Annotated in this window: 51 protein-coding genes and 5 pseudogenes; 22 read left to right on the top strand and 34 right to left on the bottom strand. The window is 70.6% G+C overall.

Annotated elements, in window-relative coordinates; genetic code table 11:
- Window positions 1-1038: 1038 nt before the first annotated feature.
- A complete protein-coding gene (locus ACH4XV_RS39790; protein ID WP_395798009.1) occupies window positions 1039-1533 on the bottom strand; it encodes a hypothetical protein in 495 nt (164 codons plus the stop codon).
- A gap of 684 nt (window positions 1534-2217) precedes the next feature.
- Here ACH4XV_RS39790 and ACH4XV_RS39785 point away from each other — a divergent pair.
- Window positions 2218-2865 carry a helix-turn-helix domain-containing protein gene (locus ACH4XV_RS39785; RefSeq protein WP_395798007.1) on the top strand — a complete coding sequence of 216 codons (648 nt, stop codon included), beginning with the start codon at window positions 2218-2220 and terminating at the stop codon, window positions 2863-2865.
- 102 nt (window positions 2866-2967) lie between these two features.
- On the opposite strand, the gene ACH4XV_RS39780 is transcribed toward ACH4XV_RS39785, so the two are convergent.
- The 3 genes from ACH4XV_RS39780 to ACH4XV_RS39770 all read right to left on the bottom strand — a co-directional run bounded on the left by ACH4XV_RS39780 (window position 2968) and on the right by ACH4XV_RS39770 (window position 5023).
- Window positions 2968-3492, bottom strand: a complete 525-nt coding sequence (locus tag ACH4XV_RS39780; RefSeq protein WP_395798005.1) for a GNAT family N-acetyltransferase — start codon at window positions 3490-3492, stop codon at window positions 2968-2970.
- A gap of 296 nt (window positions 3493-3788) precedes the next feature.
- On the bottom strand, window positions 3789-3911 hold the full coding sequence (locus ACH4XV_RS39775; RefSeq protein WP_395798003.1) for a hypothetical protein: 123 nt from the start codon (window positions 3909-3911) through the stop codon (window positions 3789-3791).
- Between the two features lie 86 nt (window positions 3912-3997).
- The gene (locus ACH4XV_RS39770) at window positions 3998-5023 is read right to left on the bottom strand and encodes a helix-turn-helix domain-containing protein (protein ID WP_395798001.1); all 1026 of its coding nucleotides are present in this window, start codon (window positions 5021-5023) and stop codon (window positions 3998-4000) included.
- A gap of 737 nt (window positions 5024-5760) precedes the next feature.
- Here ACH4XV_RS39770 and ACH4XV_RS39765 point away from each other — a divergent pair.
- Window positions 5761-6165, top strand: coding sequence for a hypothetical protein (locus ACH4XV_RS39765; RefSeq protein WP_395797999.1), 405 nt, complete (start codon window positions 5761-5763; stop codon window positions 6163-6165).
- Window positions 6166-6349: 184 nt separating this feature from the next.
- On the opposite strand, the gene ACH4XV_RS39760 is transcribed toward ACH4XV_RS39765, so the two are convergent.
- Window positions 6350-7864, bottom strand: a complete 1515-nt coding sequence (locus ACH4XV_RS39760; RefSeq protein ID WP_395797997.1) for a DUF6777 domain-containing protein — start codon at window positions 7862-7864, stop codon at window positions 6350-6352.
- Window positions 7865-8402: 538 nt separating this feature from the next.
- Here ACH4XV_RS39760 and ACH4XV_RS39755 point away from each other — a divergent pair.
- Together ACH4XV_RS39755 and ACH4XV_RS39750 are read left to right on the top strand one after the other, a co-directional pair.
- Window positions 8403-9743 (top strand): hypothetical protein, encoded by a 1341-nt coding sequence (locus ACH4XV_RS39755; RefSeq protein ID WP_395797995.1) that lies wholly within the window; start codon window positions 8403-8405, stop codon window positions 9741-9743.
- A gap of 477 nt (window positions 9744-10220) precedes the next feature.
- Window positions 10221-10667: a cupin domain-containing protein gene (locus ACH4XV_RS39750; RefSeq protein WP_395797993.1), complete on the top strand. Its 447-nt coding sequence runs from the start codon at window positions 10221-10223 to the stop codon at window positions 10665-10667.
- 220 nt (window positions 10668-10887) lie between these two features.
- Here ACH4XV_RS39750 and ACH4XV_RS39745 read toward each other — a convergent pair whose 3' ends face one another.
- The 3 genes from ACH4XV_RS39745 to ACH4XV_RS39735 all read right to left on the bottom strand — a co-directional run bounded on the left by ACH4XV_RS39745 (window position 10888) and on the right by ACH4XV_RS39735 (window position 12809).
- Window positions 10888-11496, bottom strand: coding sequence for a helix-turn-helix domain-containing protein (locus ACH4XV_RS39745; RefSeq protein ID WP_395797991.1), 609 nt, complete (start codon window positions 11494-11496; stop codon window positions 10888-10890).
- Window positions 11497-11783: 287 nt separating this feature from the next.
- Entirely contained in the window at window positions 11784-12068 is a 285-nt protein-coding gene (locus ACH4XV_RS39740) for a hypothetical protein (protein ID WP_395797989.1), read from the bottom strand.
- A gap of 3 nt (window positions 12069-12071) precedes the next feature.
- Complete coding sequence (locus ACH4XV_RS39735) at window positions 12072-12809, bottom strand: TNT domain-containing protein (protein WP_395797987.1); 738 nt, start codon at window positions 12807-12809, stop codon at window positions 12072-12074.
- A 344-nt stretch (window positions 12810-13153) separates the two neighbouring features.
- Between ACH4XV_RS39735 and ACH4XV_RS39730 the strand changes: the two genes are divergently transcribed.
- Complete coding sequence (locus ACH4XV_RS39730; RefSeq protein WP_395797985.1) at window positions 13154-13747, top strand: isochorismatase family protein; 594 nt, start codon at window positions 13154-13156, stop codon at window positions 13745-13747.
- Window positions 13748-13965: 218 nt separating this feature from the next.
- On the opposite strand, the gene ACH4XV_RS39725 is transcribed toward ACH4XV_RS39730, so the two are convergent.
- The 4 genes from ACH4XV_RS39725 to ACH4XV_RS39710 all read right to left on the bottom strand — a co-directional run bounded on the left by ACH4XV_RS39725 (window position 13966) and on the right by ACH4XV_RS39710 (window position 16856).
- Window positions 13966-14688 carry a DUF2637 domain-containing protein gene (locus tag ACH4XV_RS39725; protein WP_395797983.1) on the bottom strand — a complete coding sequence of 241 codons (723 nt, stop codon included), beginning with the start codon at window positions 14686-14688 and terminating at the stop codon, window positions 13966-13968.
- Between the two features lie 99 nt (window positions 14689-14787).
- Window positions 14788-14985, bottom strand: coding sequence for a hypothetical protein (locus tag ACH4XV_RS39720; protein WP_395797981.1), 198 nt, complete (start codon window positions 14983-14985; stop codon window positions 14788-14790).
- 579 nt (window positions 14986-15564) lie between these two features.
- Window positions 15565-15918 carry a VOC family protein gene (locus ACH4XV_RS39715; RefSeq protein WP_395797979.1) on the bottom strand — a complete coding sequence of 118 codons (354 nt, stop codon included), beginning with the start codon at window positions 15916-15918 and terminating at the stop codon, window positions 15565-15567.
- A 65-nt stretch (window positions 15919-15983) separates the two neighbouring features.
- The gene (locus ACH4XV_RS39710; RefSeq protein ID WP_395797977.1) at window positions 15984-16856 is read right to left on the bottom strand and encodes a TetR/AcrR family transcriptional regulator; all 873 of its coding nucleotides are present in this window, start codon (window positions 16854-16856) and stop codon (window positions 15984-15986) included.
- A 209-nt stretch (window positions 16857-17065) separates the two neighbouring features.
- On the opposite strand from ACH4XV_RS39710, the gene ACH4XV_RS39705 reads away from it, so the two are divergent.
- On the top strand, window positions 17066-18619 hold the full coding sequence (locus ACH4XV_RS39705) for an MFS transporter (RefSeq protein ID WP_395797975.1): 1554 nt from the start codon (window positions 17066-17068) through the stop codon (window positions 18617-18619).
- A 144-nt stretch (window positions 18620-18763) separates the two neighbouring features.
- Window positions 18764-19615, top strand: coding sequence for an alpha/beta fold hydrolase (locus ACH4XV_RS39700; RefSeq protein ID WP_395797973.1), 852 nt, complete (start codon window positions 18764-18766; stop codon window positions 19613-19615).
- Window positions 19616-19797: 182 nt separating this feature from the next.
- On the opposite strand, the gene ACH4XV_RS39695 is transcribed toward ACH4XV_RS39700, so the two are convergent.
- Entirely contained in the window at window positions 19798-21285 is a 1488-nt protein-coding gene (locus ACH4XV_RS39695) for a carboxylesterase/lipase family protein (protein ID WP_395797971.1), read from the bottom strand.
- Window positions 21286-21378: 93 nt separating this feature from the next.
- Between ACH4XV_RS39695 and ACH4XV_RS39690 the strand changes: the two genes are divergently transcribed.
- Window positions 21379-21981, top strand: coding sequence for a TetR/AcrR family transcriptional regulator (locus ACH4XV_RS39690; protein WP_395797969.1), 603 nt, complete (start codon window positions 21379-21381; stop codon window positions 21979-21981).
- Between the two features lie 898 nt (window positions 21982-22879).
- On the opposite strand, the gene ACH4XV_RS39685 is transcribed toward ACH4XV_RS39690, so the two are convergent.
- Window positions 22880-23506 (bottom strand): TetR/AcrR family transcriptional regulator, encoded by a 627-nt coding sequence (locus tag ACH4XV_RS39685; protein ID WP_395797967.1) that lies wholly within the window; start codon window positions 23504-23506, stop codon window positions 22880-22882.
- A 164-nt stretch (window positions 23507-23670) separates the two neighbouring features.
- On the opposite strand from ACH4XV_RS39685, the gene ACH4XV_RS39680 reads away from it, so the two are divergent.
- On the top strand, window positions 23671-24777 hold the full coding sequence (locus ACH4XV_RS39680; RefSeq protein WP_395797965.1) for a Gfo/Idh/MocA family protein: 1107 nt from the start codon (window positions 23671-23673) through the stop codon (window positions 24775-24777).
- A 28-nt stretch (window positions 24778-24805) separates the two neighbouring features.
- Here the strand turns inward: ACH4XV_RS39680 and ACH4XV_RS39675 are convergent, their stop codons facing one another.
- The 4 genes from ACH4XV_RS39675 to ACH4XV_RS39660 form a co-directional block, all read right to left on the bottom strand.
- The gene (locus ACH4XV_RS39675) at window positions 24806-25507 is read right to left on the bottom strand and encodes a FadR/GntR family transcriptional regulator (protein ID WP_395797963.1); all 702 of its coding nucleotides are present in this window, start codon (window positions 25505-25507) and stop codon (window positions 24806-24808) included.
- Window positions 25508-25516: 9 nt separating this feature from the next.
- Entirely contained in the window at window positions 25517-26752 is a 1236-nt protein-coding gene (locus ACH4XV_RS39670; RefSeq protein ID WP_395797961.1) for an MFS transporter, read from the bottom strand.
- Window positions 26749-28248 (bottom strand): amidase, encoded by a 1500-nt coding sequence (locus ACH4XV_RS39665; protein ID WP_395797959.1) that lies wholly within the window; start codon window positions 28246-28248, stop codon window positions 26749-26751. Before ACH4XV_RS39665 ends, ACH4XV_RS39670 begins: the two co-directional genes overlap by 4 nt.
- A 225-nt stretch (window positions 28249-28473) precedes the next feature.
- Window positions 28474-29343 carry a helix-turn-helix transcriptional regulator gene (locus ACH4XV_RS39660; RefSeq protein WP_395798064.1) on the bottom strand — a complete coding sequence of 290 codons (870 nt, stop codon included), beginning with the start codon at window positions 29341-29343 and terminating at the stop codon, window positions 28474-28476.
- Between the two features lie 78 nt (window positions 29344-29421).
- On the opposite strand from ACH4XV_RS39660, the gene ACH4XV_RS39655 reads away from it, so the two are divergent.
- The 3 genes and pseudogenes from ACH4XV_RS39655 (at window position 29422) to ACH4XV_RS39645 (ending at window position 30829) form a co-directional block, all read left to right on the top strand.
- On the top strand, window positions 29422-30225 hold the full coding sequence (locus tag ACH4XV_RS39655) for an SDR family oxidoreductase (RefSeq protein ID WP_395797957.1): 804 nt from the start codon (window positions 29422-29424) through the stop codon (window positions 30223-30225).
- A gap of 52 nt (window positions 30226-30277) precedes the next feature.
- Window positions 30278-30506 (top strand): annotated as a pseudogene (locus tag ACH4XV_RS39650) (oxidoreductase); the annotation flags it as partial.
- A 113-nt stretch (window positions 30507-30619) separates the two neighbouring features.
- Window positions 30620-30829, top strand: a complete 210-nt coding sequence (locus ACH4XV_RS39645; protein ID WP_395797955.1) for a tautomerase family protein — start codon at window positions 30620-30622, stop codon at window positions 30827-30829.
- Between the two features lie 735 nt (window positions 30830-31564).
- On the opposite strand, the gene ACH4XV_RS39640 is transcribed toward ACH4XV_RS39645, so the two are convergent.
- From ACH4XV_RS39640 to ACH4XV_RS39620, 5 genes are all read right to left on the bottom strand, one after another.
- On the bottom strand, window positions 31565-32296 hold the full coding sequence (locus tag ACH4XV_RS39640; RefSeq protein ID WP_395797953.1) for an SDR family NAD(P)-dependent oxidoreductase: 732 nt from the start codon (window positions 32294-32296) through the stop codon (window positions 31565-31567).
- Between the two features lie 77 nt (window positions 32297-32373).
- Window positions 32374-33348, bottom strand: a complete 975-nt coding sequence (locus ACH4XV_RS39635) for a GlxA family transcriptional regulator (RefSeq protein WP_395797951.1) — start codon at window positions 33346-33348, stop codon at window positions 32374-32376.
- Window positions 33349-33635: 287 nt separating this feature from the next.
- Window positions 33636-33980 (bottom strand): hypothetical protein, encoded by a 345-nt coding sequence (locus ACH4XV_RS39630; RefSeq protein ID WP_395797949.1) that lies wholly within the window; start codon window positions 33978-33980, stop codon window positions 33636-33638.
- Window positions 33981-34581: 601 nt separating this feature from the next.
- The gene (locus tag ACH4XV_RS39625; protein ID WP_395798062.1) at window positions 34582-35193 is read right to left on the bottom strand and encodes a S41 family peptidase; all 612 of its coding nucleotides are present in this window, start codon (window positions 35191-35193) and stop codon (window positions 34582-34584) included.
- Window positions 35190-36251 carry an alpha/beta hydrolase family protein gene (locus ACH4XV_RS39620; protein ID WP_395797947.1) on the bottom strand — a complete coding sequence of 354 codons (1062 nt, stop codon included), beginning with the start codon at window positions 36249-36251 and terminating at the stop codon, window positions 35190-35192. Before ACH4XV_RS39620 ends, ACH4XV_RS39625 begins: the two co-directional genes overlap by 4 nt.
- Before the next feature lie 573 nt (window positions 36252-36824).
- On the opposite strand from ACH4XV_RS39620, the gene ACH4XV_RS39615 reads away from it, so the two are divergent.
- From ACH4XV_RS39615 to ACH4XV_RS39605, 3 genes are all read left to right on the top strand, one after another.
- Entirely contained in the window at window positions 36825-37952 is a 1128-nt protein-coding gene (locus ACH4XV_RS39615; protein WP_395797945.1) for an FAD-dependent monooxygenase, read from the top strand.
- Window positions 37953-38600: 648 nt separating this feature from the next.
- Window positions 38601-39581 (top strand): AraC family transcriptional regulator, encoded by a 981-nt coding sequence (locus ACH4XV_RS39610; RefSeq protein ID WP_395797943.1) that lies wholly within the window; start codon window positions 38601-38603, stop codon window positions 39579-39581.
- A gap of 153 nt (window positions 39582-39734) precedes the next feature.
- On the top strand, window positions 39735-40172 hold the full coding sequence (locus ACH4XV_RS39605; protein WP_395797941.1) for a hypothetical protein: 438 nt from the start codon (window positions 39735-39737) through the stop codon (window positions 40170-40172).
- Between the two features lie 203 nt (window positions 40173-40375).
- Here ACH4XV_RS39605 and ACH4XV_RS39600 read toward each other — a convergent pair whose 3' ends face one another.
- On the bottom strand, window positions 40376-40876 hold the full coding sequence (locus ACH4XV_RS39600; RefSeq protein ID WP_395798060.1) for a VOC family protein: 501 nt from the start codon (window positions 40874-40876) through the stop codon (window positions 40376-40378).
- A 411-nt stretch (window positions 40877-41287) separates the two neighbouring features.
- Between ACH4XV_RS39600 and ACH4XV_RS39595 the strand changes: the two are divergent.
- Window positions 41288-41752 (top strand): annotated as a pseudogene (locus ACH4XV_RS39595) (cbb3-type cytochrome c oxidase subunit I); the annotation flags it as partial.
- A gap of 79 nt (window positions 41753-41831) precedes the next feature.
- Window positions 41832-42032, top strand: coding sequence for a DUF5988 family protein (locus tag ACH4XV_RS39590; RefSeq protein ID WP_395797939.1), 201 nt, complete (start codon window positions 41832-41834; stop codon window positions 42030-42032).
- 71 nt (window positions 42033-42103) lie between these two features.
- On the opposite strand, the gene ACH4XV_RS39585 is transcribed toward ACH4XV_RS39590, so the two are convergent.
- Window positions 42104-43213 carry a CapA family protein gene (locus ACH4XV_RS39585; protein WP_395797937.1) on the bottom strand — a complete coding sequence of 370 codons (1110 nt, stop codon included), beginning with the start codon at window positions 43211-43213 and terminating at the stop codon, window positions 42104-42106.
- A 236-nt stretch (window positions 43214-43449) separates the two neighbouring features.
- On the opposite strand from ACH4XV_RS39585, the gene ACH4XV_RS39580 reads away from it, so the two are divergent.
- Window positions 43450-43740, top strand: a complete 291-nt coding sequence (locus ACH4XV_RS39580; protein ID WP_395797935.1) for a hypothetical protein — start codon at window positions 43450-43452, stop codon at window positions 43738-43740.
- 29 nt (window positions 43741-43769) lie between these two features.
- On the opposite strand, the pseudogene ACH4XV_RS39575 reads toward ACH4XV_RS39580, so the two are convergent.
- The 6 genes and pseudogenes from ACH4XV_RS39575 to ACH4XV_RS39550 form a co-directional block, all read right to left on the bottom strand.
- Window positions 43770-43892, bottom strand: a pseudogene (locus tag ACH4XV_RS39575) (AAA family ATPase); the annotation flags it as partial.
- A 44-nt stretch (window positions 43893-43936) separates the two neighbouring features.
- Window positions 43937-44818: an alpha/beta fold hydrolase gene (locus ACH4XV_RS39570; protein WP_395797933.1), complete on the bottom strand. Its 882-nt coding sequence runs from the start codon at window positions 44816-44818 to the stop codon at window positions 43937-43939.
- Window positions 44815-45408: a TetR/AcrR family transcriptional regulator gene (locus ACH4XV_RS39565; RefSeq protein WP_395797931.1), complete on the bottom strand. Its 594-nt coding sequence runs from the start codon at window positions 45406-45408 to the stop codon at window positions 44815-44817. The genes ACH4XV_RS39570 and ACH4XV_RS39565 overlap by 4 nt, the downstream gene beginning before the upstream one ends.
- A 520-nt stretch (window positions 45409-45928) precedes the next feature.
- On the bottom strand, window positions 45929-46852 hold the full coding sequence (locus tag ACH4XV_RS39560; protein WP_395797929.1) for a hypothetical protein: 924 nt from the start codon (window positions 46850-46852) through the stop codon (window positions 45929-45931).
- A complete protein-coding gene (locus ACH4XV_RS39555; protein WP_395797927.1) occupies window positions 46849-48267 on the bottom strand; it encodes a phenylacetate--CoA ligase family protein in 1419 nt (472 codons plus the stop codon). Before ACH4XV_RS39555 ends, ACH4XV_RS39560 begins: the two co-directional genes overlap by 4 nt.
- 630 nt (window positions 48268-48897) lie before the next feature.
- The gene (locus tag ACH4XV_RS39550; RefSeq protein ID WP_395797925.1) at window positions 48898-49152 is read right to left on the bottom strand and encodes a YciI family protein; all 255 of its coding nucleotides are present in this window, start codon (window positions 49150-49152) and stop codon (window positions 48898-48900) included.
- A 124-nt stretch (window positions 49153-49276) separates the two neighbouring features.
- On the opposite strand from ACH4XV_RS39550, the gene ACH4XV_RS39545 reads away from it, so the two are divergent.
- Both ACH4XV_RS39545 and ACH4XV_RS39540 read left to right on the top strand, forming a co-directional pair.
- Complete coding sequence (locus tag ACH4XV_RS39545) at window positions 49277-50773, top strand: MFS transporter (RefSeq protein ID WP_395797923.1); 1497 nt, start codon at window positions 49277-49279, stop codon at window positions 50771-50773.
- 69 nt (window positions 50774-50842) lie between these two features.
- The gene (locus tag ACH4XV_RS39540; protein WP_395797921.1) at window positions 50843-51703 is read left to right on the top strand and encodes an SDR family NAD(P)-dependent oxidoreductase; all 861 of its coding nucleotides are present in this window, start codon (window positions 50843-50845) and stop codon (window positions 51701-51703) included.
- Window positions 51704-51923: 220 nt separating this feature from the next.
- On the opposite strand, the gene ACH4XV_RS39535 is transcribed toward ACH4XV_RS39540, so the two are convergent.
- From ACH4XV_RS39535 to ACH4XV_RS39525, 3 genes and pseudogenes are all read right to left on the bottom strand, one after another.
- Window positions 51924-52619, bottom strand: a complete 696-nt coding sequence (locus tag ACH4XV_RS39535; protein WP_395797919.1) for a hypothetical protein — start codon at window positions 52617-52619, stop codon at window positions 51924-51926.
- A gap of 566 nt (window positions 52620-53185) precedes the next feature.
- A pseudogene (locus ACH4XV_RS39530) lies at window positions 53186-53419 on the bottom strand (alpha/beta fold hydrolase); the annotation flags it as partial.
- A gap of 244 nt (window positions 53420-53663) precedes the next feature.
- Entirely contained in the window at window positions 53664-54662 is a 999-nt protein-coding gene (locus ACH4XV_RS39525; RefSeq protein ID WP_395797917.1) for a helix-turn-helix transcriptional regulator, read from the bottom strand.
- Window positions 54663-54774: 112 nt separating this feature from the next.
- Here ACH4XV_RS39525 and ACH4XV_RS39520 point away from each other — a divergent pair, with 112 nt between their 5' ends.
- Window positions 54775-55242 (top strand): VOC family protein, encoded by a 468-nt coding sequence (locus tag ACH4XV_RS39520; protein WP_395797915.1) that lies wholly within the window; start codon window positions 54775-54777, stop codon window positions 55240-55242.
- Between the two features lie 57 nt (window positions 55243-55299).
- Window positions 55300-55632, top strand: a pseudogene (locus ACH4XV_RS39515) (aldo/keto reductase); the annotation flags it as partial.
- Window positions 55633-56042 lie beyond the last annotated feature (410 nt).

Raw genomic sequence — 56042 nt, 5'->3', positions numbered from 1 at the left:
GCAGCCGACCCGGCAACGCCCGCGACCCCGGCGGGTACCGAACCGCCCGACGCGCAGCGGGCGAACCCGCCCGCCGACACCCGATCGGCCGCATCCTCCCCGTCGTCGCGTGGATCCGGGGCATCGGATCGGGCCGACCATTCCTCCGCTCCCGGTACATCGGCCCGACGCGGACAACCCGAGCGCGAGCCGTCCAAGACGGGCGCCGTCAATCCCTGGGCGGCCTGTGACTTCGGGTTTCGGTTCAGCGGCCGGAGCGACGACACCCCCGAAGCCCGCGTCTGCCGCTCCGCCCACGGCTGAACAACCGATCTCGCGTTGCGCCGAGCCGCCGGCGACCTGCCCGGCCCGGGATCGCGCACGATGGCCGGTGTGGGTGATGTCTTGGGTAACGAATACCGGTGAGCGACCGGTGGGTCGGGTCACGTCCGTGCGCGGGGCGGAACGGGCGGCGTTGTGGCGGAGCGGCTCGGCATCGACGTTGCGGGCGCACTCGTCGGCGGGACGGACGCGTCCGTGGCCGGCTGAAGGAAAGAGCGGGCGCAGGGCCTCCTCGATCGCGCCGGGCACAAGGGATCGGTCCGCGCGGACCCGCGCGAACTTCTCGGGGTCTACGTCCGGGCGCAGCACTGTGTTGCCCAGCGTCATCGTGGTGGTGATGTGCCCGGTAGTCGGTGGCGCTGACGCCGATGTAGTGGATCGGGAGTCGGCCCGTGTATCGCAGCCACCCATTCACGCGCTTCCGCCGTCACGCGTGCCATGAGAATCGTGTGGGATGCCCTCATCATGCCCGCACGCGGCGGATTCGGTGTTGCGGCCTGAACCAGGAAGCCGGCCACGGTCACGGTGGCGTCGACGGCCGAGCGCGCGTGGCAGGCAAGTACGACAAGGACTCGGGGCCCCGGTCGACGACACCCCCGACGCCGGACACGCCCTCCAAGGCGATACCCGACGGCTGTGGAACGAGGCGGCCGCCGTCATCGCGTGGCAGGACGACGCCGGATGCCGTGGAGCGGCGGCGGTGGGCGGGGGCGGCGGCTATCCGAACAGGTTCCCAACCACGTTGGTCCTGGCCTCCCTGATCAAAAACTCGAGCGAGGAGCTCTCGAGGTCGCGGGGGCGTTGTTCGTTTCGTTGTTGTGGTGTCTCCGGTGTGGCGATCCAGAAGGGGCTTCCGCCGGCTGCGGCGACGATCAGGTCGAAGCGCAGGTCGCCGGCGCACCACAGGACACCGCGACCGTCGGTCATCGCCGACCACACACTTCGCGGCATCTTGGTCCGAAACGTCGCCGCCGCGCTCCCATCGGGCGCGAGCAGTGACAGGCGTCGCTCGGTGAGCTTTCCTTCGATGTCATCCACGCGGCATGGCCACACCTGCCAGGCCTGGCTACGTAGCAGGGCCGCGCCCGTACGGACCCGGTCCGCCCGCCCTTGGAACATCGCCGCTACGAAGGCGACCCCCAGGCAGACGGCCATCACGGTGTAGTGAATCCGCGTGTCGAGGTCGACGGTGAACATCAGCAGCATCGTCAACGGGAGGATTACGAGAGGTCCGGCCATTCCCGCGTAGACGACGAGTGCGGTGCGCCGACCGCGGACCAACTCGTCCTCGATGCCCGGGGTATGGATCGCCGCCCGCGACGACACCTGGTATCCGTATTCTCGCGCCAACATTCGCACTCCCGTGTTCATTCGTACGCATCTACGTCAACGTGCGGCCGTGACGCACGAGGTCTTGTTCAAAGTCCGGACCGCGACCGGGCGGAACCGAAACGTTGCCAGTCGTCGGTGATCACGGCATGATCGATTCATCTCTCCACCAACGGTGTTGCGGTTGTTGCCCGTCGATCGGCCGGGTTCGACGCGGGCGATATCAAGACTGCTGCGGAGCTTGGGCGGTCGTCTTGTACGAAGGCGCACTCTCGGGCCGGAGTCGTCGACCGACGCGCGCAGCGGCACGCGGCCGAGTCGATGTTCGTCACGGAGGTTGGAATGGCCACGGATTCGAGGGATGGGGGCGAATACGCGGAGCGGTGCCCCTCCGGGCGGTTACGCGACCATGTGGTGATGTTCAGGGGTCATCGCACCACGGGACGGGGACCGCTCAGGCTTACTCTTCCCTCGGCCACCGTGACGTTGATCCTCGGGTGGGGAAATCCGCTCCACTTGGTCCATGAGGCCCGGAGCGCACCGGCGGTGCGAACGACGTGGCATGCGATGCTCGCCGGTCTGCGGCTGTCGTCGATCAGGGGCGGATACGAAGGCGTCGCGGAGGCGATCGAGGTGGAGTTCACTCCGCTCGGCGCGTACATGTGCCTGGGTTTGCCGCTGCACCACCTGGCCCACCACCACGTGCACCCGGACGCGGTGCTGGGTGCCGGCTGGTCGGCCAGACTCACCGAGCAACTCGTCGCGGTGCCGGATTGGGAAGGACGCTGGGCGGTCCTCGAAAACGCCTTGGCTCGGCGGATGGTGGACGCGCTGCCCCCGTCGCCGATCGTTGCGGAAGCATGGAGTCGGCTGCGCGCATCGCACGGGCGGTTGTCCGTCCAGGAACTGGCCGCGGTGACAGGCCGGAGTCCACGGCGGCTCCAGGTGCTTTTTCGCGAGCAGATCGGGCTCCCACCGCAATCCGTCAGCCGGATCCTGCGGTTCCAACGGGCGCTGACCCTGCCCTCGGACGCGTGCCGGTCGCTGGCCGACCGGGCGGCCGCGTGCGGCTATCACGACCAGGCACACATGAACCGCGACTTCCGTGACCTGGCCGGACTCACCCCCGCACGGCTGTGCCTTCTTGCCGACCGTGCCGTCCCTCGAGGCAAAGCCCCCCTCGAGGGACGGCTGGCAGACGTCTTCGATCACTGAAACCGCCACCCACCGGGCCCGAATGTCCGCTCGGCGGTGCTGCAACTCCTCGGCGGTGATGCCCCGGCCGAGTGAGGACACCGCTCGCCCGGTGGCGGCCACTCACCGAACCCTCCCCGCTCGCCGGAGGAGTGGCGGTCGGCCGCCCGTCGATTGTCGCGCGACGGGCTTGATGTACCGGTGGCAAGGGACGAGGACCGGACCCGTCACGGCGTCGGCCGGATAGTCGAACAGACCCTCGTCCACCCAGCCGTTGCGTACGTAGAACCTGCGGGCCCGGGCGTTGCCGCTCACGACGGCCAACCACGCCCGACGATGGCCGCCGGCGCCGACGAGGCGCTCGGCTTGTGCGAGCAGTAGGTCCCCCACCCCCGTGCCGCGGTGCTCCTTCGACATGTAGACCTGTTCCACCTCATCGTCGATCACCGTCACGAATCCCGCAACCGCTTCATCGATCTCGACGACCGTCGTGGCGTCTATACGTTCGAGCGCCCGCGTCCTGAACGACGACGTGCTGCGGACGGCGACGAGAGCCTCGGGAACGTGCCCCAGGTGGCCATCGCGCCACCCTCGTTGCCAGATCTCCGCGATCCTTTCCACGTCGTTGGGGCTTGCGGGCCGAAGCATCGAGAACTCCTTTGTCGGGCCTGATCGTTGAAGATCTGTTCCGCGTGACCACCGCGATCACCGACGGCCGATCCGGCCGGGATCGCCGAGGCGTGATGGGTGCGTCTCGAGAGGCCGAGCCTGGGATGAGACTTGCTCGGCTTGAGCAAGTGCGCTGCCCGGAAAGCCGATTCCCGGTAGTGATCCCAGTGCGGCAGTTGTCGTACTCCCCCGCCGGACTCGATGGTCGTGCTGTCAGGGGCGCGAAGCAGGCCTGGCCGTTTGCGCTTCCGGACGTGCAGTACCAGGTTTGACTGTCACTGGTGGCCGACGGAATCGGTGGCCAATTGCCTTCCGCCCGCGGCCTGAGCAGTGGTCGTGGTCGCCAACACCGCTATCCCGGTGGCTGCGAGTGCCGTCAGGATGGAACGAATCTTCATGGATTCCCCCGTTTCATTTTTCGCGACTTTTCAGCCGCGAGATCGGGAGGCTGATGCCTGTCGGGAACCAGCTTGCCGAGAAGTGGTCAGGGAGTCCTTGTCGTGGCCCGCACGGTTCTTGTCCGTTCGCGCACGGCGTCGCCGTGATGATGGCTTCGGTACTCTCCGGGGGGCATGCCGTACGCGGATCGAAAGACGCGGCTGAAGTGGGCTCCGTCCTTGAAACCCCACTTGGTCGCGATGGCCAGAACCGGACGGGAACGCAGGGCGGGGTCGGTCAGATCGCGCCTGCAGCGCTCGAGCCGGCACCTGCGGATCCAATCGGCCACCGTGAGGCCTTGATCCTGAAAGATCTTGTAGAGGTAGCGCGTGGAGATTTGGTGAGCTGCGGCAATGGTGTTCGGCGAGAGGTCGGGGTCGCCGAGGTGTACCCGGATGAACGCGTGAACCTGTGCTTGTATCGCCCTTCGATGTGTCTCCGGCGGCAAGGCGTCGTTGGATTCCAGCTCGTGTGCGCACAGGGCGGCGGACAGGTCGATGGTGATGGCCGCCAGGCGGGCGGCGTCCGCCGGGGTATAGCCGGCAGCGTTCGCGACCAGTTGGTCGAGATGACTGGCGAGTAGCGCGCCAAGCCCGTCCCGACTCGCCACGGGAGCTGCGAGGAGCGGGCCGAGCGTCTCCGCTCGGACGGGGAACAGCTTTCTGGGTACCTGCAGGATCAGGCAGCCGGCGACCGTCTCGTCTCCGGCGGTCGCCCAGGCGGTGAAGGGTCGCGAAGTGTCGTAGTAGACCAACGTTTTCGAGGTCAGCACTGTCTCACGACCCGCCTGGGCGACTCCTATCCGTCCGAGCCGAGGGAACACGAAGTAATAGATGCCCGGGTCCGACCGTCGGATCAGTTTCGAGGTCCGCGTCACATGCAGCGGACTGTACGTCAATGTCGATATCTGCACGGAGCCGAGATCGAGGCGGCGTATCGAGCCCCGGAAGTCGTCCTGATGGTCGGTGTGAATCAACGTCGGCAGATGAGACTTGGTCCCGGCGTCGTACCAGCTTGCCCAGCGGTCCTGCCTCGGTAAAACGTCGGTAGTGAACGTGTCTTCGATCATCATCTCTCCATTCGGTCCGCCGTTTTTCTCGGCTCGCTCACACTTCGAGTGAACGCCGCGGTTCGTCCTTCCGTCGGCGGGTACGGCACGCCCCGGTCGCCACCCCCCGGACCGCGCTCGGGAACAAACCGTCGGCGCCGACTTCCAACATCCGTACTTCCCATCGTCGGTCGTACGCCCCTGCGCGCGGCGCGTGTCCATTTTGGTGTGACCGCTGAGCGGTCGCCTTGTACGAAGGCGCACTCTGCGACCAGGGCGTGGACACTACGTGGACGGCTCCGGTGGCCGTGCTCGCGGACAAGGCGACCGAGCAGGCCGGTGCGGGCGGGGTGCGGCTGCTCGGCGAGGGCGGCCTGTTGCAAACACGCGAAGCACCCGATGGAGGACGCACTCCACGCGGAGTTGGACGAACACATCGCGGACAAACGGGCCGGTGGGCATTTGCCGCGTAGTGGAAGTGCTCCTCCGGGCCGGGGTGACGGTCGTGGACGAGCCGGCGGACTCGGCACCGCGGCGTTCGCTCCGACTGCACGGCGCCTTCCGGGCCTGCGATCGGCGACGTGTCGGAGGACCCGCATACCCTCCACGTGAACGACGGATCCGGGCCCGGACGGGGACGGTCGACTTCCGGCGATCGTCCCCGGCCGCGCGCGACCACTGCCGTACCCGTGCGCGCGGTTCTCGCATCGCGCAGGGCTGTGCGCCCCATGACACGCTGCCGAGGAGCAAAAATGTCACGTGTGAGGAAGACCGTACCCGCGGTGACGCTGGCGGCTTTCATGCTGTCGGGCGTGGGAGCCACACCCGCAGCAGCGGTTGGAGGCTTGCTCCCCCACCCCGGGCCGGACGGTCTGGTGTGGGTGGAGGAGAGCATCGGAGACGGTGGTGTCGTATCGGGGGGTGCCTCGGAACAACTGCCGACCGTACTCACCGTCGCCTGTGAGGGAGGCGGCAGCGTGGGTGTGACGATGCACTCCCGTGACGCGGAGGTGGCCGCGTTCACAGTGGATTGCCCCGCCGGCGGCATCGGCGTGAACTCGGCGACCATGGATCCGGGCGTCGTGCGGTCGGGGTCCTTCACTGTGGGGGTCGACGCCTCGGCGCAGACGCTGAGATGGGCACTGACGGTCACCCAGCCGGAGTAGCGAACAGCGTCGGTCGGCGGGCGTTGCCCGGCCCGGGCCACCAGGAGGACGGTCCGGTGGAGCGCTGCCCGCCGACCCGCCACGCCGGCGCCGGGTGGTCGTCTCACCGACTCGCGCGACGCTGATCGGTTCGCCGACCCGTGGCGTGCGCGTTCGGCCGGCCGTTCCCGGTCCGTGACCGCTGTCAGGTCACGCGCAGCGGGGCGTTGGCCGTGCGGCCGGAGCCGAGGCCGTCGGCGTGGATGCGGTACTGGCCGGGTGCGGCTCCCTCGCGGACGGAGATCGAGGCGGTGCCGGTGGCGTCCGCCGTGATCGTGTTGATGGTTCCGGTGCTGAGTCCGGTCCAGCGGAATGTGATCCGCTCGCCCGGGTCGAATCCCGTGGCGCGCGCCGTATACGAGCCGCCGACGGCAACCGTGCTCGTCGACAAGGTCAATGCGGGGCGGGCCGGCGCCGCGGACGACGGGCCGGCGGACGACGGGCCGGGTACGACGCGCAGGGGTGCGACGGCGATGCGGCCGAAGTCGGCCCCTTGGGCGTGGATGCGGTAGTCGCCCGGTGCGGCTCCCTCGCGTACGGAGATCGAGGCGGTGCCGGTGGCGTCCGCCGTGACCGTGTTGATGGTTTCGGTGCTGAGTCCGGTCCATCCGAACGTGATGCGCTCGCCCGGATCGAACCCCGTGGCGCGCGCCGTATACGAGCCGCCGACGGCGACCGTGCTCGTCGAGAGCGTCAGCCTCACGGGCAAAGACGCGGTCCGGGAGGGGGCGGTGGAGCTTGGGCCTTGGCCGGGGCGGGTGGTGGGCGGGTGAGGGACGGTCGTCGGCGGTCGGGTCGTCGGGGACGTCGGCGACGGGTCGTCCTCGGCGTCGTCGGGTCGGCCCTCGCGCCTGGTGTCGGCTTCGCCGTCGGTACCGGTCGGACGCATGATGGTGGTGTCCGGATGGTCGAGGTCGGTCAGCACGATGCCGGTGAGCGGGCCGCCTTCGCCACCGGTGACGGTGACGACAGCCTTCCTGTCGTACTCGCGCTTCCAGGACGGGGCCATACCGTTCGGCTCGATCCTCCGCTCCGGGGCGACGGACAGGCTCTTCAGCGGGTTGCCACAGCCGCACTTGACCACGGGCAGGCCCCACGGATCGACCAGCACGGCCGTGCCGGCCTGGAGCAGCGCGGGGTAGCCCACCACCCTTCCGTCTCGGAAGTAGTGGTTGCGCACCAGGGAGTCGTGGCGCAGCAGCACGGGGGTCGTTCGCGCGACGAAGGCGCCGATCTCGGCGGGCGTGATGCCCTGGGTGGCCGCCCAGGCGGCGGCCTTCGTCGGGTCCGCCGACAGGAGCGCGACGAGCTTGGACCGGTCACACGTCGGCGTGTTCAGGGCGCCGCCGTACAGCCCGGGGGTGTCCCCCCGACGCCGTCCGCCCTCCTGCGGCGAGTGCACGCCGGCGCGGTCCTGACCGAGGCGCTCGAAGAACGCGGAGGCGGTGGCCTCCAACGCCGCTTCGGCGGTCACCTGTACGGCCTTGCGGACAACCAGCGCGCAACCGCCGACGGCCATACCCAGTGTCAACGCGGACGCGGCGACCACGGAGACCACGGCCACCCCCGCGCGACGCGGGGCTCGCGGCGGGGTGTGCGAGGTCCACGGCGGGGTCGAGATCGACCGGTCCGCCGGACGCGGGTGGGAATGCTCGTTCATGGGGCGTCCCTTCGCCTGGGGTCGCACGTGACGACCCGTTCGCCAGGGACGTGCGTCCGGGCGCGGACTTCTCTCCGAATTTCCGAAGATATTTTTCGTGGGGGTTCATCCGCAGGAAAGGCCGCCCCGACAGCTCGGTCGAACCGCCGGACCGCCGGGCGGTGTGGTCGGCTGGGAACAGCACCGGGGATGAGGGGTGTCCGGTGCGCGCGTGTCCGCGCTCGGGAACGCCTTGCGGGCGTGCGGCGGAGGAATATCGCTCGTGGGTGAAAGATCCGGCTCGCCGTGGACACGTTTGCCGTGGCGGAACTTCCTTCCGCCGCTGGGGGGTTACATGACACGAGACGTGCGAGACCGATGGCGGTACGACTCGGCGGCGCCGGCGCCGGGCTCGTCGTCGGGCCCGCCCCCGGCACGGCGCCGATACCGCGTACGGTCCCGGTTCCATCGCAGCCAGGCCACCGTCGCCGTGCGAGCTCTGATTCGCAAGCGCGGGAAATCGGCCCGTGGGACCCCGACCAACTGCACGTTCGATGGCGTGGTGTACGACGTCGAGCGGGTGATGACCGAGTGCCTCGCGATCAAGCCCGATCTGGCGTTCCTGTGGGACGAGGCGTGGTTCGCCTTCGCCCGCTTCCACCCGGTATATCGGCGGCGGACCGCGATGGCGGCGGCGCGTCTGTCCGAGCGTTTCGGCACGGCCGAGTATCGGGAGGAGTACGTGCGGCACCTCGAGCGAATCCGCGGCCTGACCGACGACGAACTGGCCCACGAGCCGCTGCTGCCGGACCCGGATCGGGTGCGGATCCGCGCGTACGCCACGCAGTCGACGCACAAGACCCTGACCTCGTTGCGTCAGGGATCGATGATCCACGTCCACGACGAGGACTTCGGCACGCGCAGCGCGGACGCGTTCCGTGAGGCGTACATGACCCACACTTCGACCTCGCCGAACTACCAGGTGCTGGCCTCGCTCGATGTCGGTCGGCGGCAGGTGGAGCTGGAGGGGTTCGCACTGGTGTCGCGTCAGGTCGAGTTGGCCATGACGCTGCGCGATCGGATCGCCGAACACCCCCTGCTGTCCGAGTACTTCCGGGTCCTGGCCAGTGCCGATCTGATCCCGGACGAGTTCCGGACGTGGGGTCGCGAGTGTCCGGTGTGGGTGGGGCCGGTGGCGATGGACGAGGCATGGGGCGTGGACGAGTTCGTGCTCGATCCGTGCCGGCTGACCATCGAGATCTCGGCGACGGGCATCGACGGGGATACGTTCCGGCACGAACAGCTGATGGATCGTTGGGGAATCCAGGTCAACAAGACCACGCGCAACACCGTGCTCGCGATGACCAACATCGGCACGACGCGCAGCGCCCTCGCGCATCTGCTGCGGGCGCTGATCGGCATCGCGGAGGAACTGGAATCCGCAGCCGCGCAGATGTCGCCGGAGCAAAAACGCGCGTTCGATCTCCGGGTCGACCTGCTCGGCCACGACCATCCGCCCCTGCCGGACTTCTCGCGGTTCCACGCCGCCTTCCGCACCGACCCGGAAGGCGCGGCTGCCGACGGGGACATGCGCAGGGCGTACTACATGGCATACCGCGAGGAACTGTGCGAATACGTGTCGGCCGCCGAGGCCCGACGCCGACTCGCGGCCGGCCGGCCCGTGGTGTCGGCGGTGTTCGTCACCCCGTACCCACCCGGCTTCCCGATCCTGGTCCCGGGCCAGGAGTTCGGCAAGGACATCCTCGATTTCATGGACGCACTGGATACCAAGGAAATCCACGGCTTCGACCCGACCTGCGGCTACCGAGTATTCGTAGAGGAGGCCCTGACGGAGGATGCCGGCAACGCGCCACCGCAGGGTGAACCTCCCCGGGATTGATCGAGGATCTTGTTCTCGAGAGATTCGAACGGATCACGCCGAAGCACCATTGGGACTTCGTTGGCTGGAAGTCCTTCGGCAGGTCGAACAGCCGGTAATCGGTGGGGTGTTCGGTCTGCTCGGGCCACTGGAGCAACAGGCCCGCCTCGAGCAGGACACCGTCCCACGCCCGGTCGTCGGCCCTGGCGGCCCCGAGGGCGAGGCGCCGGACCGCCGCCCCGGCCGGTCGCACCCGCAGCCGTGGGGCGCCGCGAACGCGGCCACGCTCACGCCTATGCCGTCACGTGCGGGACGCGAACCGGTGAGCGCGGTGCCCGTCGACCGCCGTGGCACGTCCTGTCGGACTCGCCGGAAGAAGGGTGCCTCGCCGACCACAAGCGTTGCGGAAATGGCAATGATATTCGCCGTCTTCATCGAGTCGGGCACAACCTGGGGTGCGGCTGTTTCGGCCGTGGCGAACGATCAGGAGTGTTGACGATGAACGACCTTGCAGACGTCGAGAACGCGCGTGGCGACGACCGTGCGACACCCGTGGGGGACCGCCTCCGCCACATCCGGGCCGGCGGGGCCGAGGGACCCGGCGCCGTCATCAGCGGTGGCACGGTGGGTTCGAGGAAGCTCTGGATGGGCCTGGTGGTGAACCCACCGTCGAGCGCGACGGACAACCACCACCACGGCGACTCGGAAGCGGGGGTCTACGTGGTCAGCGGACACCCCCTGTACTTCTACCACGACGGCACCCAGGAGGTATGCATCGAAGCGGGCCCGGGCGACTTCCTTCACGTTCCTCCGTTCGTCCCCCACCGCGAGGAGAACCCCGACCCGAACGAGCCGGTGGTCGCCGTGATCGCCCGAACCACCCAGGAACCGATCAAGGTCTCCGTCCCGGAGTTGTACCGGCTCGAAGACGCCTCTGCGCGTTGACGCAACACGCGCCGGCGAACACGGCGTTCGCCGGCGCGTTCTCTGGGCGGTCGGCGGGAAGGCGGAGTCCCCGTCCGGGGACCACCGGATCACCCGGGCAATCGGGTCGCCTCGCCCGTTGTCCGACCTCGCTTCGACGTCGGACAACGCTGGGACCGACGGCCATCCGGCCATCGGCACGGCGATCCGCCACCGGGCCGAGCGCATGCCCGACGACCGCTTACGTCCTGCGCCTGCTCCCGGACGGCCTCGACGTCCGCGCAGTGCGCAGGTGGGCACGTTCGCCCTGCTTGCCGAAGAGGCTGAGGATCTCGACGTCGCCGCGTCCGGCGGCGCCGAACCAGTGCGGGATGTGGCAATCGAACTCGGCGGCCTCGCCCGGGCCCATGGTGAAGTCCTGTTCGCCCAGCCGCATACGGAGCCGACCGCGCAGCACATAGAGCCATTCGTAGCCCTCGTGGGTGCGTACGTGCGGCTCCTCGTCGTGTGCCGGGATCGTCATCTTGTACGCGCGCGGCTCCCCCTGCTGTCGGGACAACGGGATCAGAACCCGGCCGTTGCGGCGGGTGGCGTGTTGCGGTACCCGGGGGTCGACGATCCGGGGCGCGGCGACGATCTCGTCGAGAGCTGCGCCGAGCGCGGCGACGATCGGCAGGAGCAGTTCCAGGCTCGGCTTGCGCTGCCCCGATTCCAGGCGCGAGAGCGTGCTCGTGGAGATGCCGGTCGCACGCGACAGTTCGGCGAGACTGACACCCTTCCTGCTCCGGGCGCGGCGCAGCCGGGGCGCGATCTGTTCGATGACGGCGCCGACGGTCGGTTGGTCGTCCATGGGGCGCAGTCAACCCGATGTGTCCCAACAACGGCAAGGTTGTTTGCCGAAACCGGGTGGCCGTCCCGATCCTCGCGGTAGAGGTGACCCACATGGGGATCCCCATGGACACGACGAAGACACCCGGGGAGCCCCGCGACTCGGGGGCGGCGCGGTTCCTGCCGGCCCGAGGGTGATACGCGTCCGACGGGCGGTCCAGGAGGGTACCGTTGCGGCCCACGCGCACCCCCGCGTCCTGCGGCGGCCCGAGGTCCCGAACGACATCCGATGGTCGACCGCCGCCGCCGTCAGGAATCGGGTGAGCGATGCGTCCGGAGATCGTCGGGTGGGGGACTTCTCGGTAGCGCCAGGGTGTGGAGCGCGTGCTCGCAGGCGGCCGGCTCGTCGGGGAAATCTGCCACCACGTGCCATCTGCCGCGTTCGAAGACGCCGGTTTGCCAGGTCTCGGCGGCTCGGCGCAGGAACACGAACTCGGGTGGAAGGGGTACGGGTTCGTGCGCGTCCTGGATCCACATCTCGCCCTGCGCCACGCCGCCGCGGCGCAGGGCGAGGAAAAGCTCGTACCGATCCATCGCTCAGTGTGTCGGGGCAGCGGCGAGGGACGTGGATCCGGTCCGGCCTTCGTCCTCGTCGGGCTTGAGGTAGTCGTGCTCCAAGAGCCACTTGACGTTGAGCCGTTGGCCCTCGCCCGGGTTCACGAGCGCCGGGTCCAGGAGGATCTGCCGCCCGCCACCGGGCTGTTCGAACCACGGGGCGATGTGTCCCTGCCAGACCTTGAACGGCCGGGTGACCTCGTAGCGGTGGTAGCCGCAGGGAAAGGCGGGATCGCGTGTCATCAGGTTCTGCGGTGGCAGAGCTCGCTTGGCATACCGGTCCCCGGCAGGGGCGAGGAAGCTGCCGTACTCCGATCCGAAGCGATCCAGGTCCTGTCCGGCCCGCAGGGTCGTCTCGTGTTTGTCGAGTTCCCCGTTGATCCGGGCGAAGCCGTCGTCGGGCGGGTACTTCCAGGCGTTCGCCTCGTTGTTCCAGTACTTGTCCAGGAACGCCGTCGAGGTCAGGTTGCCGGTACGTCGGTAGCCGGACAACAGCGGGCCCACGGGCGGCTCCGCGCGGGTGGGCAGATCCTGCGGACCCAGCCGCTCGTCCCCGTCCAGCGGATCCACGCACACGACCCGCGTCGAACCCGCCCCGACGACGGCGAACTTCGACTCCGCCGGCGCCGCCTGAACGGTTCCGGCGCCGGCCAGCACCACAGCGGCCAACGCCGCCCCGCCCGTCGCGGCGACCCATCGCCCTCGTGTGAACAACCGCACGTGTCGCCTCCCGAGATCATCAGCCAGGTACAAACCACTCATATCGCCTGGGAGGTATTCGGTGGTGGTTCACCACTGCGAAGTCACCTGAACGGACCCACATCGGCATGGGAGTTGCGGGGTGATGGTGGTAAGCGCGGTGGGGACAAGGGGGCGGGCGGGGTGATCGACCGTGCTTTCGGCGGTCGTCGGCCGGGTATGGGCGGTGAGGCCGGCGAGGGCGGTGTCCTCTCCGGCGTCCCAGCCCGATGGCGACCGATCCGTCTCGGGGTGCTCGCACCTCGAGACGGATCGGTCGCGCCGTAGTCCCTCCCGTTTTTCCGCAGCGCTGAAGGGTGTTCGTCATGAGCCAAGGCTTGATTGTCGTGGATGTGCAGAACGACTTTTGTGAGGGAGGCAGTGTGCCCGTCGCCGGCGGGGAGCGAATCGCAGCCGCGATCGCCGATCTGGTCGAGGAGAGCGCCGGATCCGACTATCACTACGTCGTCGCGACCCGGGACCACCACATCGACCCGGGATCCCACTTCTCCGAGAACCCGGACTTCAAGGACAGCTTCCCCGTGCACTGCGTGGCGGGCCACGAAGGAGGGGAGTTCCACCCCAATTTCGCCCCCGCCGTCATGGGCGGCAAGGTGGACGCCGTCTTCTTCAAGGGTGCCCACAGTGCGTCCAAGAGCGGTTTCGAGGGAGCCGACGAGGAGGGCACGCCCCTGGCGGACTGGCTGCGCTCACGCGGGGTGGAGGACGTCGACATCGTGGGCATCGCCACGGACCACTGTGTACGCGCGACCGCGCTGGACGCGGTCAAGGCCGGCCTCCGGGCCCGGGTGCGCCTCGACTACTCGGTCGGGGTCGCCCCGGACACCACGGCCGCGACGCTGGACGACTTCCGCCGAGCGGGCGTCGCGGTAACCGGCGAGGCACCCGCCCCCCGATAGCACCCGTTCACCCGGCTCCTGCGGGCGCGACGGGCACCAGGTCCGCTACGACGGCGCGTTCAGGAACGCTGCGGGGGAGGTCGGCGGCTATTGGACGTAGCCGTTTTCCACGTTGATTACGTGGTTTCGGTGGAACCCGGCGAAGGTGGCGTTGTTCCGACCGATTCCGCGCGCTTTGGTGGCTTCGGGGAGCCTCGTGGTGCCGGCGCGGGTGTGGTTCAGCCCGGTGGGTCGCGGCGTCGGCCGGGGATGTGTCGTCGGGGTGGGCGGGTGAGGGTGATCTGGCGAACGAGCTGGTGCAGGCAGGCCGTGGTCGCCACCGCGGGCAGGGCGGCGACGACGACGCCCTGGACGGTCATCGGGGCATGGCTGAGCGACAGCGCCATGGACAGGCCCGCGAAGGCGGCGACCACGATCCACGAGTGCAGTGCCCGACGGCGGTGCAGACTCGAGCGCAGGATCGACAACGAGGCCACCACCCACGGCCCTTGGACCAGGACGGGCCACAACCGGGCCGGGCCGGAGGTCGCGCCGGCGGTGTGCCTCAGCGGCGCGAGGGTGATCAAGGCACCGAGCACACCGATCGCGGCGACCAACACGACGCTGACCACCACCAGGGACCGGCTGATCCGGTCCACCCGCTGTTCGCCGGTGGCCGGTCGAGGGGGCGGAGCGGGCCGCCGGCGATGACCGGCCGGCTCCCGGACCGGAGCGGGGAGTTCGACGGTGACGGGAACCTCCTCGGCGGGGTTCCCCAGGAGCCGGGCGAGATCGGCCTCGAACCGCGGGTCCCCCACCACCGCGAACGACGGGGAGAGCCCGTCGGGTGACACGGCCGCGGTCGGTACCGGCCACTCCACCACGCCGGGCGACGACACGACGCCCGGCGGAACCTGTGTGCCGGACGGGGGATACGGGTCGTATCCATAACCTTCATACATGGGCCTGGCTCATTCGAGGGATCGGGCGGCACGCGGCACAGTCACGAACTTCGATGCCGGATACGCATTTCGATCGGTCGGCGGATGCTCGGTCCCGGTTCACGATCGCGGATCGTCCAGGACGTCGTCGAGACGGCGCGAATACTCCGCGGCGATCAACACCATCGCCAGGGCGAACTGCTCCATGTCGGCGGAACAATGTCGAAGCGCGACGCGACGACCCGCACGTTCGATGTACGCGTGCGGAGACCGTTTGCGGAACGTCGCCGCACGAGGGGTGAGCACCCAATCCCCCATGGGAAAGGCACGTTGGGCAAGAGCGGGAGACGCGGAGGAGGAGACGGAGGCTCTGGGATTCACGCCCGGCTAACGACACGCCCTCCCCGGCGGCGCTGGTCCGAAACGGTGAACCACGCACCCGGATTGGCGACTTTACCGACCACACTTCGCACATTTTCGAACACCGGACCCGCAAAGCCCGCACCACCGGAAACTTGAACTCCTTGGCATTGCAGGGAAGCGCGACCCTTCACCGAGAGTCCTTTTACCTACCCCACGGGAAACTCACAGGTTGGTAAAGGTTTCCGGGCAAGCACGAACACCCGCCCGCGCGCAAACCCTCCTCCTGGCACCACTTGCCAACGGCGGGACCATCTTCCGCTGCGCAACAAATTCGGGCAAAAATCTTGCGCTCGCAGAATTCCCTCCGCTAGTACGGTGCCGGCCGTCGCACTCCGGGGACCTCGAATCCCGCAGCCCGCTCCGACCATCCGCGCAAACGCACGACGGTTTCGGGCATCTCGGCGCGCGGTGGGGCGTTACCGGGCAGGTCGCCGCGAAGATCGACGTCCTGCAAGCGTCACTGGTCCGGAGGGATCAGGCGGGCTGCCACAGTTCGACGCGGTTGCCCTCGGGGTCGATGACCCAGCCGAATCGACCGATCCCGGCCATGTCCTGGATCTCCTCGGCCACGTCCGCGCCCTTGGCGCGCAGCTGCGCGAGCATCGCGTCGAGGTCGCGGACCCGGAAGTTGAGCATGGTCCGCTGGGCGCGCGAGCCGAAATAGTCGGTCTCGGACTCGAATGTCGCGAACACGGTCGGCCCGGCCTGCTGCCGCCACACACCGTTGTCGTCGGCGTCCAGGCCCAGGCAGTCGCGGTACCACGCGCTCAGCGTCGCCGGGTCGGCGGCCCGCATGAAGTATCCACCGATTCCAAGCACACGTTCCATGCGGCCATCCTGTCAGGACGACAACCCCGCGAGCCGGAACAACACCGGAATCCGCCGGGCCGTCGCTACCTCTCGTGCCGGGCCAGGGACGCCGCGATGCCGTCCAGGACGTCGGTCAGGCCCGACCGGAACAGGGCGTCCAGGTCCCAGGGTTCGCCTGCGGCGCGCATCGCGCGGGTCAGCCGCGGATACGCGCCGGTCGCGTACAAGGCATCCCAGGAGGGGCCGGCGGAGGTGCGCGAAGGGTCGGCGGAGGTGCGCCGCCGACCTGAAGCCGGGCCGGACCGACGCTCGTTCCGGATCTCGTCGACCAGCGTCACGGCCACGCCCTGCGTGTACGCGGTGACCGTGAAGACGTAGCGGAACGCCTCACCGGGTTCGAGGTCGAGCCCGTCGAGGGAGGTGAACGTGTACTCGTTGTCCGCCGCCATCGCGGGGCTGGGGCGCAATCGGGTGCTCATCATCACGTTCGACAGGATCCACGGATGGCGGCGGTACAGCTCCCAGTCGCGGTGCGCGGCCCGCTCCAGTCCCTCGCGCCAATCGCGAGGGGGCGGTTGCGCCGGCGGCGCCTCGGTCAGCGCGGCCTCCACCATCAGGGCCACCAACTCGTCCCTGGACCTCACGTGGCGGTACAGGGACATGGTGCCCGCGTCGAGGCGGGAGGCCACGGCGCGCATCGAGAGCGCGTCCAGCCCCTCGGCGTCGGCGATCGCGATGCCGGCGCGCACGATGCGCTCGACGGTCAGGTGGGGCGGGTCGGTCTCGCCGGCCGTGGCGGGGGTGGCTTCGACGCCGGGGGCCGCCCGGTCGATCGCGGGCTCCCCCGCCGTCCGGGCCCGATACGCCTTCGCCTGGCAGGCCCGGGAGCAGTAGCGCCTGGGCCTGCCGCGCACGGCCGGCTCCAGCGCATTGCCGCAGCGTGCGCAGGTGGTCATCGCACGGATCTCCTTTTCGTCACGCAAGCAACTTCGTGACGAAATTCTAGTCGAGGATCGGCTGTGTGCGGAAATCGGCTGGAGGTAGTGCGACTTGGATAACGAGTGGAGACCTTCCGGAGTCATGGGTATCGTGTACGCGCCTGACGCGTACTGCGTACGCAACGGGGTGGAAATCGACGATGGAAACGGCTTCGGGAACGGTGGACATGACGGAAACACGCAACAGGGCCGGGACGCGGGAGTGGGTCGGGCTCGCGGTCCTGGTGCTCTCCTGTGTGCTGGTCTCGATGGACATGTCCGTCCTGTTCATCGCGCTCCCGTTCCTGGCCACCGATCTCGATCCGAGCGGTTCGGAACTGCTCTGGATCATGGACGCCTACGGGTTCCTCCTGGCCGGACTGCTCATCACGATGGGCACGCTCGGCGACCGGATCGGCCGGCGCCGGTTGTTGCTCGCGGGTGCGCTCGGCTTCGGCGTCGCCTCGGTCCTGGCGGCCCTGGCCACCGATCCGATCATGCTGATCGTGGCCCGCGCGCTGCTCGGCGTCGCGGGGGCCACCCTCGCGCCGTCCACGCTCTCCCTGATCCGGAACATGTTCCACGACGAACGCGAGCGGGCCACCGCGGTGGGCGTGTGGACGGCCGGTTTCGCGGGCGGCGCCGCGCTCGGTCCGATCATCGGCGGCGTATTGCTCGAACACTTTTGGTGGGGTTCGGTCTTCCTGATCAACGTGCCCGTGATGGTCCTGCTGCTCGTGCTCGGACCTCTGCTGCTCCCCGAGTCCCGGAACCCCGTCCCCGGCCGCTTCGACGTCCTGGGGGCGGTCCTGTCGCTCGTCGCCGTGGTCGCCGTCGTGTACGGGATCAAGCGGAGCGCGGAGCACGGTCTGGGCCCGGAACCGGTCGGCTGGGTCGCCGCCGGGCTCGTGGTCGGCGGCGGATTCCTGTATCGGCAACGGGTGGTCGCAGACCCGATGATCGACCTGTCGTTGTTCCGCTCGCGCCGGTTCGGCGTGTCGTTGGCGACCGACGGGCTCGGCTCGTTCGTCCTGGTCGGCTTCAGCCTGTTCACCTCGCAGTACCTGCAACTCGTGCACGGGATGGGGCCGTTGGAGTCGGCGGTGTGGTCCCTGCCGACGTTCCTGGTGATGCCCGCGGGCATCGCGGCGGCCACCGCGCTCGCCCCGCGCATCGGCAAGCCGAACGTGATCGTCATCGGGTTGGGCGTGTCCGTGCTCGGCTTCGTCGTACTCGCGCCGATCGGCACCGACTCCGGGAGCGGCCACCTCGTAGCCGCGTTGACCGTCGTCGCCCTCGGTATCGGCGCGATGGTCGCGGTGGTCACCGACGTGGTGTTGTCCTGCGCGCCGCCCGAACGGGCCGGTTCGGCGTCGGCCATGACCGAGACCGCCGCCGAGTTCGGTGGTGCCCTCGGCATCGCGATCCTCGGCAGCATCGGCACCACGATCTATCGAACGACGCTGACCGACAAGGCACCGGACGGCCTGTCGCCCGGCGACCTCGACTCCGCCCGGGACACCTTGGGCGCGGCCGTCGACACCGCCGCGAGCCTGCCGAAGGGCACCGGCGACGCGTTGCGGCGGGCGGCGTTCGACGCCTTCACCTGGGAGATGCGGATCACCGCCGTGGTCTGCGCGGTGTTGCTGACCGGCGCGGCACTCGTCGTCGGGATCCTGCTGCGCGACGGCGCCGCCGAGGAAGCCCCGCGACCGGAGGCGCCGACGACCGAGGCCCGGTAGCGGCCGACGTCGACCACGGCCTGCCCGAGGCCGATCGCGCCAAGGTGGAGGAGGTCGTGGATGAGTCGATCGTCGATGTTGGCTTGCGGTTGGCCGGCGGTAGTGTCGCGGGGTCGATGTTCCTCGGTTCGGAGAGGGTGGCCGATGGGTGTGCATGTGACGGTGTGGGACGACCGGGAGCGGGTGGTGGGTGGTTCGGCTGCGGTGGCTTCGGGCCTGCCGGTCGCGCCGGCGGTCGCCGTCCCCGCCCTGTTCGTCCACAACATCTTCACGTGGGGCGGCGACGCCGCGTACGGGTTCGCCGGGCAGCGGCCCCTCGCGGACGGTCGGCGGCTCCTGCTGATGGATCGCCGGGGTTATGGGGACAGTCCCGACACCGCGCGCAGCGACTTCGAGGTCGATGCCGAGGACATCGTGGAGGTTCTCGGCGACGAGGCATCCGCCGAGGGGGTCGGCGGCGCACATCTGGTGGGGCATGGGAACGGCGCCGTCTCCGCGCTGATCGCGGCCGGGCGCCGACCCGACCTCGTCCGCTCCCTGGCCCTGGTCCAGCCCTCCGCGTTCACCGCCGCCGCGCACCATCCGGTCGTCGCCGACCTTCTCCAGCGCGTGCGCGACGGTGCGCCGGGCGCCTTGGACGGGGTCACGCCGGAGCAGTATCTGCGTGCGTCCACCGAGGGGTTGGGGATGGTCATGCCCGAGCCCACGCCGCGCCGGCTGCGGGCCGTCGCCACCTCCATGGGGGAACGGCCCGTGTGGGAGGCGGACATCCCGCTGGAGGCGATCCGGCGCGCCGCGCTGCCGGTCCTGGTGATCTGCGGAACCTGGGAGGACGCACCGGCTGCGTACCGCGAGCACGTGGGGCTGCCCCTGGCGGCCGTGGCCGAGTCCCTCACCGACTCTCTCGGGGGCCGCCTGCTGCGGGTCCCCGGGTACTACCCGCACACCCAGGAGCCCGCCCTCGTCAACGCCGCGCTGCGGGAGTTCTGGGACTGACCGCGTATGCGCGTCGGCCGCCGATCCGCGCGGCCGACGCGTGTCCGGTGTTCGTCCCGCCGGATGCGGGCCGCGGGTGCGGCGGGGTGTGACGGATACCCGACCGGGTCGTCCCGATGAGGGGCCGGGGCGATCCGGGTTGTGGGTTGGCGGGATGTTCCGTCGGCTGCGGATGTTGGTGTCTAGGTGAGGTCCATGGGGGTCGGGTGGTGGTCTTCCCAGATCCGTTGGGAGGCCGCTTCCGGGTAGGGGGCGGTGGTGGATTCGACGTCCACGAGGCGGGTCAGCCGTCGGTCGGGCTCGTGGGCGGGCCATCCGGGATCCCCGGTCGTGGCGAAACGTACCCAGGCCTGCTGGAGTTCCCGTGACACCGCCCGGATCCGGGGTGCCGGGCGGTCGCCGAAGAAGTATCTGCCGGTGGGGCTTTCCAACGTGCCGAAGGCCAGGGGGACGTCGAGGCTGTGACAGGCGCCCAGGAGTGCATCGCCCGCCGGGGCGCGCAGTCGCAGTTCGCACAGGAACGACGTGCCGCCGGCCGCCCGGTTCGCCTGGGCCAGGTGCAGGGAGGGCATCCGGAAGAGGGCGTCGGAGTATACGAGTTCGAGGAGTTCCTCGGGCGTGGCCGTGGGGTGGGCGGCGCGGTAGGCGTCGGGGCCGTGCGGTGTGGGGGCGAACAGGTCCAGGGCGGTGCGGGTTTCGTCCCCGGTGTAGGTGCCCGATCGTCCCGCCATGACGCTGAAGAGTCGGAATTCGTCGCGGGTGTGGCCGACGAGGAGGTCGACGCCGTTCGCGCGGGCGTCGGACAGGGCCTGCCAGGGGGTCGCGGTGAGCACTTCGCCGTCGAGGACCGGGCATACGGCAACGCCGATCCGAGCGAGGCGACCCCACCGTTCGCGGTGGTCTGCGGGATCGGCGCCGAGGGCGGTGAGTTCGGCGGCCAGGCGCGCGGGGGTGATACGGGACATGCCTTCGACATCGGGGGTGGCGCCGGTGCGGGCGGCGAGCGCGGCGGTGACGTCTCGGGCGAGGTCGCGGGTGGACAGAAGGCCCGGCACCGAGTGGGCGATGGCTCTGTGGAAGAGTCCGCGCGCCTGTTCCATCGTCAGCAGTGACGCGATCGACCCGGCTCCGGCGGATTGTCCCGCCACCGTGACCCGGTCGGGGTCCCCGCCGAACGCGGCGATGTTGCGCCGTACCCATTGCAGGGCCGCGATCTGGTCGAGGAGGCCGCGATTGGCCGGGGCACCCTCGACGAGGGCGAAACCCTCGACCGCGACCCGGTAGTTGACGCTCACCACGACCAGCCCGGCGCGGGTCAGGGCCGCGGGGTCGTACATCGGGTCGCCCGAGGCCCCGGCGATGTAGGCGCCGCCGTGGATCCACACCAACACGGGCAGCCCGACCGCTCCCACGCTCGGGGTGGCGACGTTGAGGGTGAGCCAGCCGTCGCCAAGCGATACCTCCGCCGTCGGCCCCGCCTGGGGGGCCACGGGGCCGAACTCGCCGGCCTGCCTCGTCCCCTCCCACCCCTCGACCGGGGCGGGCGCGCGGAAACGCAACGGCCCCACCGGCGGCCGGGCGTAGGGGATCCCGCGGAACACCGCGTCCCCCGTCCGCTGGCGCCCCTCGACGACTCCCTCCGCCGTGCGTGCCCTCGGTTGCTCGGACATGCCCCATCCCTTCGTTCGCGAACAGGCTCCGGCTTCACTTTTGACCGGTCGACTGTATTATGTCAACCGTATTGGAACAGGGAGGGGTGGGCGATGCCCAAGCAGGTGGACCACCGCGAACGCCGCGAGACGATCGCCCGGGCGCTGTGGCGCGTGGTCGAACAACGCGGCATCGCCCACGCGAGCGTTCGCGAAGTGGCCCACGAGGCGGGCCTGTCCCACGGGGCGGTGCAGCACTACTTCGCCACCCGCGAGGAAATGCTGGTCTTCGCCATGGACCTCGCGTCCGAGCAAACCGCGCAACGCGTCGCCGAACGCGTCGCGGAACTCGGCGACCCGGCACACCCACGCGACGTGCTCCGGGTGATGCTCACGGAGATGCTTCCGCTGCACCCCGACGCGCGCGCGACCAGCCGGATGAGCGCTGCCTACGTCCTGGAAGCCCTGCACGACGCGAACATCCACACACGCGTACGCCGGGACCTGATCCACGGCCGCGACCTCGTCGAGCGCATCGTCCGCCAAGCCATCACCGACGGCCACATCACCCCCGACCACGACCCCGCCACGGAAACCGACCTCCTCCTGGCCCTCACGGGTCTGACGCCCCTCCTCGAACTCGGCGTGATCGAACCCCGACAAGCCATCACCGCCATCACCCACCACCTCGACCATCTGTTCACCCACCCGACCTGACCGGCCTCGACCGGCACCGACGACAGGGACAGAACGAGAACACGGACAGGGCGGACGACGACATCGACGGCGCACCGCGACGACGAGGCCCCGCCGACAGGCCGACAACACCCGGAACGGCGAGGCGAACCCGAACCCGCCGTCGCAGGGGCGGGCGCCCGGTCGGGAGCCGCAAGGTGAAGAAGTCGCACCACAGGCGTACTCGTGGCACCGACCGGGCGTTCCAGGCCGCACCCGCCGAGGCGGCCGTCGGAAAGGGCGCGGGGGCGGAAACGATGCGAACGAAGTGTCGGAAGTCTGGGCTAGGTTCGGCCCGTGAACCACAGCAGCTCCAAGGCTGGGGTGTCCCGCGAGCCCGACTTGCCGTCTTACCGGGCAGTCCTGGCGGAGACTGATTGGGGTTCGCTCCAGACGGCTTTCGGGAACGGTGAATGCCTTCCCGAAGTCGAACGTCGGTCTACGCCGGCCGGACGACGCCGCGGTCAACGCAGGTCGTGGACGGGGGCGGGAGGCGTTGGTGGCCGACGCCGGGCCCCTCGCGCGGACATCGGGGCTCACGGAAATGCGACGGTCACCGCATGTTTCCGGGTTCGGTCCCGAGGTCGACCTTTGAGCAGATCCGCCCGCTCGGGAACCGCGATCGTAGATCCGCGACGACCTTCGCGTGCTTCGGACCGGAACTCCCCACCATGCCATGCATTCTCGTGTACTCGGACGGCAACCCACGCCCGAGCGGGCGGAGTTCGGCCGGGCCCCTCAGCGCCGGATGCAGGACGTGTCCAACGACGCGACACAGTGTGGCAGGCGGCGCTCGTGGTTGAGGACGGCGGCCCGGCGGCTCGTTCGGGATTCGATCAGTACGTCCGGGGGCGATCGATGGTCCCTCCGTGCGGGTCGCCTACCCGGGGCCGGGGGGCTCGGGGGTGGTCGGTGCGCGTAGGCCGGTCAGGATGATGCGTAGGTTTCGGCGCCATTGGTCGGCGCTCGGTTCGAGGCCGATGGTGTGGTCGGTGGGGATGGCCGTGGCGAGTACGAAGGGGACGTCGCGCCAGTCGATGTCGTCGCGAATGACGCGGGTTCGTTGGCCGCGTCGGACCAGGTGACGGACCGCCGCTCCGAGGCGGGCGATGTGCGGCTCCAGGTTCAGGCGGTCCTCGCCGCGGCCGGACAACACGTCGTGCAGGCCGCAGCTCGACGTGCGCAGTCGCACGTACGCCTCGGCGAACTCGACGAATCCCTGCCACGCGTCGGGGGCGTCGAGTGCGGTCCGGGCCCGTTCGGTCATCTCGTCGATGGTGTCGGTGAGGATGGCGGCGAGCAGGGCGTCCAATGACGGGATCCGCCGATACAGCGTGCCCAGGCCCACGCCGGCGCGTTGCGCGATGTCGCGGGTGGTGATGGCGAGTCCCTGTTCGTCCAGGGCCTGGCGGGTCGCGGCGACCAGGCGCTCGACGTTGCGTCGTGCGTCCGCGCGCGGGCGGGTCTCGCCCTCTGCGAGCAGCGTGGCGACTGCGGATTCGTGCACGACCGCAGCTTAGGCCGTATGCGGTGGATCGGAGGGTCCGGTCCGTCCGGTCCGGGCGAGGCGGGCGGGCGGGCAGGCAGGCAGGCAGGCAAGCGGGTCATTGTGTTCCGGTTCTGCTATCTTGAGTAAACGGAACAGCATGACCCGGTTATGGAGGTACGAGCATGCCCGAGCCGATCGGCGTCGGAATCCTCGGCGCGAACCCGGATCGGGGATGGGCCGCCCGCGCGCACATCCCCGCGATCACCGCGTCGGCGCACTTCACGCTCGCGGCCGTCGGCACCACCCGCGAGGAAAGCGCGGAGGCCGCGCGCGTGCGATTCGGCGCCCGCCACGCGTTCACCGACGCGCGCCGGCTCGCCACGCATCCCGACGTCGACCTCGTGGTGGTCACGGTGAAGGTGCCGGCACACGTCGAACTGGTCACCGCCGCGCTCGACGCCGGCAAACACGTGTACTGCGAATGGCCCTTGGCCACCACGGCCGACGAGGCCGCCACCCTCGCCGCCGCCGCGCGACGGGCGGGTGTCCACGCCACCGTCGGTCTACAGGCCCGGTTCTCGCCGGCCGTACTCAGGGCGCGGGCGACGATCGCCGAAGGCCGGCTCGGCACCGTGCAGTCGGCAACCGTGTACAGTTCCCGCGCCAAGGGCAACACCCGCGACGTCCCCGACTGGACGGCCTACACCTACGACCACCGCAACGGCGCCGGCCTGGTCGAGGTCCTCGGCGGACACGCCCTCGACCTCGTGCGCTTCCTGCTCGGACCGATCCGCGACCCGTCCATGCGTACGGCCATACGCACCGAAGGGCATCGTGTCGCCGAAACCGGTGCGCCGATCACCGTCACCGCGCCCGACCAGTTCCTCGTTCACGCGGAAGTCGACGGCGGCGCGGTCGTGTCCGTCCACCTGCGGGACGGCGCCACGGCCATTCCGGGGACGCGTATCGAGATCGCCGGCACCGCGTCGAACCTTCTCCTGACCTCCGCGCCCGAGCACGACCCGCGGGCCGCGCAGATCCAGATCGGCCGACTCGACCTGTACGAATCCCGAGCCGAACGGCCGGAGTGGACGCCCGTCCCACTCGACCCGGACCCCGCCGACGCGTTGCCGATCGAGGCGGCCAACGTCGCGCGGGTGTACGAGCGCCTCGCCGCCGACCTTCGCGAAGGCACGTACACCACACCCGACTTCCACGCCGCCCGGGAACTGCACACGCTCCTCGAGCAGGCACCCGACCCCGCCTCCGGGCCTGATCCCGGTCGCTGATTCCGCCCCCGGAGACCGGCGGGGCGGGTCAGTGCGGGGTGGTCTGTGTCGGGCGCAGTTGGTCGAGGGTGCGGATCAGGTTGGCTCCGGTCGCCTCGGCGGCGGCGGTGGGATCGCCTGCGGCGATCGCCTCGACCAAAGCGTGGTGCGCCCCGGTGATCGCGTCCTGGTCCGTGCCGGCGTGCGGGTGGTCGGCGGCCACCACGTAGCCGCCCGCTTCGCGCAGTGCGTCGAGGAGGGAGTCGAACAGGCGGGTGAGTACCGGGTTGTGCGCGGCGCGTACCACTCGGCGGTGCAACTCCAGGTCCGCCTCGACGAGTTCGATCGGGTCGGCGGCGGCGTCACGGGCGGCGAGCGCCGCCCGTAGCGCGAGCACGTCCTCCTCCGTGCGCCGCTGCGCGGCCAGTCGGCCCGCCTCCACCTCCAGCGCCGCCCGGACCTCGTACACGTGGAAGGTCTCCGAGCGGCGCAGTTCCCGGTCGAACCTCGACACCGGGGAGACGGCGGCCACGTACGTGCCCGAGCCCTGTCGCGCGCGCAACTGGCCGTCGGCGATCAGTACGCGGACCGCCTCGCGCGAGGTGGTCCGGCCGACTCCGAGGAGGCGGCTCAGTTCCACCTCGCCGGGGAGTTTGCTGCCCACCGGCCACTCGCCCGTGCCGATCAGCCTGCGCAGTTCGGCCGTGGCCTCCTCGACCAGCGAGCGGTGGCGTACCGGGCGAACAGTCATGGGGCGACCCTACCGTCCTTCGGACACCGCTCCCCCGGGCACCGGCTCGTCGGCCGACCCGGCCGATCCTTCCTCGGCCTTGTGCTCCGGCAACACCCGGTCGTGCAGGCGCAGCGCGCCGACGAGCGCGAGCGCCAGTACGCCGAGGACCAGCGCGAGTACGGCTCGCAGGCCCTGCGCGTCGGCCAGGCGGCCGAGCGCCGGCGCGGCGAGGCCGCCCACGGACATGGCGAGTCCGAGGGTGAGCCCGCTCGCGGTGCCGGGTCGGGTGGGGAGGTAGTCCTGGGCGAGCGTCACCTGGGGGGCGAAGGGCAGGAACATCGCCAGGCCGAACGCCACCGCGCCGACCATGGCGACGGCGACCGACGGCGCGAAGGCCACGACGGCCATCGCGGGGATGGCCAGCGCGTAGCCGGCGCGGATCGGGGTCAGCCGTCCGTGCCGGTCGCCCAGCCAGCCGCCGAGCAGGGTGCCGGCCGCCCCGGCGAGGGTGAGCAGGGTGAGTGCGGTGGCTCCCATTCCCGCCGAGCCGTGGAGGTCGCGTCGGATGTGCAGGGCGAGCATCGAGGTGACCGTGACGTAGGGCAGCGACCAGGCGACGATGGTCGCGACCAGTCGTCCGAAGGCCCGCCAGTCGTCGCGGTGGGTGGCGTTCGCGGAGGCCCGGTCGGCCGACGGGGCCGCCGCCGGGGCGGGTCCGCGGGTGCGCCGCCGTCGGCCTTGTGCGGCCCAGATCGCGGCAGTGACCAGCGCCGGGACGGCGAGCAGCCAGGTCCCGTTCAATCCGTATGAACCGACGACGAGGGTGACCAGTGCGGGTGCCAGCGAGGCGCCGAGGGTGCCGCCGACGGAGAACAGGCTCATCGCCCGCTGGGATCGGCCGCCCGCCGCTCGGGCCTGTTGGGTGGCGGCCGGGTGGTAGGCGGCGATGCCGATTCCGGCCAACGCGGCGCAGAGCCAGGTGAGCAGGTAGCTGTCGGCCAATCCGGCGCCGGTGATCCCGGCCGCGGCGGTGAGGAAGCCGGCCGGGACGAGCCAGGCGCAGCGGCGGCGGTCGACGAGCAGGCCGAACAGCGGCTGGACCACGCTGGACAGGCCGCTCGCGGCCAGGGCGATGCCGGAGACGGCGGTGTAGCTGTAGTGGCGCTGGGACATCAGGAAGGGCAGTAGTGCCGGGACGGCGCCCTGGTACAGGTCGTTGACGATGTGGGTGCCGGTCAGGAAGGCCAGTCGGCCGCGCTTCATGGGTTGCTCCGCTCGGGCCGGGTCGTCGCCGCCGGTGGGGTCGAGTGCTGCGGTACGGCCGCGTGCCGTGGTGTGGCCGTCTGTCGGGCGGCGTGGTGGTGCCAGGGGCAGGCGCGTTCCAGTTGGGCACCGAGGGAGAGCAGGAGGGCCTCCTCGTGGAGGCGGGCGGTCAGCATCACGCCGATGGGCAGTCCGTCAGGGGTCCAGTGCAGGGGCAGGCTGATCGACGGTTGGCCGGTGATGTTCGCCAGTGGTGTGCGCGGGGTGACGGCGAGCATGCGCGCGAAGGTGCGGTCGGGGTCGTCGGGGTCGTCGGGATCGACGAGCGAACCGACGGGCAGCGGCGGCTGGTTCGTGGTCGGGCTCAGTACGGCGTCGAAGCGGTCGTGGCGCCGGCCGACCGCGCGGGCGGTGGCGGTCAGCGACGTCATGGCCGTGTACAGCCGGACCGCGTCGATCCCGCCGCCCCTGGCCCGGAGTCGGCGGGTCAGGGGCAGCAGCCGGTTCTCCCGCTCCGGCGGGACCGGTACGGCGGCGGCCGGCACGGTCCACAGCACGGTGAAGTCCGGCAGGTAGAGGTCCGGATCGAGCGGCGGGGCGTCCTCCACCCGGTGGCCGAGTTCGGCGAGGAGGTCGGCGGTTCGGCGGCAGGCGAGTACGGCCTCGGGGTGCCATCCGTCGGCCGGGGGCGGGATCCCTATCCGTAGTGGGCCGGGCTCGCGTTCGGCGCAGGCGCGGAGGGAGCCGGTGGGGACGTCGGGCAGGGCGCAGGCGTCGCCCGAGGTGGCGCCCGCCATGACGTCCAGGAGCAGGGCCGCGTCCGGCACCGTCCTGGCCAGTGGACCGGCGGTGGCGAGTCCGAGGGCGTCCGTTCCGGGGGCGGGTGTCACCCTCCCCCGGGACGGCTTGAGGCCGACGACCCGGCAGGCGGCGGCCGGAATCCGGATCGAGCCGCCGCCGTCGCTGCCCAGGGCGCCGGCCGTCGGTCCGGCCGCGACCGAGACGGCGGCCCCGCCGCTGGAGCCTCCGGCGCCGCGGGTGAGGTCGTACGGGGTGCGCGCGGTGGCGTACGTCGTCTCGGTGTAGGAGGAACAGCCGAACTCGGCGGCCGTGGTGGTGCCGAGCAGCACGCCGCCTGCCGTGCGGAGGGCGGCGACCACGGCGGCATCCGCGGGGGCGATGCGGTCGTCGAAGGCGGCGGAGCCCGCGGTGACAGGCAGCCCGGCGACGGGCCAGGTGTCCTTCACCGACAGCGGCACGCCGAGCAACGGCGGCAGGCCGGCGTCGTCCCCCACCCCGGCACCGGCCAGCCGCTCCTCGGCCGCGCGGGCGGTGCGACGGGCGCCGGTCGCGTCGACCGTGCGGTAGGCGCCCAGCGCACCGTCCGACTCCTCGATTCGGCGCAGGTGATGGTCGACCAGCTCGGTCGGCGAGACGACGCGCGCACGAACCGCCGCGGCCTGTTCGACCAGCGTCAGGCCGTGAAGGTCTGTCATGATCCGTTCTCCCTTTTTCAGTCCTCAGGTGCCAGTCCTCAGGTGCTCAGGTGCTCAGGTTGTCTGAGGACTTTCACCATAGAGTCGGACTCGGCCGAAGGGCAAGGCAAGCCTTACTCCGCCGTGAGCGTGAACGCCGGCCCGGAGTGCCGCTCCGATGCCCTGGCCCGGCGACCTCACCGAAGGGCGCCGACCGGGCGTACGACGCGTCGAGACGGGCAGTCGTCAGCGTTGTGGTCCGGTGACCTCCTGGGTGCCGAGGACGGCGAGCAGGTCGAGGAGGTCGGCGCTGTCGGTGCCGACCGCGGGGGTGAACCACAGCAGTCGTTGTCGGCCGTCCTCGCTGAACAGGTTGAGGCAGTTGACCTCGATCGGGCCGAGCATGGGGTGGTCGAGGCGTTTGCGGTCGTCGCGGCGGAACGCCACGTCGTGGTCGGCCCACAGGGCGGCGAATTCGGGCGAGGTGTCGAGGAGCGATTCGATCATCGAACGGGCCTCGGGGTCCTTGGCATCGCGTCGGGCGGCGGCGGCCCGCAGGTCGGCGACGAAGGCCCGGGACTGACCCGCGTGTTCGGCTTCGGGATACAGCCGGCGGGCGTCGGGTTCGGTGAACCATCGGAGCACGAAGCTCGCCCGCGCGCCCCGGAAGCCGGACTGGTCCCCGAGCAGCGCCACCGCGAGCGGATTCTGGATGAGCGTGACGTGCAGGTCGGTGATGACCTGTGCGGGGGTCGAGGTCAGCCGGGTGAGCAGGTCGAGCATGCCGGGATGGACGTGCGAGGCCGCTCCGCCGGGCCCGGGCACCGGGCGATCGGCCAGGTGGTAGAGGTGGTCGCGCTCGTCGGCGGTCAGGCGCAGGGCCCTCGCCAGTGCGGCGATCATCTGCTCGGAGGGCTGGGATCCGGCGCCGCGTTCGAGTTCGTTGTAGTAGTCCACCGACACGCCGGCGAGGTGGGCGACCTCGTCGCGGCGCAGCCCGGGCACCCGGCGGCGGGGCCCGTGGGGAAGTCCCACGTCGGCGGGGCGGATGCGGGCGCGCCGGGAGCGCAGGAACGCTCCCAGCTCGGTGTATTTCACGGATCCCATGCCCGCCATTGTGCGTCGGGCCGGGCCGGCGACCCAGGGGATGGCGTCCCCTGGTTCCGTCTGCCGGCGCAGCGCATCGTGGAGGGCATGACTACGAACCACTCCACAACCACTCCCGCCGAGGCGACCAGTACTCCCGAGGCGACCAGTCCTCCCGAAGCGGCCGGGCGAGTCGCCATCGTCACCGGCGGCTCGCGCGGCATCGGCCGGGCGGTTTCCCTCGAACTCGCTCGGGGCGGTCTCGCGGTCGTGGTGAACTACACCCGCGACGCGGTCGCCGCCGAGGAGACGGTGGCGGCGGTCACCGCCGGCGGCGGGCGGGCGGTCTCCGTCCGCGCGGACGTCGCGGACGAGCACGCGGTCGCGGCCTTGTTCGAGCGGGCGGAGCGGGAGTACGGCGGCGTGGACGTCGTGGTGAACTGCGCCGGCCGACTGGCCCTGTCCCCCGTCGCCGAGCTCGACCTGGCGGTGCTCGACGCGGTACATCGCACCAACATCCGCGGCGCCTTCGTCGTGGCGCAGCAGGCCGCCCGGCGACTGCGGGCGGGCGGCTCGTTCGTGGGGTTCTCCACCTCCGTGGTGGGCACCCGGTTTCCCGCGTACGGCGCGTATGCGGCGAGCAAGGCGGCGGTCGAGTCGCTCACGCTGATCTTCGCGCGCGAGTTGCGCGGGCGCGATGTCACGGTCAACACCGTCGCGCCCGGCCCCACCGCCACGGACCTGTTCCTCGACGGCAAGACGCCCGAGGAGATCGACCGGCTCGCCAAGACCCCGCCCCTGGAGCGGTTGGGCACCCCCGACGACATCGCGCGGGTGGTCGCCTTCCTCGCGAGCCCGGCGGGGCACTGGATCAACGGCCAGGTCCTGCGCGCCAATGGGGGCATGGTGTGATGCCGCAGCCGAACGTCGTGGTGGTCACGGGCGCGTCGAGCGGTTTCGGGACGACGTCGACGTGCTGCCCACGCAGCGGGTGAACCGCGTGCTGCCGCCATGCATGCGCGACCGGGGACGGGGCCTGCCGGTGTGGGTCGGCTTCTCCTCGACCCGGCGGACATCCGCCCTTCCTGGGGCCGTACTTCGCCGCCAGGTCCGCGATGGACGCCTTCGCCGAGAGTTACGCCGCCGAGCTGATCGGGTTCGGCATCGAGACCACCCTCGTGGTTCCCGGCGCACGCCATTGACCACGCCGGCACCGGTCGGGATCGGTCGGGACCAATCCCGCGGCCGCGCCTTCGCGGCCCCGAGCTTCCGCGTCACGGAAGAGAACACTCAAGGAGAAATGCCCATGCCTTTCGCCAACTTCAAGGTCCCTGCGGGCACCGTCACCGCCGAGGACAAGAAGAAGATCGTCCAGCGCACCACAGACCTGTACGCCGAGATCTACGGTGAGCGAGCCCGCTCCACCACCGTCGTACTGATCGATGAAGTCGTCGACGGCGGCTGGGGTGTCGCCGGCGGCGTCCTGACCGCCGCCATGCTCAACGGCGACGCCTGACCCCCACCCCGCCAGTGGGCCGCGGTCACGACGGCGGGCAAAACTCGGCCACAGTGGGGCGTTGGGCGGGAAGTAGCCTGGCGGCGGGGAGACTCCGAGTCGGTGGTGGGTCTCGGCGGCCGCATGCGCGCCGAGCAGGCCGTACCCGCCGAGTGCCACGAAGCGGGCCCGCAGGTCGTCGGTGTCCGCGGCCTGGGGCAGGACCTTGCACCGGATCGACGCCAGGGTGTCCGGGCCGTCTTCCTTGGCGGACGCGGCCGACCCGCCGGCGCGTTCGCGCAACAGGCGCCGCAGCAGCGGCCGTTCGCCGTCGGGCCGGTCGCCCGGCCACGGGTGGGGCCGGGTGTACGACCGGGCGTTCAGCCGTTCCTCCGCGCGTTGGCGCAGCGCCGGCGGGAGCACCGACGCGTCGGCGTGCGCGGGTATGAACGCCCGCCGGGTGAGCTCCGGCCGGTTGAGGTGGCCCAGGGCCAACGGCGGCCCGCCGATGGGCGGTTCGCCCTCCTCCCCCGCGCGGCGACCGGGCGGCCGTCGTGGCCGAGACGCCGAGGACGCAGTTGTCGACGGGCAGTCCGATCGGGATCCGGTCGATGTCGGCGGCCTCCCGGGGGCAGGGCCGGTGCGTGACCTCGACGGCGACGTCGATGGGGCCGGCGACCCGACCTGCGGGCAAGGGCCCGTCGCCCGGATTCCGGGGACGGACCGCCGCGTGGTGCCGTCGTGTGACCGCTCGGGCTACAGTCCGCCGGCCACCCGGAGGATCGCTCCGGTGGTGTAGGAGGCGTCGGCGGACAACAACCAGGAGACGGCGGCGGCGATCTCGTCCGGTTGTCCGGCGCGGCCCAGGGGGATGGCGTGGGCGACCTTGGCGGGGCGTTCGGGGTCCTGGTGGAAGTCGGTCCAGATCGTACCGGGGGCGACACAGTTGACGCGGATGCCCTGCGCGGCGACCTCCTTCGACAGTCCCACCGTCATCGCGTCGACGGCGGCCTTGGCGGCGGCGTAGTGCACGTACTGGCCCGGGCTGCCGAGCGTGGCCGCGGCCGATGAGATGTTGACGATCGCTCCGCCGCCGTTGTCGGCCATATCCCGGATGGCACGTCGGGCGCACAGGAGGTAGCCGAGGACGTTGACGTCGAGTGCCCTGCGCAGGCCCGCGGCGTCGGCGTCGGTCAGTCGGCCGATCGGGCCGCCGGTTCCGGCGTTGTTCACGAGCGCGGTGACGGGGCCGAGGTCGGTGGCACGGTCGAAGAGGCGGTCGACGTCCGCCTCGTCGGCGGTGTCCGCGCGGACGGTGACACACCTGCGACCGGCCTGTCGGATCGTTTCGGCGACCGATTTCGCCGCGACGTCGTCGGAGCGGTAGCCGAGCACGATGTCGTGGCCCTCGGTCGCCAGGCGGGCGCAGACGGCCGCGCCGATCCCGCGACTTCCGCCGGTGACCACCGTGACGAATCGTTCTTCCACGTCGATCTCCAAGGGTTGCGTGATTACTGAATGCCGGTGGTGCCGCGCGGGCGTGACCGGACCGTCTCCGGTCGCGCTCAAGGCTGTTCGTCGCGCGTTGCGCCGGCGCCGAAACGGTCGCGGTACGCGCTGGGCGTGACCCCGACGCGGCGGTGGAAGGTGCGGCGCATGGTCTCGGCGGTGCCGAAGCCGAGGCGGCGGGCGAGTGTGGCCACCGGCTCGTCGGCCTCGGTGAGCGCCCGCCGGGCCGCCTCCACCCTGACACGTTCGACGTAGGCCGCCGGTCCCGCGCCGATCTCTGCGGCGAAGCGGCGTTGTAGGTGACGCGGGCTCAGGCCGGCGTGGGCGGCCAAGGACGTGACGGTGTGCCGGCCGCCGGGGTCGTCCTGGATCGCCCGTACGGCCTTGCGGATCGGGTCCGTGGTCGGTTGCGCCGACCACAGGGGGACGCTGAACTGCGACTGGTCGCCCGGACGCCGCAGGTACAGCACCATCTCGCGCGCGGCGGCCAACGCGAGTTCCGGGCCGTGGTCGTCCTCCACCAGGGCGAGCGCGAGGTCCATGCCGGCGCCGACCCCGGCCGAGGTCCACACGGGACCGTCCCGGACGAAGATCGGGTCGCAGTCCACCGTCGACTCGGGATGCTCGTCGGCGAGTTGCCGCGCGCGGGCCCAGTGCGTGGTGACCCGTCGCCCGGCGAGGAATCCCGTGGCGGCGAGGAGGAGCGCCCCGCTGCACACCGACGCCACCCGTCTGGCTCCGGCCGCGGCGGCGGCGATCCACGCGACCAGTTCGGGGTCGCGGCGCGCGTCGTCGACACCCGGTCCGCCCACGACGACGAGGGTGTCCAATCCCTCGGGGGCGAGCTCGTCGATTCCACACTCGGCGAGCATCGGCAGGCCGCTGGAGGAGCGGACCACACCGGCGCGTGGCGCCACCAATCGGCAGTCGTAGCCGCCGGCCGCCTGCCGCGTGTAATCGAACACCGCATGCGGGCCGACCAGGTCGACCGCCTGGAACCCCTCGTACACCACAAAAACCACCCGACGCATACCCGCAAGGCTGCCTGACCTGCACGAACGGCGTCAACGACGGACAACCCACACATCACGCCACGGCCCGCCCCTGCGCTTTCGGCGCCGCGGCGGGCACGGGTCGCCCGCGCGGACAGGAACAGGACCCGCAGGGGGTCAGCGAGCGGTGCTCGGTGCCGACATCGAGAGTTGCCGCACCGTTCGACCCACGACCACGCGCGACATGGGCGTGGCCTGGCCGAGCGGTGGCCCGTGCGACCCCGCGTGGGTCGTACGGGCCACCGTCCACCCCGCGTTCGCGGGGGTCAGATCTTCAGGAGGGTGTACAGGTTGCTGAACCGTCCGTGGGGGTCGCACCACGTCACCTTGGTGGACCCCGTATAGGTGAAGCCGGGTGGCACGAGGCAGGCCTGCAGGCCCGTGAAGGGCAGCTCGATGGTGTAGTACGGGCTGAAACCGGTGCCCCCGCAGAACGTGACGAGGGTGGCGGCGGTATAGGTGTAGCCGGGCGGGACCGTGCAGGAATACGAACTGTACGTCGGGGCCGGCGCCGGAGCCTCGGTCGCCACGGCGGATGTCTGAGTGGTGGCGAACATGGTCGCCGCGGTGCCCAGAGCGAGCAGCGCGGAGCGAACTTTCGATCGCGACATGGGATTTGCACTCCTGGATGTTCGTCCATGGGACAGAACCGATGGCCGAAGGCCGAGATCGGAGCCTGTCCCGCACCCCGGTCACCGCAGAGCGTGCATGGGAAGTCTCATCGCGCACCCGCACGCCGGCAAGGGCTCGCGCCCGGCACCGTTGGAAATCGGCCGCGCCGCCAACCCTCGCCCACCAGCCGCGACACCCACGCGACCCGGACGCCATCCGGCCACACGCCGCCCACGGGCGCAAACGCCCCCCTTCGGTCGGGCACAAACCAAGGCCTCGATCGGCACATTGGCCGGCTACCGGGGGTGGGCACGGGTTCGCGGTGGACCGAAACGGCCGTCGGGCGGGCCGGAGGAGGGCGCCGGAAGACGCCGCACCATCAGCGGCCGCGCCACTGCCGTATCCGAGGAACCCGCAGCGGCAGTACCGAGATCGAAGAATGACGCCTCGCCGCCACGTGGCCCACCCCGCCCGCATCCGGCCACGTATCCGCGATCACACCGCGACGACCGGTCCCCGAACCGCCCGGAAGGCCGCCCCTCGGGATGCGAGGGAACGGCCACTGGCCCTGCGTCATGCCGAAGTGGGTGCTGTGGGGCTTCAGCGGCTGTGGGCCCGGGGGACTGGCTTTTTTCTGGCTGGTGTTCGAGGAGCGATGTCGCCTGAACGAGGGCCGGGTCCCGGCCCGTGGAGCGGTCCGCGGCGGTCAGCGGCGCGTAGATGTCGGGGGGGTACGCCGATGCCGTCGACGATCTCGCCGTTGGCGCCGATGGCACGCTGCGACGGGAAGCGGATCGCGCTCGTGTTGTCGGCGAGTGCGTACAACCGGGCGGGACCGGAGTTCACGCCCGCGGTGCGGGTGCCGATCAGGGCGCCCAGGTGCAGGTCCTCGACGCCGGTCGCGAACGCCTCGCAGGCGGAGGCACAGCCGTCGTCGGTGAGGGTGACCATCGGCAGGTGCAGCAGCCGGGTGTTGTCGTCGACGCGCTGGGGGTCGCACCGGCCGTTGGCGTCGCAGAAGGAGAGGACCGTCGCGTCGTGGATGAAGGCGCCCAGCAGTATGTTGCCTTCGTCGGCGACGCCGCCGCGGTTGCCGCGTACGTCGAAGATCACGCCGGTGAGTGTCGTCGTCGCCCGGAGATCGGCGATGGCCTTGAGGATCTCCCGGGCGACGCCCGGGGAGAAGGCATCAAATCCGACGCTTTGGTTCAGTCCTGTCGGGCGAATTCGGCGAGTACCTGCGGAGTGGCGATTCGACGCGACGCGAAGTGGTCCACCGGGCCGACGTTCAAGACCCTTACGGACGCGCCGTGTTCGGTCAGGCGGCGGGCACAGCTCTCGGTGTTCGCGAACGGGACCGTGCGATCGGCGGCGCCGCCGAGCAGCACGACGGGTACCGACGGCGTCCACGAGCAGGTCGCGTCGTTGGCCCGCAGCGCGGCCGCGAGCACGTCGTCGGGCCGGCGCAGGCGGGCCACGAACTCGGCCCTGAACAGCCCTTCCAGGGTGTCGGGAAGCTTGTCGAGCACGTCCTTGTCGGGCAGATTGCCGGCGAACAGGGTCGTCACGTTGTCGACCTGATCCGCGCGGAAGACCTCCGCCGGGTTCCGATACAGACCGTAAATGGGACCCCAGGCGAGCATGAGGTAGGCCAGCGAGAGGTTGGTCTCCCTGCCCTGGTACGCGAGCGCGGCCGGCCGCATCACCCCGTCCAGGTCGTAGGGGCCGGCAACCGGGGCGAGCGCGCCGAGCCGCAGGTGCGGATCCGCGCCGCCGTCCAACGACCGCGCCAGTGCCATCGCCGCGTGGCCGCCCTGGGAGAACCCGGTGACCAACACCCGTTCGTCGAGCCGGAGGTGGGCCCGATCCGCCAGTCGGCGGGCGGCCCGGATCAGGTCGAGGGACGCCGTCGCCTCCGAGGCGGCGTGCTCGTAGGGGTGGAAGCCGGGGCCGCTGCCCAGGCCGAGGTAGTCGGGCGCGACGGTGAAGTGGCCCGCGCTCGCGAAGTACAGCGGGTAGGTCAGGTTGTCGTGCGCGTTCGGCCCGCTCGGCGCGCCCGCACGCTCGACTGTGGTGCCGTGCTCGTACACGACCACCCGCTGCTCGCGAGGGGCGTCTCTGGGGATCGCGACGACACCGCTCGCCACGGTCGGCCGCCCCTGGGAGTCGATGGTGCGATAGCGGACCCGGTGGACGTCGATCGTGTAGCGGGCGTCGGTTTCGGGCAGTTGCTCGGCCCCGAGCGCGTCCCGCACCTGCGCCCGGGTCAACCGTTCGACGCGGTGCGACAGGAGAGTCCCGCGACCGGCCCCCTCGCCACCGGCCGCCGACGCCGCCGGAGCCGGACCCGAACACGCCAGCAGGACACCGACGCACACGACGCCCGTACTCCGGGCCACTCGCCCGTATCGCCTACCGATTCCGATTGCGCGCGCTCCGCGCCGTAAGGATTTCATGCCTCCACGCTAGAAAAATCCACCCTCTCGTTCACTCCACCGAGGCCCACGAACGATCGGGGGGTAACCCCAGCACGCACACACCGGAAGACCCGAAGACCGCAGGACCGACGAACCGGAGCCGCGTGCGGGAGGCGCGGGCCGGCGACCCGGGCGGGTCCGTACGTGGCATCCGAAGGCGACACCTCCCGGCATCAGCCACCGTCGGCGCGCTCGGCAACTCCACCGGATCACCGGGGCATCCGGCGCCCACGCATCCTCGCGCCGAGCATCCACGACCGCAGGAACGATCGCCTGCCGGCAGTGGATGGTCGCCGCCCGATTCGGATGAGGCCGAGCGCCGACGCGTCCTAGGGTTCCGAGGAAATCGGCGCTCTGGAGGCGTATATGAACGGCTATCGCGGTGCGCGGACGGCCGTGATCGTGGGTGCGGGGGTGGCCGGTCTGACCGCGGCCGGCGCTCTGGCACGCGACGGGTGGCGGGTCGAGATCGTCGAGGTCGGCCCGGCGGAGGCGACGTCCGGATGGGGCTTGTGTCTGACCGGTCCTTCGCTGCGCGCGCTGGACGAGTCGGGCCTGGCGGACGCGTGTCTGGCCGAGGGCTTCGGCATGAACACGATCACGCACGTGGACGTGAACGGCGAGCGGGCGGACGAGATCCGGTTGCCGCGCCTGATCGGTGCGCGGCGACCGGCGATGGTCGGCATCGCGCGCCCCGTACTGCACCGGATCCTGCGCGCGAGAGCCGAGCGGTGCGGCGTGGAGATACGCCACGGAGTGACCGTCACCGCGGTGGAGCAGCAGGGTGAGGCCGTCCGGGCGCGGTTGTCGGACGGGACGGTCCGCGAGGTGGCGCTGCTGGTGGGCGCGGACGGGATCCGCTCGGCGACGCGGGACCTGCTGGGGCTGCGGACCTCACTCGACTTTCACGGGCAGATGGTCTGGCGGGCTCTGGTGCCCCGCCCGCCGTGGGCCACCGGGATCCATCAGTTCGCCGGGAAGAGCGACACGGCCGGCCTCGTGCCGCTCTCGGACACGCGGGCGTACGTGTTCCTGACCGAGAACGGGGTGGAACGCAGCATTTTGCCCGACACCCGGCTCGCCCCGCGCCTGCAGGAGCTGCTGGAGGCCTTCCCCGGTCGGGTGCGGGAGATCCGCTCCTTGGTGTCCGGGTCGGAATCGGTGGTGCGCCGCCCGGTGCTGACGGCGCTCTTGGCGGGCGCCTGGAATCGGGGCAACAGCGTGGTCATCGGTGACGCCGCGCACGCGCCCGCACCGCAGATGGCCAGTGGCGCCGCCTTGGCCGTCGAGGACGGTCTCCTGCTGGCCCGGGAACTCGGGCGGCAGGCATCGGTCGGCGCGGGGATCCGGGCGTTCGTCGACCGGCGTACGCAGCGCTGCCGAACGCTCGTGGAGACCTCGGTGGCGATCGTCGGCCTGGAGCGGGCGCAGCGCCACTCCGAGGCGTATCCGCTGGTCGATTCCTGCCACCGGCTCATGGCCGAGCCCGCGTAACCAGCCAACGGGGACGGCGTCTTCGACGACCCGCCCTTCGCGCGACGGACGAGGAGAGCGGCGACCGCGACGAAGCGCTGGAGAACTGGTGGCAGACGTATCAGTTCGCGTTCCTGGGCCGATATCCCCCTCCCCGCTGCACCCGGCGAAGCAGCACGCGTACGACCGGGCCGTGGAGTACTTCGGCCGGGTGTCCGCGCTGGAGCGCGTGCCGGTTCGGCACGTGACGTTGCCCTTCGGCGGGCGTGCCGGAGAGGGGAGGTGCTGCGGTTCTTCGTGGCACGCCCACCCACGGGAGCCGTGCCCCTTTCGGTGGTCATGATGTGGGGCGGGGTGGAGGGAAGGAGGCGAGCTACGCGCGTGGCCGACTGCTGCGCGAACGCGGGTTCGCCACCCTGCACATCGACATCGCCATGCCGAATCTCGCCGAACAGCGCCGGTTCTGCACCGAGTTGTGGGGGCTCACCGAGACGGCGGTGACACCGGCGTCTCGTTTCCGGCGGCCGAAGGCTCACCGGAGCAGTACGTGGTGCGGTTGCGCGAGAACGCCCACTACCGACCTGATCGCGTTCGGCGCAGCCGGCGCGGACGATGTCGACGCGCCGGCCGTACGACTGACAATGGCCCCCAGGGAGGTGACCCCACATCGTGCCGACCCCGCTGCGCAACCACCTCATCACCAGATCCCGAAACCCCGCCGACCTGCTCAACGCCGCCACCCGCCTGTTCGGCGGCTCGATCACCACATCGCCTCTGGACGAACTGTGCGGCGGCGATCACGAACTACGCGGCGTCGCCGCACACGACTTCGCGGTGGGCTACTTCGCCTCGCCACTCGACGTGCGCGTCGCCTCGACCGAGGGCCGTGGCCGTGGCTCCTACTTCGTCAACATCGGTTTCTCCGGCGCCATCTCGGCATCGTGCGGCGGCCTGCGGGCCGACCTCGACGAGGCGACGGCGGGAGTCGCCAACCCCGGAGACACCCAGGAACTACGCCCCCTGCGCGGCCAAAGGACGCGGTTCCTGGGCCTGCGGATCGCCGCCGCCCTGGTCGACCAGGAATTCGCCGCGCTGACCGGGCATCCCCCGGTGTCCACCGTGCGCTTCGATTTCGCTCTCGACCTGGCCGAGTCCAAGGGCCGGACGGTGCGGCTGCTGGTCGGTTCCCTGCTCGAACAGTTGGACTCGGGCAACCCGCTGTTCCTGCGCGAGGAGCTCCAGCGCAGCCAGGTGCGTTGCCTGGTCACCGCCCTGCTCCTGGGCCAACCGCACTCGCACACCGGCGAGTTGCACGACGGGCCGCAACCCGGCTACCCGCGCTCCTTGCGGGCGGCCCTCGCGTTCATCGAGGCGAATCTCGCCGAGCACATCAGGCTCGGCGACATCGCCGACGCCGCAGGCTGCAGCCCACGGACCCTCGGCTCCGCATTCCGCGACCGGCTCGGCCTCTCGCCCATGGCCTACGTCCGCAACCTGCGGCTCGACCGGATTCGGGAGAACATCCTCACCTCCGCCGACCCCGTCGGCACGATCGCCTACCGGTGGGGCGTCTCGCATCTTGGCCGCTTCGCCGGCGAGTATCGCGACCGTTTCGCCGAACTGCCTTCCCACACCGCGCTCCGCAGGTAGCCCGACACCGACCGGAGATCGACGAGTTCGTTGTGACCGCCAACGGATCCCTCCCCCTGCCCACGCGCCCGGACCCTCGACGCCCCGACGGCGCGAGCCGACCATGCGGAGGTGTCCGATCGAGCCGTTCGCCGCAGGCCGTACCGTAACCTTGTGATCACATCCATCGAACTCATCGCCCGTTCCGAGGCCGCCGGCGGAGCCCTCCCACTGCTCTCGCTCGACGAGTTCTTCGTGGGCAACCACGCGCAGGACTCCCTCGCCCCGAACCAATGGGAGGTGGACCGCCCCGCCGACGCACGTCCCGAACTCGCGGAGATCCACCGGCGGTTGCGCGTTCTTCAAGAAGCGCCCGACGTCGCGTGGATCCGTGTGCAACCGCACGACGACCTCGTCTGTCGCGGCGGCATCATGGCCGAGGCCGTCGCCGTGTGCACGAGCGCCTCGACGCGGGAGATCGAACGCCGGGTGGACCACGAATCGTTGTGTGCCGACGGGGCGATCGAAGGACTCGTGTACCGGGTCGACCGGTTCACGGATCTTCCCGACATCCCCGAAGGCCACCGGGTCGTATCCCTGGTCTGGGACTGAGCACCGAACCCGGCCGGCGGGGGCGACGCGGGTGCGGCCGACGTACGGGTCGGCTTCGGACCCGATGGGTTGGCCGGTCGCTTCAATCGTGTCCCTGTCATGCAGGGAACCACTCGGGACGAACACCGCCTGTTCACCGCGGCGATCGAGGCCGCCACCAAAGAGGTCACCACCGCGGACGCGACCCGAGGGTCCGTGAATCGTCAGCCGCCGCTCTGCGTGGCTTCCTCGGCCCGCTTCGCCATCTCATGTTCGGAGACGTCCTCGACGTGCGAAGCGACGCTCCAGCGGTGACCGAAGGGGTCCTCGAACCGGCCCGTCCGGTCGCCGTAGAACTCGTCCTTCACCGCCCGCAGTTCCCGGGCGCCCTTGGCGAGGGCATCGGCGAAGACCGCATCGACGTCCTCGACGTACACATGAAGCGTCATAGGCGTACCACCCACGGCCTTCGGGCTCCGGAAGCCCACGTCCGGGAACTCGTCCGCGAGCATGACGATCGAGGTGCCCAGCTGTAGCTCGGCATGGCCGATCCTGCCGCCCGGCGCGGCCATTCTCATGCGCTCGGTCGCGCCGAGGACGGACACATAGAAGTCGATCGCGGCCGACGGTCGGGCACGACTGTCGACTCGGGCAAGGCGGTATGCCGGGCATACCGGACACGCGGGATCAGCGTGGCATGCGGCGCAGCGCCACGCGCCAGGCACGCCGTAGCCCGAGTTGCCGGTCACCCGCCTGGGCCCGAAGGCCGCCCGCCATTCGGTCTGCCGCGCGAACCCATGGGCGGGATCCGGGAGGCGCGGACCGACGGGTGGGGGCTCCGGTAGCGCCGAATGGGGCACTGTGCTCGCGATGCCCGCGCGTCTCGGCGGGCGGGCGCACCATGCGGGATACGTTGCGCGGAGAGGCTTTGGGGCGAATATCCCGCCGCACCGGCGAGGGCCCGGTACGGACCCGCGCCGGGCCCTCGCCGGTCGGGAGGACTGACGTGAGTGTGAGTCGGGAAGCCGAACGCGACGTGGCCCCGCTCCTGCCCCCGGGTGGTGAACGGGCGGGCGCCGGGGCCTGAGTGGTCGGCCGGCTGACCACCACGGACCACAAGGTGATCGGCTACACGCGACGAACGCCTGGGCCGGGTGCACTTCTGGTGCCTGTTCGTCGGCTTCCACACCACGTTCCTGGTACAGCACTGGCTCGGCGTCCGGGGCATGCCCCGCCGGTACGCCGACTATCTGTCCGGCGACGGCCTCACGGCCCTGAACTCGCTGTCCTCCATCGGGGCGTTCCTGTTGGGGGCGTCGACCCTGCCGTTCCTGTACAACGTGTGGCTGACCTACAAGACCGGCAAGAAGGTCGCCGTCGACGACCCGTGGGGGTACGGGCGTTCGTTGGAATGGGCGACCTCGTGTCCGCCACCCCGGCACAACTTCACCGCGCTGCCGCGCATCCGCTCCGAGTGCCCGGCCTTCGACGCGCGGTATCCGGAGATCGCCATGCTCGGCGTGCGCCGAACCCGGCCGGTAGGGGACGGGATCGACGACTCGAACCCGCGTCCCGGATCGGACTCGGGCCGAGGCCTGTGAGGGTCCGGCGCCCGGCACGCGCGTGCACCCGAAGACCGATGCCGGGATTGGAACCCGGAGTACGTGGGATAGGCCGAACATGAGCCAACGCGCATACCTCGAGGGTGGACCGGACGACATGCCGGAGCGGATCGTCCCGATCACTCCGCCCGGAGTCGAGCTGAAGATCCCGTTCCGCAATGGATACGAGCACTTCAAGAGCACCTCGCGACACCGGGAGACCCCGGAGGGCAGGTTGCCCGTCTACGAGTGGTGGGAAAGGACCGAGGTCGCCGACTGACCACGGCGAACGGAAGCAAGTGGCAGCCGACGGCGGCCCGCTTCGATGGCCACGGCGGCGTACGCATGCGGTCAGTGGTGGAGCGTGAGGCGGTTGTCGAACTCCGGGGTCACCTCGGTCCCGAAGGGGCGGCCGGCTCGGGTGAGCGTGTCCGCCAGCCACTCGACATCCACTCGTGACGCGCGCCCAAGACGCATCTTGACGGCCCGCAGGGGCACCATGCGCAGACCGGACAGTTCTCCCGTGTCGCGCGCCACGGTGGCGAAGTACAGGAGTCGCAGGTCGTCGCGGTAGTACTCGTAGCCGCGGATCCCTTCGTAGTCGTCGACGCAGTCGCCGCAGCCGTACAGGATGAGTTTGTTCCGGTACACGTCGATCGCGCGCGGATGGTGCGAGGAGTGACCGTGCACGACGTCGACGCCGCCGTCGATCAGGCGGTGCGCGTACCGAATCCGCGATGCCGGGATGTCATAGCCCCAATTCGAGCCCCAGTGCACGGACGCGACCACGATGTCCCCCGGGAGTTTCGCCCGACCCACCCGTGCGACGAGTTCCTCGGCACCTCGCTCCGACGCGTCGTGGGTGAAGTCGACGCCTGCGCGGTTCTCGGTCGCGGCCCAATCGGGCGGCACCCCACTGGAGGGCATCCCCTGGGCAAAGACCAGTACCCGCCCACCTTCCCCGACGGGCACCATCGCAGGACGTCGGGCCTCCTCGATGTCGCCCCCCGCGCCGGCGGTGCGCAGCCCGGCCCGGTGCAGCGCGTCGAGGGTATCCACAAGACCCGCACGGCCGAAGTCGAGGACATGGTTGTTCGCCAGGACGCAGACATCGGGCCGGACCGCCTCGAGGCACGGGATGTTGTCGGGGTGCATCCGGTAGTGCACGGCCTTGAACGGTTCGAAGTCGTCGCTGGTGGTGATGCCGGTCTCCAGGTTCACGACCCGGACGTCGGGCGCCTCCGCATGGAGGATGTCCAGGGCATCGCCCCAGGGCCGGCGGAATCCCACCGGTCGGGGAATCGGTCCGTTGGCCGCCTCCGCCAATCGCACGTATTCGCCGGCGTCGCCGACGAATGCCTCACGCAGCGCCGGATCACCCGGGTGCGGAAGAATCCGGTCGATGCCGCGGCCCAGCATCACGTCTCCGCACAGGCACAGCGTCACGTGGCGGTTCTTCATGGTTCCAGGGTTCCACCGCAGGCGGGGGTGTGTGATGTCGCGGGCGAGCCATCGGAACGGGCTCACCCTTGGGGTGCGCCGGCCACCCGGGCGCCCGGCCCGGCTCGCGGGTGGCGGGGGCGCCCGGGATCGGGCGGTTCGATGGGGGCCGGCCGCGACATCAGCGCCTCGCCCACGAGTTGAGCGCTACGGCCGCGCATGCCGGACACCGCGACGCTCCCCGACGCCGTGACGCGGTGGGCGGCGCACTGGGCCGAACAGACCGGCGCCCCCGTGCGCTGCGCGACCCGCGGGCGCTGAGCGCGGCGACCGAAGCCGCGGCGTTGCGCGTGGTCCAGGAGGCGTTGGCCAACGCGGCCGAGCACGCGGCGCCCTCGCACGTCTGGGTGAGCGTGGAATATCGGGCCGACGGTGTGCGCGTCGACGCCTGTGACGACGAGTTCGAGCGTCGCACGCTGCCGGACCCTGGTCCCGTCGGCGAACACAACGTGGGCGGCTGGTGGTGGTCGAGAATCCGAAAGCGCTGAGGCTGTCGCGGAGCCGTGGCGCGTGGTGGTCAGATGGCGGAGACCTGCTGTTCTGCGCGGGTGCGGGTGGTGGCGAGGCGGTAGGAGTCGGTGCCGGTTTCGATGAGGTTGCCGCCGAAGCTGAGGCGGTCGACGATAGCCGCGTGACAGCGGCCACGAGGATTTCCCCACGGACGGCCAGTTACGAATGTGACGTTCAGTAGCCGTCTGCGGTGGGGTCGACCGGGGTGAGTGGGCAGATGTGGGCGTGGAAGGCCTTGCGAAGGAGTTCGCTGAACTCGGCGGGGTGGGTGGTCAGGCCGGTGTGCCCGCCGGGGAAGTGCTGGAGTTCCGCGCCGAGACGCTCGGCCAGGAAGGCGGCCGTGCGATAGGGCAGCTCGCCGCGTGAGTCCTGGCCGCCGACCAGCACGAGCCGGTCCGACAGTGCCTCCAGTCGGTGGATATCTGGGGCGTAGGCCATGAAGTTGGGCACGATGCTCCCGAGGAAGTACGGCAGGTTGGCCATCGTCCGTTCGGCTCGCGCCGCCGCCTGTGGCGGAAGTGTGATCTTGGCCTTCGGTTCGGTGGTGTCGCCGTCCTTCTTCAGGCCCGCGGCGAATTCGGTCATCGCCGGCATCAGCCCCTGGGTGTGGAACGTCTCCTGTACTCGTGCGATGAGTGCGCGGTGTTCGGCCGCGTCCGGCAGGACCTCCACCACTGGCGGCTCGTGCGCCACGACGCGTTCGAGGCGTTCGGGATGGGCGGCGAGTAGGTGCAGGGCGGTGATCGCGCCCGAACTGGCGCCGAACACCCGGGCGGGCTCACCGGGCGACAGCAGGTCCAGCAGCCGAAGCGCGTCGTCGGCGTGCTCGGCCACGCGTTGGTCGGCCTCGGGGTCGTCCAGTGGGCTGCGGGACATGCCGCGCGGGTCGTAGGTCGCGACGGTGTGCTCGGCGGCCAGGTCGTCGGCGATGCCGTCGAAGGACGCCGCGTCGCCCGCCCCTCCGGGGATCAGCAGCAGGAGCGGGCCCCGGCCGCGCACTTCGTAGTGCAGGGTCGCGCCGTGCACGCGCAGGCTGCCAGTGGTCGGGTCGGTCATGTCGAGTCTCCTTCTCGGGACGGGGGCCAGTGCTCCAGGAGGGTGTGCAGGGCGTCGAGGGCGCGGGCCCAGGACTGCTCGGGCGAGCGCTCGTGCGCGAAGCCGCCTGCGGCCTCGAGGGCGACGAACCCGTGGAAGGTGCTGCGCAGCAGCCGGACCGCGTCGGTCAGGTCGGGTTCGGCCAGTCCGTAGCCGCGCAGCATGCTGTAGGTCAGTTCGACCGCGCGCCGTGGTCCGGGCGCTTTTGCGGCCAGCTCAGGGTCGACCTGGATCGGGGTCTGCGTTGCCGTGTAGCGGCCTGGATGCCGGTGGGCGTACTCCCGCCAGGCGTTCGCGAACGCGATCAGCGCGTCCTTGCCCGCCCGCCCGGCGGTCGCCTCCGCGATGCGGATGGTCTTCTCGTCCGCCGCCAGCAGCGCGATCCGTCCGCGCAGATCCTCCAGGTTGCGGACGTGCGCGTAGAGGCTCGCGTCCTTCACGCCCAGCCGCCGCGCCACCTGCGCCATGGTCACCTGGTCGAGCCCGACCTCGTCCGCCAGCTCGGCGCTCGCGATCGTCACCCGCTCCGTCGTCAGCCCGGCCCGCGCCATGCGCCCTCCTGAGGATTTCCTAGGGCTCCTAGGTGTAACCTAGGGGCCCTAGGAAAGCAAGCCCGGGGCACGTCCACGCGGGCATCGGTGTCGGGGATGGCCCACCAGGCGCTCGACCGCCGCTGGATGTGCGTCTCGCCCCTCCGCCGATCACTGGTTCCCTCCAGCGGCACGCCCGGTGGCGGCCCGCGCATTGCCGGCTACACCCGCTCCGGTGCCCGGCGGGGACGGTGCCGAGGCGACCGCGCGCATCACGGCCGGCGCCGCGCCGCCGCATGTACTGGTACTGACCACCTACGACTCGGGCACCGACATCGTGCGTGCGACGGCCGCCCGCGCGATCGGCTACCTCCTCAAGGGCACGCCGCGCCGCGGGTTGCTCGTTCCCACACACGTGAAGACCGCTTCCGTGCCGACTACCCGGCGCGCCTCACCACGCCCGACCTCCCACCGCAACCGATCGACCGCCGAGGCCGAACGGCCATTCGGGCAAAGCCCGTTCCCGACTGTCCGCGACAACTCATGCGCGGACACCGGAGGTCGCGGTCTGCGGCTCCTCGCGGTCCGGCGCCGGCCGGGCGGGCGGGCGGACGTCGACCATGCGCCGCTCCGGGCCGCTTCGGCGCAGCACGAGGTATCCCACGAACGCGGCCGGGCCGAAGAAGATCTGCGCGGGCACGATCTCGGGAAGGTGTCCGGTGACGGCCTCGATCGTGATCGGGGTCAGTGTCGGTGCCAGTGCGCCGAAGGTGGCGACCAGGCAAAGGGACAGGGTCAGCCCCCGACGTCCGTACGCCTTGTAGGCCACGGTGGTGAAGAGGGCGTAGACCAGGAGATCGCCCATGCCCACGACGGCTCCGAACTCGCCGATGCGGACCCCGGCGGAGGGGGCGAAGGCGTAGCCCTGTACCGCGCCGAACAGTTTCTGGGTGAGTGGTACGACGGTGGCGAAGAACAGGTCGTACGCGGCGAGTGCCAGGGCGAACCGGGAGACGTCTCGCAGCTTCAACCCGCCCTGGGTGTTGAGGTTGGCCGCGCCGACCGCCATGAGGAGGATGACGACGCTGTTGATCAGCCAGTACGGCAGGGCGTGGGTGGGGTCGTCCTCGGCGCCGCGGGCGGCGAGCCAGTCGGCGGCCATCAGGCAGGCGATGAGCGCCCAGCGCAGCGATCCCCGCCGTACGACGGTGCCGTAGGCGACGCTCAGCCCGCCCGCCAGGGTCAGGCCCAGCACGAACGGCAACAGCCAGTCGGGAAGGGCGAGATAGAAGAAGGGTAGGGCGATCACGAAGCCCATCATGATGATCATGTCGTTGCCGTTGAAGACGCCGACCGCGGGGCGAGGCAGTGTGACCTTGCGGAAGAAGCCGACCGACGCGACGGAGACGCCCAGGGCGATCGCGAGGGTCACGGCGACGAAGAACACGTCCTGTGCGGCGCTCATACGGCGCTCCCGAGGGAGGAGAAGCTGTTTTCGAGCAGGTCGCAGCGCAGGCGACGCAGTCGGGTGCCGTCCATCGGGGTGATCTCGACGGTGGCGTCCAGGCCCGCGTCGGCGAAGTACCGTGCGGCGTCGGACGTCTCCGGCAGCGAGGACGCGGCCACCGTCACGTGCAGCCGACCCTCCACCACGTCCGCGCCATAGCGCACCGGCCAGCGCGCGCCGGGCAGCGCGTCGAGGATTTCGACGATGTCCCGCGAGGTCACCGGGCCGTCGCCGATACGCAGCATGTGGTCCGCCTTGCCCAGGACGTGCGAGGTCGCCGGCACGTTCCGCATCTCGCAGTCCAGTGGCGTGTCGGGCAGTTGCCGCACCAGGTCGCGGGTGTCGTATCGGAAGACCGGCATGCACTCCCGGTAGGGGTGGAATGGGGTGGCCACGATCGTGCCGAGCTCCCCGGGCGCGGCCCGCCGCCCGGTGTCGAGATCGCACACCTCCACCAGCCCGACTCCCCCGTCGATGTGCAGATGCCGCTCCCGGCACAACGCCCCCGCCAGCGGGGAGATCTCGGTCATGCCGTACAGGTCCTCGACGGCGGCGCCGAAGGTGGCCTCGGCGGCGGTGGCGAGCGCGGGCGAGAGTACTTCGCTGCCCACGGTGATGCCGCGCAGCCGGAAGTCCCCGGGCCCGAGCCCGCGTTCACGGGCCAGGGTGACCAGTTGGCCCAGGTAGCTGGGGTAGGTGACCATCAGGGTCGGCGCCGACTCGTCGGTGCCCACGGTGGCGTCCAGCGTCTCGCCGGGAGGGATCAGGCCCACCATGCGGATCGTCGCCCCGGCCATGCGCGCGACCTGCATCTCCGCGTACGCCGTGCCGGTCGCGCGGGAGCTGACGTTGAACTGGATCATGTCGGTGGTACGGATGTTGCCGCGCAGTACCTGGGACAGGGCCACGAGCGCGGGCCACAGGCGCTCCTCGTAGCGGGAGTACCACACCTCCGTCGGCCGGCCGGTCGTCCCGGTGGTGCGGGACGCGAGGAACGGCTCGCCGCACAGGAAGTCGCGGGACTGCTTGACCAGGTCGGCCTTGGTGGTGACGGGCACCGTCTCGATGTTGTCCAGGCTCAGCGCGGCCGGGTCGACGCCCGCCGCGGCGAAGTGGTCCGCGTAGAAGCGCGACTTCGCCGCGAGGCGTTTGGCGGTACGCCGCAGGGCCCGGTTCGTGAGATCGGCGCGCATCTGCGCCTCGCCGGCGTCGGCACCGCGCAGCAACTGTTCGACGTCCTCGCCGGGCGAGCCGAACTCCGCGAGCGTCGCGAGGGCATCCTCGACGAGCCGCTCGGCGGAACGCACACTGATCGGCCGGCCCCGCACCATCGCCAGCGCCATCCGGAACTGTCGTATCCCCGCGTCGAACATGGTCCCTTTCCAGCGCTCACGCCACCCCCGAATACCGCCCGAGCACGATGGGGCGGGCGGGTCACGGCCGCCCGCCCCATCCACGGGTCAGCTGATGCAGAAACCGAACAGCACCGCCGTCATCGAACCCATGACGTACTTCGTGTGCTTGAGCGTGGAAATCATCGCGGACATATCAACACCCCGTTTCTCGAATTCTCGACCAGAGCCCCTCCGGCCGGTGGAGCCACGACAATGTTCAGCGGTGTTTCATCCTCTGTCAAGATCGATCGAATGATTGGCGCTATTCACGTGGTGCGATGGCAGACACGCCGACGACACCCGACTCCCGGGTCGCGGGTAATGGGTGGCTTCCGGCGAAAACGCCAGGTCATGCTGTGGATTCGACCGCGGCGCAGGCGGGGGCACGAGCCCTGCGCAGCGATTGCGATCAGGCCGGATCCGAAACCGGAGAATTATTGTTCGGAGGAATTGTTGTCCGGGGAATTCTGTCGGGCTGAACTCGGGTGATCGATCGATGGCCGGGCGGCGGCAAATCACCCCTTTGCCCGGGAGCGGAAAGGCCGCCCGATCGACGGCGGGTTCGTTGTCCGGGCAAATTCTGCGACGGGAACTTCGGATGGTGTCCCGTCACGGGAACTCCGGGCAATCGATCGATGATCGGACGGCGACAACCACCCTTCCCGTTCGATCGGGTGCGGTCAGGTCGCTGACGGGCCGTCGGAGAACCGCACCTCCCGTACCTCTACGCCGAAAGCCGCCCTCGATCCCGACGTCGGGAAGTTGCGCCGCCAGTTCGATGGCGCGTTCCTTGTCGGCGCACTCGACGAGGTAGAAGCCGCCCATCGGCTGCTTTACGTCGAGGAACGGTCCGCCGTCGGTCACCTTTTCGCGGGGGTGTGGAGCGGGGGTTCGCGGGAGCGAGAAGGCGTTCGCCGGGGTGTCGAGAAAGATTCGACGGCTCCGACCCCCCGGCGACACGTCGAACGCGAAGAGGGAGTTTGTGCATATGCGAGCCAACCGGGCCTGGTGGGGGCTGCTGGTCCTCATGCTGCCGACGCTGCTGGTCGCGATGGATATGACCGCGCTGCTCCTCGCGCTCCCACAGCTGAGCGCCGACCTCGGCGCGAGCAACGTCGAGCAGTTGTGGATCAGTGACAGCTACGGGCTCATGGTGGCCGGCATGGTCATCACGATGGGTACGCTCGGTGACCGGATCGGGCGTCGCCGGTTGCTGATGTGCGGTGGTGCGGCCTTCGGGGTGTTGTCGCTCGTGGCCGCCTTCTCGGTGGACCCGCTGACGCTGATCGTCACGCGGGTCCTCCTCGGGGTCGCAGGCGCCACTCTGGCACCGTCCACCCTCGCGCTGATCATCAACATGTTCCACGACCGGCGACAACGCGGGCAGGCCATCGCGATCTGGGCGACGTGCCAGTTCACCGGCGGCGCGCTCGGACCCGTACTCGCCGGATTCCTCCTCGAACACTTCTGGTGGGGATCGGTGTTCCTGGTCGCGGTGCCGGCCATGGCGGTGCTGCTGATCGCCGGGCCGCTCCTGCTGCCGGAGTTCCGCGACGACCGGGCGGGCCGGTTGGATCCGGTCAGCGTCGGGCTCTCACTCGTGTCCGTGCTCGCGATGGTCTACGGCGTCAAGCAGTTGAGCATGGACGGCGAGCCCGTCCTGCCGGCCGTGGCGCTCGTCGTGGGCGCGGCCGTCGCGGTGGTCTTCGTACGCCGGCAGCTTCGATTGGAGACACCGTTGTTGGACCTGCGGCTGCTGCGCAGTCGCCCCTTCACCGCGATCCTCGTCGGGCTGATCTTCGCCGGCGTCGCGATGGCCGGCACCGGTCTTCTGATCACGCAGTACCTGCAGAGCGTGCTGGACTACTCGCCGGCCACCGCGGCGCTGTTGTTCGCGCCGATGGGGCTGGGCGTGGCGGCCGGCACGATGACCGCGCCGGTGCTGGCCCGGCGGATGAAGCAGACGACCGCGATCGCCGGCGGTCTGGTGGTGTCGGCCCTGGGGAGTCTGTTGCTCGTGTGCGTCGACGCCTCGGGTCCCCTCCCGGTGGTGATGATCGGCATCACCGTCTTGGCTCTGGGCACCGGGCCGCTGTTCGCGCTGGGCACCGGGCTGGTCGTCGGGTCCGTACCGCCGGAGCGGGCCGGTTCGGCGGCGTCGATGTCGGAGACGGGCAACTACTTCGGCGGCTCGCTCGGACTCGCGCTGATCGGCGTGATGGCCGCGGTGATCTACCGGCATCGCATGGACGGCACGTCCGACTCGTTGGCCGAAGCGGTCGCCACGAGCCGACGGTTGCCCGGCGATCAGGGTGCACACCTGCTGGAGACCGCCCGCCACGCGTTCACCGCCGCCGTCCGTGTCACGGGTGTGGTGGCCGCGATCCTGTTCGCCGGGCTGGCCGTCCTGGTCCTGACGATGCGGCCGGCGGCGGCCCGACCGGCACCGGCGGCACCTGTGGAGTATGAGACGACGCGCTCGTAGCGCGCTGCCGCCCGAGGCCCGCGAGGTGGAGACGACGAGATTTCGGATGCGGCAGGACATGTTGTCGCGATGCGCGCCGAACCGTTTCCGGAATTCTTTCGGCGGGGACGTCGAGATCGACATCGTGGTTACGACCCTCCCGCGAGGCACTCCCAACAGGGGAGCAGCCGATGGCAAGGAGTTGCAGTGGGAACGTTGGAGAAGAAGACGGCATTGGTGACCGGCGGGTCGCGGGGGATCGGGCGAGCGATCGTGGTGAGGCTGGCTCGTGAGGGTGCGGTGGTGCTGTTCAGCTTCAAGCACGACCAGGCGGCGGCCGAGGACGTGGTGGCCGAGGTTGCGGCCTTCGGCGGACGGGCGATCGCGGTACGAGCGGACCAGGGGAGCTTGGCGGACCTGAAGCACCTCTTCGACGAGGTCGACCGGAACCTGGCCGGTTTGGATGTGGTGGTCGTCAACGCGGCGATCAGCCCGATGGGCAACATCTGCGACGCTACCGAGAGCGACTTCGACGAGGTGATGGCCGTCAACACCAAGGGGCCGTTCTTCATTCTCCAAGCCGCTGCGGAAAGGCTCGGCCAGGGTGGGCGGATCGTCAACATCTCCTCGTCCGGTGCGGTGCCGGGTATGGCCCTGTACTTCGCCGCCAAGGCGGCGCTGGAAACGATCACCGTGGTGGCCGCTCGCGAGTTCGGCCCCCGGGGCATCACGGTCAACAGCGTGTCCCCCGGTGCCACCGACACGGACGGGATGCGAGCCGCGGCCGGGGAGAATCCGGAGCAGGCCATCCGGCACGTTGTCGCCATGACGCCCTTGCAACGGCTGGGACACCCGGACGACATCGCCAATGTCGTCGCCTTCCTGGCCGGACCCGAGTCGCAGTGGATCACGGGCCAGAATCTGCGTGTCTCCGGCGGCCTGACGATCTGACCGGCGCCCGTCGGCGAACCGGCCGAACCACGGAGCCGGTACGCCGGGTTCGGCCGGCGTCGGCCCCTGGCAGACCGTGCCCGTCGGCGCCGTCGCCGGCATCCTCGCCGGCTGACCGGCACACCCCGTCGAATTGCGGACAACCCGGCAGCGCCCGGGCGGAGTTCGAGATCCCCACAACACAACACGGGATCGGAAACCGTGCGAGTGGCTGTGGTGATCAGGCCTCGTGGTGTGGGCGCGGGAGGTAGGGGCCGAAGTGCTCGGCCACGGTCTGTGCGATCGCGGCGGCATCGCGTGAACCGTCGACTTCGATCACGCGGATCCCCAGCCGATGGGCGGTGCGCACGGACTCCTCCGCGACGAGGCGGTCGCGGGTGAGTCGGTTGGCCTGGGCGCGGCCCGGATCGCTGACACGGTGCGCGAGCGAGGCGGCTCGGGGTAGTTCGCGGAGCTGGTGTCGGCGGAACTCCGGCGTGGGCACCATCACGACCATCCGGCGCGGCGAGTCGATGATGGATGCCACGAGTTCGGGACGCAGTCCCCAGCCTTCGGCGATGATCGGGTGGCCGGAGACGAGCGCGCGCAAGTCGTCCAGCGCCCACTCGAACCGATAGGGGAAGCCGGCCAGGGTTCGGGCGGCCATCTCTTCCGGAGTGGGGTGCACCCATACCGTGTCCGGATCGGGCTCGGTGGCGGGCTCGCCGAGGCCGACGCGACGGGCGATCCGGCGATCGTTGTGACCGCGAGCGTCGTGGTAGTCGTAGTGATAGGCGGTGACGCGGTATCGGACGGCAAGGAGCCTGGCAACGGTCGATTTTCCGGCCCATTGGCCGCCGCCGATCCACAACGCTCGGCGCAACGTGCCGAAGGGATCCGGTACTTCGTTGTCCGCGTGGGTGCTTTGGCTGGTCATCTGCGATTCTCCCGTTGAGGTGCGGCGGTTGACTTCGACCGCTCGGCCGGCCCGGTCACCTGCGGAGACGTCGCCGGGCCGACAGCGACAGCGACGTCGGTGTGGGTGTCCGGCGTGCGGGTGAGGGTGCTTACGCCGTGGGCCGTGTGCGAGCGACGGCATCGCGCACCTGCGCGGCCGGGCGGGGGGTGATTCGATGCTGCGGGACGGACCGAGTATGGGGCCTTCCGTGGCCGCACGTCGCGCTGCGCCGGGAACGGTGGGGTTCCTGCTCGAGGCGATCGCGGGCATGGATGCGTCGGTGGACTCGATCGCGGGTGGGCGTCCCGTCATCCGTCCGTATTCGTCGGCCGCGCCGGTGGCGACTGCCTCGAAGAGACACAGCACCCCGCGCATCTGCGGCAGGTCGTCCAGTGCGGCCACGAAAATGCATCTCGGACGTGCCTGGGTTCGCAAAACAAACCCGCACATGGTTGTCCGCCAACGTATGTGCCCCACTCGTTCCTTGCACCGTTGCTCCCTGCCGTGTCCGCGTATCCATCGATCGCCCGTGACCTCGTGAGCTGTCCCAGCACCCGCCCGAGGAAGCCGCGCAGGCAATCCGCGAGGACGCCCAGGTGGCTCTCCAGCAGGAAGTGGCCACCGTCGATCAGGTGCACCTCCGCGTCTTCGGCGTCGCGGGCGAAGGCCCGCGCGCCCTCCGGGCCGAAGATTTCGTCGTTGCGGCCCCACACGGCAAGCACCGGGACCTCGCCTGTGCGCAGGAATTCGTGCAGCAGCGGGTAGAGCGGGCGATTGTCCGCAGCGGCGGCCGACCACCCCGTCTTGTCGCTCCCACCCAGGGCGTCGCCGCGTACTTCGTGGAGCGCGAGTCGTCCATCGGGTCCCCGGGGAAGGCACCCCGTTGGACCGTCGGCCCGCGGACTCGCCACGGACGACCGCCGCATCCTCGACGACGTTGTTGCCCGGCTGCACGCGCAAGACGGCCCCTGGCCTGCGCGAACGCCTGAGGCGCGGCGATGGGTGGGGATGTGGCCCGCCGCCCTATCCGGTCCCCGCAGCGCGGCCGGCGCGGCCGGCGCGGCGGGACAACTCCGCGAACGCCGCGCGCAGTTCCGGCGGGGCCACCACCTCGATCTCGGTGTCGAAGCGGGCCAACGCCGCCGCGAGTGCGGCCCAGGACCAGGATCCCGAGGTCAACCCGGTCCGGTCGGCGCCGAGTTCCTCGACGACACCGTCGCCGACGAACGGGGCCACCTCCGCCACCGGCAGGCCGAGAATCACCTGGCCCCGGCACGGCCAGGCGTCCGCACTCTCGGAACCCTTGAACCGGGCCGCCAGGAACGCGGCCACGTCGCCGCCCGGCAGTTCACGGGGAACGAACCGCGGCCCATTCGGGACCCGCGGTGTCATCCGATCGACCCGGAAGGTCCGCCAGTCGCCGCGGTCGGGGTCCCAGCCGACGACGTACCAGCGCCCGGCGCGCGCCACCAGGTGATGCGGCTGCACCCGGCGAGGCGGGCGCGGTTCGGCATCCTCGGCGCGCCCCGGTGAGCGGTAGTCGAACCGCAGCTCCTCCCCCGCGCGGACCGCGGCACTCAGCGTCAGCAGGATCCCGGTGTCGACCTGCGCCTCGACGCCGTGCCCGGCCGCGCTGATCTCGAGGGCGTCGACCCGCTGCCGCAACCGCGACGGCAACACCTGTCGCACACCGGCCAGCGCCCGCGCGGCCGCCTCCTCGATGCCCGCGCCGGTCCCGACGGCGATCCGCAGCGCCACGGCCAGCGCGACCGCCTGCTCCTCGTCGAACAGCAGCGGCGGCACCCGGCTGCCCGCTTCGAGCCGGTAGCCGCCGTCGGGGCCCATGATCGCCTGCACGCGGTACCCCAGCTCGCGCAGCCGGTCGACGTCGCGGCGCACGGTCCGCTCGCTGACACCCAGCCGCTCGGCGAGCACGCCGCCCGGCCAGTCGCGGCGGGCCTGAAGCATGGACAACAGCGCCAGCAGCCGGCTGGAGGTCGTCGTCGAGGAGGCGATCGGCATCTTTTCACGATGCCACAGGTAGCGGACGTTCTCTGACCTGTACCGCTGCCATCGTCGGTCCTGTCGCCGGAAACCTCCGGCATCGGAAATCGCCCGTGAAGGACCGAACACCATGTCGCTCACCGCTGTCGCGCACCTGAACTTCCACGGCCAGGCCCGCGAGGCCCTGGAGTTCTACCAGTCGGTCTTCGGCGGCCGGCTCACCGTCGCCACCTACGCCGACTTCGGAATGCCCGCCGAACTGCCCGGCGCGACGAACGTCGTGTTCGGCCACGTCGTCGCCGACAACGGCTTCCGGGTCATGGCCTACGACGTACCCGGCGAACACACGCCCGCCGACCCCGGCGCGCCCACCACGCGTCGCGAGAACGGCACCACGATCACCCGGGAACCGTTCTTCCTGTCCGTCCGCGGCGACAGCGCCGACGAGGTCACCCCCCTGTGGGAGGGCCTCGCCAAGGGCGCGACCGTGATCGAGGCCTTCGGACCCGCCCGGTGGGCGCCCGCGTTCGGCATGCTGACCGACCGCTTCGGCGTCACCTGGATCGTCGACGTCGCGGCCGAATACACCCAAGCCTGACCGTTGCGCGAGGTGTGCGGCCCGACCGGCCGCACACCTCCACCCGAGGAGAAACCCATGCGAACCCGCCCCCTCGGCCGGACCGGCATCCAGATCAGCGCCTACACCCTGGGCACCATGATGTTCGGCCCGTACGGCAACCCCGACCCCGACGACTGCGTCCGCATCATCCACCACGCCCTCGACGCCGGCATCAACGTCATCGACACCGCCGACGTCTACGGCGGCGACGGCGAAACCGAGAAAATCGTCGGAAAAGCCCTGCTCGGCCACCGCGACGACGTCGTCCTGGCCACCAAATTCAACGGCCCGATGGGATCCGACCCCAACCGGCGCGGCAACTCCCGCCGCTGGATCGCCGAGCAGGCCGGACTGTCGCTGCCACACCTCGCCGCCGCCGCGTATGCCGACGCCTCCTCGGCCATGCTCCACCGCATGGCGAAGTAGATCAGCGGACCGCCGGCTTCGTCGGTCAATGGACCGGCCGACCAAGGCGAGGTGTCCTCCTCGTCATCGGTGACGTCGACCCACCGCTCCAGCAGCGCGGCCACGTAGGCCGCTATGCGTTCGGACGCAGGCTCTTGGTCCTCGCCGTCGATGTAGCGCTCGTACAGGTCGTCGAAGACCCGGCCGGCGGCCTTGTTTGTCGTTCGCCGGTCTCTCGCCCTCCCGGTCGGCAAGGTCGTAGCTCGTGTCCGCACGGTCGCACACCGCGGTGACGTCCACCTCGTCGCTCGGTGGCTTCCCTCTGTCCGGCGTCGGCTTGCGGCAACACTCGGCGTCGGCGAGTTCCACAACCT

This window comes from Embleya sp. NPDC020630 (assembly GCF_044334985.1).
In the GTDB taxonomy this organism is placed as follows: domain Bacteria; phylum Actinomycetota; class Actinomycetes; order Streptomycetales; family Streptomycetaceae; genus Embleya.
Note: the sequence above shows the minus strand (reverse complement) of the source record. Positions and strands in the feature narration are given on the sequence as shown.

Excerpts from the sequence above, each read along its gene's own strand:
- ACH4XV_RS39535 (WP_395797919.1), bottom strand. The coding sequence starts at position 52,619 with ATGACCAGCCAAAGCACCCACGCGGACAACGAAGTACCGGATCCCTTC.
- ACH4XV_RS39520 (WP_395797915.1), top strand. The coding sequence starts at position 54,775 with ATGTCGCTCACCGCTGTCGCGCACCTGAACTTCCACGGCCAGGCCCGC.
- ACH4XV_RS39705 (WP_395797975.1), top strand. The coding sequence starts at position 17,066 with ATGACGGAAACACGCAACAGGGCCGGGACGCGGGAGTGGGTCGGGCTC.
- ACH4XV_RS39540 (WP_395797921.1), top strand. The coding sequence starts at position 50,843 with ATGCGCGCCGAACCGTTTCCGGAATTCTTTCGGCGGGGACGTCGAGAT.
- ACH4XV_RS39750 (WP_395797993.1), top strand. The coding sequence starts at position 10,221 with ATGAACGACCTTGCAGACGTCGAGAACGCGCGTGGCGACGACCGTGCG.
- ACH4XV_RS39695 (WP_395797971.1), bottom strand. The coding sequence starts at position 21,285 with ATGTCCGAGCAACCGAGGGCACGCACGGCGGAGGGAGTCGTCGAGGGG.
- ACH4XV_RS39665 (WP_395797959.1), bottom strand. The coding sequence starts at position 28,248 with ATGACAGACCTTCACGGCCTGACGCTGGTCGAACAGGCCGCGGCGGTT.
- ACH4XV_RS39585 (WP_395797937.1), bottom strand. The coding sequence starts at position 43,213 with ATGAAGAACCGCCACGTGACGCTGTGCCTGTGCGGAGACGTGATGCTG.
- ACH4XV_RS39560 (WP_395797929.1), bottom strand. The coding sequence starts at position 46,852 with ATGAGCGCCGCACAGGACGTGTTCTTCGTCGCCGTGACCCTCGCGATC.
- ACH4XV_RS39525 (WP_395797917.1), bottom strand. The coding sequence starts at position 54,662 with ATGCCGATCGCCTCCTCGACGACGACCTCCAGCCGGCTGCTGGCGCTG.
- ACH4XV_RS39770 (WP_395798001.1), bottom strand. The coding sequence starts at position 5,023 with ATGATGATCGAAGACACGTTCACTACCGACGTTTTACCGAGGCAGGAC.
- ACH4XV_RS39660 (WP_395798064.1), bottom strand. The coding sequence starts at position 29,343 with ATGGCGGGCATGGGATCCGTGAAATACACCGAGCTGGGAGCGTTCCTG.
- ACH4XV_RS39740 (WP_395797989.1), bottom strand. The coding sequence starts at position 12,068 with ATGGATCGGTACGAGCTTTTCCTCGCCCTGCGCCGCGGCGGCGTGGCG.
- ACH4XV_RS39745 (WP_395797991.1), bottom strand. The coding sequence starts at position 11,496 with ATGGACGACCAACCGACCGTCGGCGCCGTCATCGAACAGATCGCGCCC.
- ACH4XV_RS39645 (WP_395797955.1), top strand. The coding sequence starts at position 30,620 with ATGCCTTTCGCCAACTTCAAGGTCCCTGCGGGCACCGTCACCGCCGAG.
- ACH4XV_RS39670 (WP_395797961.1), bottom strand. The coding sequence starts at position 26,752 with ATGAAGCGCGGCCGACTGGCCTTCCTGACCGGCACCCACATCGTCAAC.
- ACH4XV_RS39635 (WP_395797951.1), bottom strand. The coding sequence starts at position 33,348 with ATGCGTCGGGTGGTTTTTGTGGTGTACGAGGGGTTCCAGGCGGTCGAC.
- ACH4XV_RS39655 (WP_395797957.1), top strand. The coding sequence starts at position 29,422 with ATGACTACGAACCACTCCACAACCACTCCCGCCGAGGCGACCAGTACT.
- ACH4XV_RS39545 (WP_395797923.1), top strand. The coding sequence starts at position 49,277 with ATGCGAGCCAACCGGGCCTGGTGGGGGCTGCTGGTCCTCATGCTGCCG.
- ACH4XV_RS39730 (WP_395797985.1), top strand. The coding sequence starts at position 13,154 with ATGAGCCAAGGCTTGATTGTCGTGGATGTGCAGAACGACTTTTGTGAG.
- ACH4XV_RS39710 (WP_395797977.1), bottom strand. The coding sequence starts at position 16,856 with ATGACCACCTGCGCACGCTGCGGCAATGCGCTGGAGCCGGCCGTGCGC.
- ACH4XV_RS39775 (WP_395798003.1), bottom strand. The coding sequence starts at position 3,911 with ATGAAGATTCGTTCCATCCTGACGGCACTCGCAGCCACCGGGATAGCG.
- ACH4XV_RS39590 (WP_395797939.1), top strand. The coding sequence starts at position 41,832 with ATGAGCCAACGCGCATACCTCGAGGGTGGACCGGACGACATGCCGGAG.
- ACH4XV_RS39615 (WP_395797945.1), top strand. The coding sequence starts at position 36,825 with ATGAACGGCTATCGCGGTGCGCGGACGGCCGTGATCGTGGGTGCGGGG.
- ACH4XV_RS39680 (WP_395797965.1), top strand. The coding sequence starts at position 23,671 with ATGCCCGAGCCGATCGGCGTCGGAATCCTCGGCGCGAACCCGGATCGG.
- ACH4XV_RS39555 (WP_395797927.1), bottom strand. The coding sequence starts at position 48,267 with ATGTTCGACGCGGGGATACGACAGTTCCGGATGGCGCTGGCGATGGTG.
- ACH4XV_RS39700 (WP_395797973.1), top strand. The coding sequence starts at position 18,764 with ATGGGTGTGCATGTGACGGTGTGGGACGACCGGGAGCGGGTGGTGGGT.
- ACH4XV_RS39725 (WP_395797983.1), bottom strand. The coding sequence starts at position 14,688 with ATGTATGAAGGTTATGGATACGACCCGTATCCCCCGTCCGGCACACAG.
- ACH4XV_RS39715 (WP_395797979.1), bottom strand. The coding sequence starts at position 15,918 with ATGGAACGTGTGCTTGGAATCGGTGGATACTTCATGCGGGCCGCCGAC.
- ACH4XV_RS39720 (WP_395797981.1), bottom strand. The coding sequence starts at position 14,985 with ATGGGGGATTGGGTGCTCACCCCTCGTGCGGCGACGTTCCGCAAACGG.
- ACH4XV_RS39760 (WP_395797997.1), bottom strand. The coding sequence starts at position 7,864 with ATGAACGAGCATTCCCACCCGCGTCCGGCGGACCGGTCGATCTCGACC.
- ACH4XV_RS39785 (WP_395798007.1), top strand. The coding sequence starts at position 2,218 with ATGCTCGCCGGTCTGCGGCTGTCGTCGATCAGGGGCGGATACGAAGGC.
- ACH4XV_RS39565 (WP_395797931.1), bottom strand. The coding sequence starts at position 45,408 with ATGGCGCGGGCCGGGCTGACGACGGAGCGGGTGACGATCGCGAGCGCC.
- ACH4XV_RS39630 (WP_395797949.1), bottom strand. The coding sequence starts at position 33,980 with ATGTCGCGATCGAAAGTTCGCTCCGCGCTGCTCGCTCTGGGCACCGCG.
- ACH4XV_RS39570 (WP_395797933.1), bottom strand. The coding sequence starts at position 44,818 with ATGACCGACCCGACCACTGGCAGCCTGCGCGTGCACGGCGCGACCCTG.
- ACH4XV_RS39780 (WP_395798005.1), bottom strand. The coding sequence starts at position 3,492 with ATGCTTCGGCCCGCAAGCCCCAACGACGTGGAAAGGATCGCGGAGATC.
- ACH4XV_RS39690 (WP_395797969.1), top strand. The coding sequence starts at position 21,379 with ATGCCCAAGCAGGTGGACCACCGCGAACGCCGCGAGACGATCGCCCGG.
- ACH4XV_RS39675 (WP_395797963.1), bottom strand. The coding sequence starts at position 25,507 with ATGACTGTTCGCCCGGTACGCCACCGCTCGCTGGTCGAGGAGGCCACG.